The sequence below is a fragment of the Commensalibacter oyaizuii genome (genome assembly GCF_029953265.1).
In the GTDB taxonomy this organism is placed as follows: Bacteria; Pseudomonadota; Alphaproteobacteria; order Acetobacterales; family Acetobacteraceae; genus Commensalibacter; species Commensalibacter oyaizuii.
This window is the reverse complement of the sequence record NZ_JASBAO010000001.1, coordinates 1,555,344-1,613,014: the sequence shown is the minus strand read 5'-3', so window position 1 is coordinate 1,613,014 and position 57,671 is coordinate 1,555,344. Positions and strand designations below refer to the sequence as shown.

The following is a 57,671-nucleotide window of genomic DNA, read 5'->3' as shown; positions in this document are numbered from 1 at the left end:
TAAAGCCTGAATGGTCTACGATTTTGAAAGATTCTTATCGGGTATTAACTATCTCTTTTCCTGCAATTTTAACAAATTTAGCTACTCCTGTCGGGGGATTGTTTGTTGTTCGTACAATGTCGAGCTTTGGCAGCAATGCAATGTCTGGTCAAACAGCCATAGATCGTATTGTCCCTTTGGCTTTTGCGTTCGTGTTTGCGCTGACGGGGTCTGTTGGTCCCATCATTTCACAAAATCTTGGTGGTGGATTTCGTGACCGAATGCATGAAACATTAATGGTTTCGTTAAAACTTGTATTCTTATGCGTTTTGGTTGCTTGGATCTTTTTCTTCTGCACAGAAAATTGGGTGGTTAAATTGTTCTCTTTACATGCAGAAGGAGCGGATTTAATGCGAATCTTTTGTCGTTGGGTTATTTTAGGAAATTTATTTTTAGGGATGTTATTTGTGGCCAACACTGCATTTAATAACTTAGGCTATCCTTTGCTATCAACAGCATTTAATTGGGGGCGGGCTACTTTGGGAACCATTCCATTTGTTTGGATTGGGGCGGCTTATGGCCCCAAGGGTGTATTAATAGGGCAGACTATTGGTGTGATGCCTTTTGGGTGCGTGGCAGTCATATGTGCATTTATGGTTATCAAAAGGATTAAATTGGAACATCCTTTTCAGAAATAATTATTTATTAACGGTTGATTGTTGATAGGCAAGCATATTTTCTTTGTGATGTCTGTTCCATTTTTTTACAATTGGAATCAGAACCATCAAGATTATTACGGCAAGAACAGCAATAATAAACAGATTTAAAAATAAATGTTGATATAGTAACAACGTTTTATCAGCACTAAGATCATTGATATGAGCAGGAGCAGCAATATTGGCAATTTTGCTGCCGATATAAAGGGATATGCCCGAAGCCATAAAATATGATCCCGTCATGAAACCGTTCATTGAAGACGGAACGTAACGCGCAATAACTGCCAGCCCCAGACCACTGGTTAGCAATTCCCCAAAAGAGAGGAAAAAATATCCCCAAATCATAACCCAAGATGAAAGTTGATTGGTCTGCGCACGTAAACACATAACCCACCAAATTAAAAAAGCAACCGCAACAAAGATAAAACCACTGATAAATTTAGTAGCTATTGAAAAATCTTTGTTTCGTTTATTTAAATATGTATATAATAACGTCAGTAAAGGGCTTAGAATCATAATCCAAATTGGATTCAAAGCCTGAAATTGTCCAGCCGACCAATTAAAAAGGTGATAGGGCCCAATGTAGAAAGCTGGATCAATATTGCGTTCTGCAAATAATGTTAAAGATGTTGACATCTGTTGGTAAAAGATAAAAAATATCATGCCTTCTAAGGTCAGGATATACATGATTTTTAATCCGAACTTATAATGTTGATCAATGTTTAGATACATATTGATCCATAAAACAATTACAATGATGGCAGCACCGACAATGCACCATTGGGCAACAAATGGTGATGTTAAAATGCCTGTAATTCCTAAAATAGACCCTAATATCCCCAAAAAGATCAAACTGGAAATAGACCAAGTAAGTGGGGATCGATCTTTTTGAGGAATATAAGGTTGCAGGCGTTTTTGCGTAATATAATAATTACCAATACCCAGTGTTAATCCAAAACAGCATGCTAAAAAAGCTGCACCCCACCCGTAATGATCCTTTAAAATAGGGCACAACAGCATCGAAACAGTCGATCCAACATTAACGGCCATGTAATAAAGGGTAAACGCAACGTCAAGTTTGCTATCTTCATTATCATAGATCCGCCTTACCAATGTTGCTGCATTGGGCTTAAATAATCCATTACCTACACTGATGATGGCCATGGTGACAAAAATACCACTGGTATAATAGGTTGCTGCAGATAATAATAAGTAACCAATGGCCAATATAATGCTGCCACATAACATAGCACGACGATTACCAATGACTTTATCCCCAATCCATCCCCCCAGCGCAGGGGCTGCATAGGTCATCGCTGCAAACGCACCAATTAGAAGATTGGCATCATTATCTCCAAACCGCATATGTTTGCTGAGGAACAGGACTAGAATACTTTGCATACCATAATATCCAAAACGTTCCCAAAGTTCGATAAACAAGACAACGAAAAAAGCTTTGTTTTTAGGATTGGATAAAGCAGATATAGTCACGGTTTCTTCCCGATGAATAAAATAAATGGTTGGAATATATTTATAGAACGATTTGTAGATGACAGATAGTTAGGACAAATATATATAGCCATCTCGTAAGAATAGATTATTATAGTAAGAATATCGTGTTTTAAATTGTTTTTTAGTTTTATTATTATGTCGTCATATTATACTCGTAAAAATTCGTTTCGCTTTGCACTATGTATGCTGATTGGAATAGGTACTGGATCGGGATACAGTATTGCAAAAGGAACCAAGGATATGCACCACACCGTTGTTAATCCTGCTTCGGCACATTTGGTTGTTGGGGCAGATGTTATGGATTTGTCGGTTTTACCCAAAGTCAAAGGCAATGTTGCTCAATATTTACCAACACCATATGGAAATTTGGGTGGTTTGCTGTTAACGGACGGTACTCAGGTTATCTTTTCTACAATGTTTGGCGAAGCCATCAAAACGTTGGTGCGCCCAGGACAAGATATTACCATTCGGGGATTAAAAGCACATTCCTTACCTTTGGTACAAGCATTTTTAATTGAAAATCAACGAGGGAAAAAAATACAAGAGGACAGTCCAGAAGCAGGATTTTCCCCTGTACCAACCACAGGTCCAGATTTGTATGTAAACGGTCGTATTGAACGTTTGTTACATAACTTACAAGGACAAATTATGGGGATGACTTTAAAAGATGGAACTGTGATTTATATTGTTCCTTCTGATTTAAAAAAATTATCGTTTGAGTTAGCCGCTGGAAAAACTATTTATGCCAGAGGGATGGGCAGTGTTAGTGCTTTGGGCAAAGCATTGCAGGCTAGGTTGCTAGGAAATTCAGAAACAAACATGGTTGAATTGTCGCAATTTAATGCCCCCCCCTTTGGTGCCCCTGCGGGTAGCCCTGCATATGATTACATTCCCCAATAAGTGTGATAATTTTTTATTTACGAGGTAAAATTATTGGCACATGTGTTTGATTTGCGTGACATGGGCTGTTTTTATTCAATATTGATATAGTTTTACCTTTGTTCTTTTTTATGAGCATATTATGATTAAAATGTTTTTAATAGATTGTTATAATTGTCACTAAATAACGTGTAATTTTTATTTGTTTTTTTTTAAAGTAGTTGCTGATTTGCAAAAGAAAAGCATTAGCTATTACAAAATGTAAAAAAAATATTGCCTTTCTTGTACAAATAGGTTTTTTTACCAAACTAGTTAGCCTTGTATTTTTTATCAAAGGATACAGGCTGTGTCTTTGGAAAGTTAAATGAAAAAGAAAGAGCCCGATCAATTTGATAAAAAATTACGAAATTTCGAATCACGACTGAATGTTTCGAAAAAACAACATCATCTTCATATGTCAGAGGATGATAATGAGTTATGGAGGTTTGTATTAAGAGCTGGGGTTGAGTTATTTTCGGCCTTTCTGGTTGGAATTATTATTGGTTATGGATTGGATTATTGGTTATCAACCCGTCCATTATTTATGATTATATTTTCAATATTAGGAATGAGTGCGGGTGTGCTTAATGTCTGGCGTATTGTCAAACCTAGTGATATAAGTTCAAAATGATATTGTTTCTTCAAAAGGATTCGATTTAGTGGTGGGAGAAAAATAGTGGCCGGTCACAAGATAGACGCACTCGGTCAATTTGAGTTACATCCAGTTTTTGGGGCGTTGGGTGAATCGATCAAGTTCACTCAGTCAGAATTAATGATGGTTGTAGCTGCTGTAATTGTGCCTGTGGCTATTTATTTTGGTATGCGCCATAAAGCTATTGTACCTGGTCGTTATCAGGCTGCAACGGAAATGTGCTATGAATTTGTGCATGGTATGGCCATTGGCACAATGGGAACCAAAGGAAAAGGTTTTTTCCCTTTTATATTTACCCTGTTCTTTTTCATCTTAACAGGTAACTATTTGGGGTTATTGCCGTTTTCATTTGCGTTTACGAGTCATATTGTTGTTACAGCGACTTTGGCTTTGATGGTGTTTTTTTTAGCAATCATTGTTTCATTAAAGAATCAAGGGTTGAAGTTTTTTGCGCATTTTATGCCAGCAGGCGCACCAATAGCAATGGCACCGTTGCTTGTTCCTATTGAAATTCTTTCCTATTTATCTAGACCTATTAGTCTATCTATTCGTTTGTTTGCGAATATGGTTGCAGGGCATGTGATGTTGGAAATGTTTGCTGGTTTTACAATTTTGTTGGCCACAGGGTTGGGGTTAGCATTGGGGGGCCCATTAGGGGTTCTTCCTATTGTATTGAATGTGGCTCTAATTGCTCTTGAATTACTGGTTGGTGCGTTGCAGGCATATGTTTTTGCAATTTTAACTTGTATGTATTTACAAGAGGCAATAGAGCATTAATCTTCGTTTTGTTTAACTTTTTTATCTTTACTATAGAGGAAAAAATCAAATGGATCATACACTTCTGATGGCTGCAAAGCAAATCGGTGCTGGTCTCGCTGTTATTGCACTTTCTGGTGTTGGTATTGGTATTGGTAATATCTTTGCAACATTGGTTAGCAGTATTGCTCGTAACCCTGCTTCACGTCCTCATGTTTTTGGACTTGGTATGTTGGGATTTGCTCTCACGGAAGCTGTTGCGCTTTACGCTCTTCTGATCGCCTTCCTTATTCTCTTTATGTAGGAGGTCTTTACGTGAGACGCTTTTCAGCCTGTTATTCCCGTCTGGTGGCGTCTCTCGTGGCTGGGGGGACGTTAAGCTTGTTGCTGGCCCCTGTCATGGCCACGAATGCCAGGGCTGCTGGCATGCCACAGATGGAATTCAATAACCCCCTGGTCATTGCTCAATTTGGTTGGGTTTTGATCATTTTCTTTGCTTTGTTTCTTGCTATTAAATATTTTTCAGTTCCTCAAATCGAAAGCGTGATTGAACATCGTCGTTCTAAACTGGACGAAGATATGCAGTCCGCTAGACAGGCGAAAGCCCAAGCTGATAGAGCTGTAGAAGCGTTAAATAAAACACGTAGCGAAGCAGCAATGCAGTCTCAAGCAAAGATTGACGCGATTATTCAAGATACAAGAGCGGCTGCAACGAAGCAGATGCACGAATTGCAGGCACGTCTCGATCAAGAAACCCGTGAAGCTGAGGCACGTATCTTAAAGGCACGTAACAGTGCGTTAAGTCAAGTAGATCTAATGGCAAAGGATGTCGCCCAAACTTTGGTAAAACAATTGTTAAATGAAGAGGTAGATAACCAAATTGTTAGCAATAAAGTTACCCAAATTTTGACAGCGAAATCGTAAGAGTAGGCAGAGAAAAAATGCATTTGTTACAAGAACCTCATTTTTGGTCTGCGGTTGCTTTTGTTCTATTTTTTATTATCTTTGGAAAAAAAGTATGGCGTCCACTAGCTGCCGCCATGGATAACCGCAGTAATAAAATTAGACAAGATCTTGAAGAAGCAAGTCGTTTACGCCACGAAGCAGAAGCAATATATACTGCAGCTCAAAGAGAGCATGAAGCAGCCAAAGCAGAAGCTGAACGGATGTTGGCAGAATCAAAAGAGGCTGCTGAACGGATTGCTGAAAATGCAAGGAAAGAAGCCGACGCAGCAGCACGCCGTCATGAGGAATTGGTTCGTCTTCGCTTAGCGTCTGCTGAACAGGAAGCTGTTAATACTGTGCGTCGCGAAGCCGCAGATATCGCTGTAAAAGCAGCCTATGAAGTGATTGCTTCGGTATTGACAGAGGAAAAAGATAAGCCATTGATTGACCGTGCAATTTCTGATTTACCTAAGGCAATTGCTAATCATCGTCATGTTGCTTAATTTTTAATATTATCCGTCTCGTTGTTAAAATGACCCATAAACTTTCAATTGTTGTGACTGTTTTAAACGAGGCGGATAATGTTTTGCCCGTTTGCCAAGAAATTGCTGCTGTTTTACCTGACTTACCAGACGCAGAAGTTATTTTTGTTGATGATGGTAGTACAGACGGTACAATGGAACAGCTGTTAGCTGTGAAGAAAACACTCCTCCCTAAACTACTTATTTTATCCCACGATCGGCGTTGTGGGAAATCCCAGGCTTTGGTAACTGCGATCAAAGCAGCAAAAGGCGAGTGGATCGCAACAATGGATGGGGACGGCCAAGATGATCCAAAAGATTTAATTGCCATGTGGGAAAAATCAGAACGTCATTCAGACTCATCAGTTTTGGTGGTTGGGGTACGTTTAAATCGTAATGACAATTTTTCTCGCCGTTTTGCAACGCGTTTTGCCAACGGCTTACGCAGGTTTTTGTTAAAAGATGGGTGCGTTGATACGGGGGCCCCACTAAAAATATTTCGTCGAGATGATTTTATGGCATTGCCTCATTTTGAAGGTGTACATCGTTTTATTCCCGCCTTATTACAGCATCGGGGTGTTCCCTTGTTATGTTACGCTGTGCATCACCGCCAACGTTTAAATGGATTCTCAAAATATACGAATTTAAACCGAGCTTTACTTGGCATCCGTGATTTATTGGGTGTAATGTGGTTATTAAATCGGATTCGCTTACCAAAAAAAATTACCAAATATTGAAGGGATAGAATGACCCTTTTTTCTAATACAGATCAGTCATTTCGTATGAGGGCAAGCCATTATCTGTGGCTTGCCTTATTTGTTTTTATGCTTTTTTTGCCTGGCCGTGCCAGCTTGCCCCCATTGGATCGCGATGAGGCACGTTATATGCAAGCCACATCTCAGATGATAGAAAGCAAGAATTATATTGATGTGAGGTTTCAAGATAAACCGCGTTATTTACAACCTGCTGGTATTTATTGGCTCGAAGCTATCGCTGTAAAAGCGACAAGTAATTTACATGACAAAGCTTTGTGGGCTTATCGTATTCCTTCGTTATTTTCCGCCGTTGGGGCTGTTTTATTGACGGTTTGGATTGGTAGTTTGCTGTTTGATTCCTATGTGGGGTTGTTGGCAGGACTATTCTTGGCTGTTTCGGTATTGCTAATGGCCGAGGGCCGAATGGCAACGATTGACACCACATTATTATTTTTTATTTTGCTTGCCCAAAGCAGTTTGGCCCGCTCATGGTTGGCAAGATTACAAACCCAAAAACTGCCTATTTCAGTAGCATTGATTTATTGGGGGGCTGTTGGATGTGGGCTAATGTTAAAAGGCCCTGTGGTTTTGATACCTACAATGCTTACCCCGATTGTTTTGGCATGGGTGCAAAAGGATAAATCTTGGTGGCAGCACTTGCGTCCTGCTTGGGGCTGGGTATTAACGTTATTTATCGTATTACCGTGGTGTATAGCCATTTGGATTGTAAGCGATGGTCAATTTTTTAGTAATGCCGTTGGTGTCAATTTTTTAGGAAAAGTGGCATCTGGTCAGCAAGCCCACGGATCCCCACCTGGTTTGTATATTTTGATTTTCTTAATTACTTTTTGGCCTGGTTCTTTATTCACGGCATGGTCTTTGCCGTTCATTTGGAAAAATCGCAAGTTAGATTCTATTAAATTTTTGTTGTGTTGGATTATTCCTCATTGGCTTATTTTCGAGGTCATCGCAACTAAATTGCCTCATTATGTTTTACCAACTTATCCCGCGATTGCTATTTTGACTTCTGCCGCATTGTGGGGGATTTCCAAAGATTGGCATGGGCCTGTGTCAAGGTGGGGTAGGGGGTTATTTCACCTTTATCTTGCTTTATGGGTTGTTGTTGGGACTATTTTGGCTGTTGGTGGGATTTGCTGGGCGTATTATATGTCTGGAATATGGTTCTGGGGGGCAATGATTGGGGCGGTAGGTGTTCTGACTTTAATTGCCTATGCAGTATATTGTATTGTCAAAGAGGACAATATTCAACGTGCGTCTGTGATTTCTATTGCTGCATCGTTAGTTGTTTATATTGAATTATTTGTTATTTTGATCCCAGGGCTTAGTTCTGAATGGTTGAGCAATAAAATTGCGAAAACGGTTGAGGTATTGAAACCTTGCGAACAAAGTGTGTTAGCTTCTGCTTCTTATTCTGAACCTAGTTTGGTTTTTTTAGTGGGTAAAGAAACGAAATTAATTAACCCTGAAAAAAGTGCTCAGTTTTTAAAAGATAATGCTGCTTGTGGTTTGGCACTTGTTGATCGAAAAAAAGAAGATAGCTTTAATAAAGCATTAGAAATGAATCATCTTCGGGTGAAAGAGTTGGGTCGTATCCACGGATTGAATTATTCCACAGGAAAAAAATTGGATCTAGGGTTATATAAAGTGGCTCCGTAAAAGAAAGATAAAAAAAGCGCTGTAAAAGCGCTTTTTTTAAAGTGGGTTTTCGTAATTTTTTAAAAGAGTAAAGAACGTAATAAGGGTTTAAGTAAAAAATTAATCAACATTAGTAAGATGGCAGGACTGAAGTCCATCATTCCAACGTTAGGTATTAATTGCCGAATGGCATTTAATGGAGGATCGCAAAGTTGGCTTAAAAGATTATAGATGTTTCCCATAAAGCCGTTATAGATATTGACAACTCCAAAACCATGTAAAAAACTAAAAACGCAATATAGTAATAAAATCAGCGTGTATACATTTAATAATGTATCGATTAGACCGTATAATTGCATCATTATATATTATTTCCCTTATTCATCTTCTTTCCTTTTTTCTTATATAAGCTAATTTTATAAATAGACAATTTTTTCTTAAGAATTTGCTCTAAATTTACTTTTATAACTAAAAAAGAACGATGTTGAGATATCGATTTTTCGTCATAATCTTAACAACTATTTTATTTATGAATTTTTTATATAAGCTTATTGAATTACGACCATAAAATTAGCTTTTTGTTTTGAGTATACAATGATTAATATATTTATTAATATGCTGATTATTAGGCCTATCTTTAGGTTTTACACATCGTTTTTTTTATTTAGTTTCGCTTTTTAATTCGTTTTATAATTGAACACGTTTCAAAAAATGAAATTATTTATTGCTAATTTAAGGTCTATATATGTTATATGGTAAAGTAACTAAGAGTGCACAAGCCTCTTTTGTAGGAATTAAAAAAATAATAACGAAATATATTTATCGGTTTGTAGAAGCATGCTTTTATAAAAGCTTGTAAAAGCAAATAACTACTGTTTTAAAGGAAATAGGGAAGAAAAGTGACAATAACAGATTCTTTCTTTACTAAATGGCACAAGGAGTGTGCTGTATTTCTTGTTTTATTATTGCCACTTACTGCATGTAAAAAACAGAAAGCTACTCAGCCAATACCGAATGCAAATTTTGTAACGGTTCATCCACAAGAGGTGGAATTATTAGTTGAGTTAACAGGACGTATTACCCCCATGCGGGTTTCAGAAGTTCGTCCCCAGGTTAACGGGTACCTTTATAAGCGACTATTTGAAGAAGGTACAGATGTCTTTCAAGGGCAACAATTATATCAAGTTGACCCTAGACCTTATCAAGCAGCATTAAAAAATGCTCAAGGAAAATTAAATAGCGATCTTGCAACATTTAGAGCTCAAACGTTAAAATTAAAACGTTATGCGCCTTTGAAAAATATGGATGCAGTTAGCCGTCAGGATTATGACGACACATTAGCCGCCCAAGAAGCAACAAAAGCTACGATCGAAAGTGATCGCGCCGCAGTCCGCCAAGCCGAATTAGATTTAGAATATACAGGAATCAATGCAACGATTTCAGGGCGGATCAGTCGCTCTATTAAAACGCAAGGTGCATTAATGGCAACTAACCAAGCAAATCCTGTTGCAATTATTACCCAACTTGACCCTGTTTTCGTAGATATTATTGAGCCCACTGTTGAGCAGTTGCGTCTACGCTCTCGTTTAGCAGATGGTAAGTTACAAACTCTGCGGGGATCGGCGCATGTTCCTATCGATTTGATTTTGGAAGATAATACCCGATATCCATTGCAAGCAAATCTATTGTTTACAGAAGTGGTTACAGATCAGGAAACAGGATCTGTTATCCAACGTGCAATTGTTCGTAACCCCGATAAATTATTATTATCTGGAATGTATGTACGTGCAATTATGCATGAGGGAATGCAAACGGCCTTTTTGGTTCCACAAGAAGGAATTATGAGAGCATTAGATAACAAGCCATATCTTTATATTATTAATAAAGACAATGTTATTGAACGCCGTGAGATTGGGTTGGAACGTTTGCAGGAAACTTATTGGGTTGTAACCAAGGGTATTCAAGCCGGTGATCGCGTTTTGGTTAGTAACCCAACATCATACAGTCCTGGTCAAAAAGTAAAAGCAGAAGAAGGGCGCACCCCCGTCGGTGAAGTGCCAATTTAAGTTGTTATATCTGGAATTTTAATATGTCGTTGTCGCGTTTTTTTATCGACAGGCCTATCTTTGCTTGGGTAATTGCTATTCTTATCTCGATGATTGGAATGATTGCAATTATAACATTGCCCATTGCTCAATGGCCTGCCATTGCCCCTCCACCTATTACTTTAAGTTTTACTTATCCAGGTGCAACAGCTGATACAGTTCAAAGAACGATCATTGATCCTGTCAGTCAGAATCTGTATGGTTTGGATAATATGGAATATATGTCAACGGTTGCCAACGCCGATGGTACTGCAACAATTACGTTGACTTTTTCCCAAGGTACGAACCCTGACGTTGCGCAGGTGCAGGTTTTGAACCGTGTGGATGTTGCACGTTCTTTATTACCGTCTACTGTGGCTTTGCAAGGTATTCGTATTTCAAAATCCAATAAAAGTAATATGATGATCTTTGCTATTCAATCTTCAGATAACACCATGAACGAAGGTGCGTTGGGTGATCTGTTGGCAAGTGATGTGCAAAATCCAATTACTCGATTAAACGGATTGGGAGATTATACGCCCTTTTCTTCTGAATATGCGATGCGCGTATGGCTGGATCCTGATAAGTTGCATGATTATCAACTTAATCCAACGGATGTGATGAATGAGATTGCCTCTCAAAACTCTGAGCAGCCTTTGGGTGAATTTGGTAAATTACCAGCATTACCTGATCAACGTTTTGATATTTATACAGGGGGCGTTAGACGTCTTGTAACCCCTGAGGAATTTAAAAATATTGTTATCAAAACACAAACAAATGGTGCTCGTATTCGGTTAAAAGATGTGGCCGAAGTAGGCCTTGGCCCAATGACCTATCAACCTGTTGGTTTGTTAAATAACAGCCCTGTTGCGGCATTTGGTGTAAAATTGGCCCCTGGTGCCAATCAGTTGGCATTGGCAGATGCCATTCATGCCAAAATTAAAGAGCTTTCTAAATATTTTCCACCGAATACAACATATCGTTATCCTTTGGATACGTCTGAATTCGTTATTGAATCAATGGAAGAGGTGGTTGAAACCCTTGTCATTGCGATTATTTTGGTGATCGTGGTTATGTATGTGTTTCTACAGAATTTAAGGGCAACATTTGTTCCGACAATTGCTGTTCCTGTAGTTTTATTAGGAACATTCGCAATATTAGAAATGGCAGGGTTTTCGATCAATACCTTAACCATGTTAGCCATGGTGCTGGCCATTGGGTTATTGGTTGATGATGCTATCGTTGTGGTTGAAAACGTTGAACGTGTGATGGAAGAGGATCATAGCGATCCTAAATCTGCAACCCAAAAATCAATGGATCAAATTAGTGGCGCCCTCGTTGGTATTGCATTGGTATTATCTGTTGTCTTTATTCCTATGGCATTCTTTAGTGGTTCTGCTGGGGTGGTTTATCGTCAATTTTCGATTAGTATTGTCGCTGCGATGGGGTTATCTGTTGTAGTTGCATTGATTTTTACCCCTGCACTATGTGCAACGATCCTAAAGGCTAAAGAAAAAGGTGAAAAACATGGCTGGTTTTTCACTAAATTTAACTCTGGCTTTGAAAAAATGGTCAATGGATACATCAAAGGGGTGAAGGGTATGATTCATCATACTCGGATTACCATGATCGTATATGTTGGATTGACTGCGGGTGCATTAGCTATTTTCCATGCGCTGCCAGAAGGGTTTTTGCCAGATGAAGATCAAGGGGTTGTTTTCACACAGGCTTCGTTAAGCCCTGGTGCATCAGCTGCTATGACAGCAGGTGTAAATAAAAAAATCACAGATTATTTCATTAATAAAGAAAAGAAATATGTAGATTTCGCATTTACCGCTGTTGGATTTAACTTTGGTGGGCAGGCACAAAGTGCTTCTTTTGGTGTTGCCCGTTTAAAAGACTTTCATCTACGTACAGGGAATCCAGAAGCGTCTGCGCAAGCGATTGCAACAAGAGCGATGAGGGCGTTATCCGCGGTTCCTGGTGCTAATATTTTGGCATTTATTCCCCCTCCAGTTATGGATTTAGGGTCTGCGACTGGGTTTGACTTTGAATTACAAAATCGTGGGCATTTAGATGATGTTGCTTTTGCAAAAGCAAGGGATCAATTGTTAAAAAAAGCTAGGGCAGATCATCGTTTGGTTGCTGTACGTGCTAATGGGCTTCCTGATGCTCAACAGTATTATTTCAATATTGATCGAGACAAAGCTCATACCCAAGGGGTTAGCATTGATGATATTAACCAGACATTATCGATTGCTTTAGGGTCCTCTGATGCAGGTTTGTTCAATCTTAGAGGCCGTGTTAAGCATGTTTTCGTGCAGGGTGAAATTAAATCCCGTATGGCCCCTGATGATTTACGTCGTTGGTTTGTTCGTAACAATAATGGTAATATGGTGCCTTTAACCGCTTTTGTCAGTGGTGAATGGAAAATGACCTCTCAAAAGGTTGAGACTTATAACGGTTATCCTTCTTATGAAATCATGGGACAGGGGGCACCAGGTATTAGTACTGGTACTGCAATGAAGATTATTGAAGGTTACGCTGATGAATTAGGCAAGGGGATTGGCTATGAATGGACAGGAATGTCGTTTGAGCAAGTTAAATCCTCAGGGCAAGCAGGTAAACTTTACGCTGTGTCTATATTAGCGGTCTTTTTATCTTTGGCTGCGTTGTATGAAAGCTGGGCTATTCCGTTTGCTGTGCTCTTAGTTGCGCCTTTGGGTATTATTGGGGCCGCAGCAGCAACCTATCTGCGTGGGATTGATAATGACATCTATTTTCAAGTTGGGTTGTTAACGACGGTTGGATTGGCTGCGAAAAACGCGATTTTGATTGTTGAATTTGCCAAAGAGCATTTTGATGCTGGTAAAACACTAGAAGAATCCGCAGTTTTAGCAGCAAGGGAACGTATTCGTCCGATTTTAATGACGTCTTTGGCGTTTGTTATTGGGGTTGTTCCTTTGGCAATTGCGAAAGGGGCTGGTGCAGCCAGCCATGTAGCCATTGGTACCAGTGTTGTTGGTGGGGTGATTACGGCAACGTTGTTGGCACTATATTTCGTGCCGGTTTTCTTTATCGTTGTATTGAATTTATTTAAAGTCAAACCACACCCACTTAATCAAAATACTGTAGCGACCAACCAGGAACGGGAATAAGAGAATGGTTATAAAACGCAACAAGGTTTTCATAAAATCCTTGCAAGGAGCGGTTGTATCCTTGATGTTAATATCGGTTGCTGCATGTAACATGAGCCCTGAATATAAGCGTCCTGATGCATCGATTGCAAGGGATTGGCCCATTGGGCCATCCTATGGACCACCGCTTACACAGGGGGCAAAATTACCACAGGCTTATAATGTGGGATGGAAAGTTTTTTTCCGTGATCCTGTGTTAAGTCAGTTGATTGCAATGTCTTTGTCAAATAACCGTAACTTGCGTGAAGCGATTGAAAATATTACAGCCAGTCACGCCAGTTACATCCGGCAAAGGGGTGAGATTTTCCCAACAATCGATGCAAATGCAGGGGCTTCTTATCAAACAAGCCCCGGTAAAACATTTGGTGTCGGTGGGGCAAGGTCAGTTCACTCTAATTCGCTTTCAACAGGGCTTGGTATTTCGAACTATGAAATTGATTTGTTTGACCATGTTCGCAGTTTGACCCGAGCTGCCAGAGAAAGTTATTTAGCACAACAAGAAAACACTATTTCTGTGCAAATATCTTTAATCAGTGAAGTTGCAAATACGTATATGGCGTGGCTTGCGGATATGGATAGTTTACGAACCATCCAACAAAGTATCCAAAATCGCCAAAGTAATTTAAATTTAATCAAGGGTATGCATAGATACGGTCAACAAAACGCTCAAGCTGTTGCTCAAGCTGTTGAATTACTGCAAGAGGCTAAAAGTCAAGAGCAAGTTTATTTAAATACTGTTGCAAATGATATGAATAGCTTGACCTTGTTGGTGGGGCAACCAATCCCAGCTTCTGTGTTACAGTCCGTTGGGCCTAACCCTTCTTTGGATCAATTTGTATCGATGCCAGAAGTTGCATCTGGTCTGCCTTCAGATCTGTTGGAACGTCGTCCTGATATTCGCCAAGCGGAACATTTGTTAAAAGAAGCAAATGCAAATATTGGATATGCACGTGCTGCATTTTTCCCTTCTATTCAGTTAACAACAAGTGGAGGGACTGCAGGTAGTACTTTTGCACAGATGTTTGGGCCTTATTCTGCTGCATGGTCTGTAATGCCCAAAATAACGGTGCCGCTCTTGGATGAAGGTCAGAACTTGGCTCAGTTAAGAACGGCGAAGGCAAAGGCTCGCGCTGCTGCTGCTCATTATCAATATGTTGTTCAGACCGCTTTTAAAGAGGTTGCCGACTCATTATCTGCCAGAGCCACTTTAAAGGAAAAATGGGGGGCTGATATTGAAAATGTCAAAGCCAGTCAGAAAGATTACCAACTTTCATTTGCGCGTTTTAAAAATGGGATTGATAGTTACTTGAGTACTTTGGTTGCACAAAGAACGTTATTGACGGCAAAGGTCTCAGCCATCCAATCTCGTTTGCAGTATATGCAAAGTCTTTCTACATTATACAAAACGTTGGGTGGTGGTTGGAGTGCTGATACAGATTATCAGTCTTCTGCAATCAATACTGCAAGCACGACATCTTCGATCGTAAAAAAATAAACTTATATTTTTGATTATAAAGGGGCATACCTTGTATTGAGGTATGCCCTTTTTTTGTAGTTGTAAATTCTTGCTTCAAGATATTGAGATACTGTTTGTAAGTTTAGTTTTACTGATTATTTAGTGATGGTAGGTTTAGGTTGTGCATATTTCACATTTATTGCACGGCTTTAGGTTAACAATATTATTTTAAATAATTATTTCAATCACAAGTGCTACAGAGCGATATTTGGCTGCATAGATTCATTATAAAAATTATTATAGCAGTCATATGCTACTTTATTCATATGCATTAAGGCGTGGAGAGGTTTACCCACGATTTTAATGTAGTTGATATCCTTAGTATCGTAATATTCATAATAACTTTAATACTTGTATATTTATAATAAAAATAAGTAAAAATTTAAATTTAAAAATAAATAATCTTATATGATATAATATATATCATAAATATTATTTACATTTACTATGTATATACTATTTTTTTATAAATTTTTTTATATTTTATTTAATTTTAAGGTTTTTTATGAAGAATATTTGTACAGACCCAAGTATTACAGGGCCAAATTTGAAATTTAATTTAGGCGATCATGATGGACAATTAATTCAGCATCCCAATTTGCCCAATATGGAAGGTGGAAAAGATCAAGATTGGTGGTTTTTACAGTGGCACACCCCAACCTCTGATGTTTTCGATCCTTCCCAACCGATTATGAATAACCCTGCTGATTATGATGCTCTTTTGGGAGATGCTTTATATTCATGGCATACTGGAAATTCAGAAGAATCGAGTGGGTTAGTCGTTTATGGACCAGAAAAAGATTATACATATAGATTATCCGTAAATGGTGGAAATATTCGAGACGTATTTCTTTCGTATTATGTGAAAGGACGATCTTTTACGTTCGATCATTTAATTAAATTATCTGTTTATCAACGGATACGTACGGTTAGTGTTGGTCAAGGATTTGGTGCGGCATATACAGGTAATTGTTTTACAGTCGTTTTTAATGATCCTGAATCCCCTTACTATAATACTGACCTTCCTGTTTTTGGAATGTTTTTGCAGGTTATGTTATCAGATAGTCGCGGTGAACCTTCGGGATACACAAATATTTCGAAAGGGAATTACTCTGGGGCAATATTTAATGCAAATTCCTATCATAATGGTCGTGATGGCATTAATGATGCTGCTCGCCAGTATATCCTTTTTAAAGAAGATAAAGGGGAATTGCATCATGTAGAAATTAATTTAAATCAAGCTTTGTTGCAAATGGCTAAATATATGGCTGACAAAGATCCTGATAATGCTGCAATTTTTTTGGATATGAAAAATTGGTCATTAGGTAGTTATTATACAGGTCCAGAATCTGATTCTGTGGGGAATGCAATGTCTGTTGATACTGCTCATCCTATCTTGACATACGATGAAAGTCAGATTTTTTCTGCATCATCGCCTGAGGGGCAAATACAGATTATTGATAATGGTGATTATGGATATTATACGAATGCATTTAAAACTGTAACGTTACCATCAATCAAGAACAAAATTATTTATATTCCTAATAATTTGCCCAATCATCGAAAATATGAGGTCACCAGTAATGGGAATGATACGATTGATACAACGAATCTTAATTCTGATTATGAAGTGGTGATAAACGCAAATAATAAATCTTATAGTACAGTTATCACAGGGGATTGTAAAAACACGATTTATCTAAACGGGGATTATACATATATCCGCAATATTAGCGGTCAAAATGATATTTATTGTCAAGGACAACAATATTATAATTCTATGACGTTTTTTGATGGTTCTGTTAATATATATAGTCATGCTGGTCGCTTTAATGTTCTTGACAGCGGAAAAAAAACTTCGAAGCTGGTATTAAATGCTGGGAAGGGGTTTATTTCCTATTCTGTAAATGATGGTCAAGGTTCAGTATTGGTTAAAGGTGCCACCACTGATGAGACTGCTGGTGGGTCGCAACATATTTATGGAGGATATGCATTTCAGGAACGAACTATTCGTGTTGTTGGTGGTTTAACAAATCAAACAATTCAGACCGGCGTTGAGAATTTTGAGGTAATAAGTAGTCTAGAAGGGAAGGCCAAAGATTATACAACTTCAATTATAGTGACAGGTGGGCGTTTAGAATATTCATCAGGTAATTGCGATGCAACATTTGATAACCAAGATGGATATTTGAACATTCAGTTAAACCATATAAATAACTACCAGATTTCAACGAATATGCAGGGTAATGCTATTACAGAAATCAATTCAAAAAATCTCTTAATTGCTACTTTATATAATGTTAATCAAAGTGACCTGTTAGTGTCTTACAAAGATAACAATGCGTATATTGCAAACAAAAAAAGCAAAGCACAATGTATAATTTTAAATAGAAAAAATGTTTCGTTGGCACAAATAGAACCTAATAAGGTTAATATTGTATTTTAATGAATTAGAGTAATCTTGAACGTAATCTAATTTTAAGATTAAAAGTTTTCACGTAAATATACGTGAAAACTTTACTGTGCAAATTAGTCGTCAGTTAATAGGGCTTGCTTCAAAGCGAAATTCCACCCTTTTATTTTTTTTGTTCTTTCGTCTTCTTTCATATTGGATCGGAAGGTGGATCCTTGTGCCCAGTGTTGGGAGACATCGGAAAGATCGTTCCAAATGCCACTGGCCATTCCCGCTAAATAGGCTGCTCCCATGGCGGTGGTTTCGATATATGATGGTCTTTCAACCGTAATATTCATAATATCAGCTAGGAATTGGCAGAACCAATCATTGGCTGACATGCCTCCATCGACACGAATGGTCATGATGTCGCTGTTGCTGTCTTTTTTCATTGCTTTGCCTAAATCATAAGTTTGATAAGCAATGGATTCCAGGGCTGCTCTGGCAACATGGGCTGCGGTTGCATTAAAGGTTAACCCTGTGATTAGTGCTTTGGCATTGGGGGCCCAATGGGGGGCACCTAACCCCACGAAAGCAGGAACCATATAGACTTCGTGGTTATTTTCAACTTGTGTTGCCATGTCATTGGTTTGTGAAGCGTGGGTAATTAACCCAATACCATCACGCAGCCACTTGATTGCAGCACCTGCAACAAAAATAGAACCTTCTAATGCGTAGGTTGGTTTACCATTTAATCGATAGGCTGTTGTGGTTAGCATACGATTTTGAGAGATCACCATTTGATCCCCTGTATTTAACAACATAAAGCACCCTGTACCATAGGTTGCTTTGGTCATACCTTGTTCAAAACAGGCCTGACCAATTAAAGCTGCTTGTTGATCGCCAGCCATGCCCATAATGGGAATAGCGTGTCCAAACAATTCAGAATTTGTTGTTCCAAATAATGTACTATTATCTTTAACTTCTGGTAGTAGAGATTCAGGGATATTAAAGATTTTCAAAAGCTCGGGATCCCAAGATTGTGTTTTGATATTAAATAACAACGTACGGCTGGCATTGGTGGCGTCCGTTGCGTGCACTTTGCCGCCTGTTAAACGCCATAATAAAAAACTGTCGATAGTACCAAAGGCCAATTCTCCACGTTCTGCACGTGCACGTGCATTTGCAACATTATCCAATAGCCATGCCAGCTTTGTTGCCGAAAAATAAGGGTCTAGCAATAATCCTGTTTTTTCATGAATGGTTTGTTCTATCCCCGTGGCTTTTAATTTTTGGCAATATTCACTGGTACGCCGATCTTGCCAGACAATGGCATTGTATAGAGGTTTCCCAGTGGCTTTGTCCCATAAGACAACGGTTTCACGTTGGTTGGTGATGCCAATGGCTGCAATTTCAGAAATTTTGTTATCTAATTTGGCTTCGCTAATCGCTGTTTTGATGGTGAAAATGGCATCATTCCAGATGTCTTCTGGATTATGCTCTACCCATCCCAGTTTAGGGTAATGTTGAGGGAATTCACGTCTGCTGACGGATAAAGCCTGGCCAGTAGGGGTGAAGATAATACTGCGTGTTGATGTTGTTCCTTGATCCAATGCGATAATATATTGAGCTTTGCGCATATTGTTTGTCCATCCACTGTGAATTATAAGAGTTCTTAAATTGGGCGAGGTAAGAAAGGTCTGATTAATAATTGGTATGCGCCACCCCCAACAATGCCGCCAATTAACGGGCCACAGATGGGTGCCCACCAATAATTTGGTAATCCAGGAAATGCTGCTGGCCCCCATCCCATTAAATAGATAAAAATTCTGGGCCCTAAATCCCGAGCAGGATTAATTGCCCACCCTTCCAGATATCCTGCTGATGCACCAATGGCTGCAACAACTAGACCAATCATAAAGGCACCACTATTTGCCTGAGGTGCCACGGTATTATAACTTTCTGTAATGGCAAAAATACAAAAGACCAAAAAGGCAGTAAGTAAAATCTCATTAAAAAAAGCATGGATCGGCGTTATAGAAAGCCCAGGAGAGGTTACAAATACACCTGCCCCCCCACCTAAAACACGGGTGATATGGTGAACTTCATTATAATGATCAATGACAGAGTAGTATAAACAATAAACCAAAACAGCCCCGCAGATGCCACCCAGTATTTGCGCCAAACAATAAGCGGGTACTTTTTTCCATGCAAATCCACGATACAAGGCCAGTGCTAATGTAACCGCAGGATTAGCATGGGTTCCACTGATGCTGCCTGTTGCATATATTGCAAATGTCACAGATAATCCCCATGCAATAGCTACCCCCCAATACGCATTTTGATAAGGGCTGGGATCATACATCAGCAACATTGCTGCAGCAGAGCAGCCAATGAAAATAATAATAGCTACTGCAATGGCCTCTGATATCAGTTCACCAATAAATTGTTTTGTAGTGGGCATAATAATTAGCTTTCTGAATATTAAGAAAGAGCTTACTGATTTTTGTCTTGAAGATAGCGTTCAAGGGTGCTTTGCTCTTCTTTTGAAAAATACAATCCTAGTTTTGTTCTTCTCCATAAAATATCTTCAGCAGTTATAGCCCATTCATGCTCGACCAGATAATCAACTTCGCGTTGGGTTAATCCATGTCCAAAATCAATGCCTAATTCTTCTTTGCTGGTTGCTTTATTCAATAAGACAAATGCATCCGTTCCATATCCATGGGCAATGCGTTTTGCAGTAGCCTCATCAAGGAAAGGGACAGTCTTACGAAAGTTATTGTAAAAGAGGTTGAAATCACCATTGGTTATATTTCCCCCAGGCAAAGGTTCAGAGTCTGTCCATGCTTTGCGGCTGTATTTAAAATATGGGGATAATTGTTCCATACTATGTTCTGCTAGACGACGATACGTGGTAATTTTCCCACCGAAAATTGATAATAATGGGGCAAGCCCTGCGTCATGATTTAAATCCAAATGATAATCTCTGGTTACCGCAGAAGCATTGCTGGAGGCATCGTCATAAAGTGGGCGCACGCCTGAATAATCCCAAATAACATCTTCAGGGGTAATTGAGGTTTTAAAATAGTTGTTAATGGAGTTGCATAAATAGCTGGTTTCATTGCCATCAATGCTGGGTAGAGCATTAGGTGATTTGTCCCAAGGAATATCGGTCGTACCAATTAAAGTAAATTCATCATGATAAGGAATGGCGAAAACAATTCGTTTATCTTCATTTTGCAGGATGTATGCTTGTGGGCCCTCGAACAGTTTTTTTACAACGATATGACTGCCTTTGACCAAGCGAACATTCATTTTGCTGTGAACGTGTAATCTTTCCTTTAATATATCTGCAACCCAAGGACCAGCAGCATTGACAATGGCTTTTGCTTTAATGGTCGAGGTCGTTTGCATTCTATTGTCTTGCAAGGTTGCCGTCCAAAAGCCTCCTTCGCGTTTTGTGGTTAATAAGGTTGTTTGTGTACGGATTTCTGCACCTAGATGATGGGCACCTTTGGCATTTAAAATGGTTAAACGACTATCATCAACAGCGCAGTCAGAATAGGTAAAGCCCTTTTTAATATCGTTACGTAAGGCTTTGCCGTAGGGGGATTGTTGCAAGGCAATCAGTTTTGAGTTGGGCAGCTTTGGATGGCATGCAAGATGGTCATACATAAATAATCCCATACGGATCATCCAAGCAGGGCGTACTGCATTGCGATGAGGCAGCACAAAAACCAAGGGATGAATAATATGAGGGGCCAATCCTAGTAATCGTTCACGTTCCTGTAGGGCTTCTCTAACCAGTCTAAATTCATAATATTCGAGATAGCGTAATCCGCCATGGATCAATTTCGTACTGGCAGAGGATGTATGCTGTGCAAGATCGTCTTTTTCAACTAATAATACTTTCAATCCACGCCCTGCTGCGTCACGGGCAATTCCAGTACCATTGACCCCTCCACCAATAATCAAAAGATCATAAGTTGTTTGGTCTGTCATAAGTATCTCCTGTTTTTTCTTACTCTTTTATTTGTTTTGTTCATCTTTAATTTCAAATAAATTCACGAGAATTTGTATCATGTTTTTAAGAATAGATTATTAATATCATTATTTTAACGGGGTTGGATACAGACTGGGTATTGTTAATATGATGGCGAAATGGGTTGTTAACGTTAGAAGATATTATGGGAAAGAATGATGTTATTAAAGGATAAAGTTGTTATCATTACTGGGGCTTCGCGGGGGATCGGTCGTGCGGTTGCGCTCGAGTGTGCTCGACAAGGGGCAAAGCTTGTCATTGGTCACAGCGGTCGTGCATCGGGTTTGGCTGCTGCAAAAAATGTAGTATCCGAGATTCAAGATTTAGATAAGCAAGCAATCGAGGTTGGTGGTGATGCGGCGGATTTAGATACTGGTGATCGGTTGATTGATGCGGCGGTTTCAACCTTTGGTAAGGTGGATGTGTTTGTTAATAATGCGGGGATTTGTCCGTTCCATTCTTTTTTAGACATGCCCAAAGAAGTGTACATGCAAACAGTGAACACCAATTTAAATGGGGCTTATTTCGCAGTCCAAGCAGCTGCTAATCAAATGAAAAAACAAGGGAAAGGTGGGTCAATCATTGCGATCAGTTCTATCAGTGCATTAGTCGGTGGGGCAATGCAAACGCACTATACCCCAACCAAGGCAGGTTTATTATCGTTAATGCAATCTTGTGCTGTGGCGCTGGGGCCATATAACATTCGGTGTAATGCCGTTTTACCAGGAACCATTGCCACAGATATTAATAAGGAAGATTTATCCGACCCTGATAAATTAGCCTATATGCGCAGTCGTACCTGCTTGGGGCGGTTGGGGGAACCCGATGATTTGGCGGGGCCTGTCGTATTTTTGGCATCGGATATGGCTCGATATGTAACAGGGGCTTCATTATTAGTAGACGGCGGGTTATTTGTAAATTTACAATAAGAACTAGGGATATAATTGTTTTTGATCACAAGGTATTGACGTGTTAAGGCATAAAATTACCTTGTGTTTTTTTATAAATTGCATATAGAATTTTATTTCTAAATAGATGTATTTTTTTAATAAAATGAAAAATATTTTCTAAATTATAAATGATAATTGGTCAGGAGTAAAATTATATGCCCAGCAACGTCATAGGCCACTTGATTAATGGTGAACAGATACAAGATACAGCACATACCCAAGATGTGTACAATCCATCAACAGGGGCTGTCAGTAAAAAAGTAGCGTTAGCTGCAAAAGAAACAGTAGAAAAGGCTATTGCTGCGGCACAAGATGCATTTCCTGAGTGGAGAGATACATCCCCTTTAAAACGGGCACGGATTATGTTTCGTTTTAAAGAATTATTAGAAAAAAATGCTGATAAGATTGCTCATTTAATTGGCGAAGAACATGGTAAAATTATACATGATGCCAGAGGAGAGTTACAACGAGGAATCGAGGTCGTTGAATATGCTTGTGGGGCACCTGAATTATTAAAGGGCGAGTTCACCAAAAATGTAGGCACCAATATTGATGCATGGAGTGATTTTCAACCTTTGGGGGTTGTTGCTGGGATTACACCTTTTAATTTTCCAACCATGGTGCCGCTATGGATGTTTCCACTGGCGATCGTATGTGGAAATACGTTCGTTTTGAAACCTTCCGAACGTGACCCAAGTTCAACATTTTACATTGCAGAATTATTATACGAAGCAGGATTACCCAAAGGGGTTTTAAATGTTGTGAATGGTGGTAAGGAAGCAGTTGATACGTTATTAGAGGATAAACGGGTGCAAGCGATCAGCTTTGTCGGGTCGACCCCAATCGCTGAGTATATTTACAAAACGGCTGCGGCCAATGGGAAAAGATGCCAAGCCTTGGGCGGGGCAAAAAACCATGCCATCGTGATGCCTGATGCAGATCTGGATAATGTTGTTAGTTCTTTATTGGGGGCTGCGTTTGGATCATCTGGCGAACGTTGTATGGCATTATCCGTTGCAGTGACTATTGGTGATGAAATGGGGGACAAACTTGTCCAAGAGTTAAGCAAAGCCATGAAAACCTTAAAATTAGGGGCTTATTCAGAGGCTAGTAATGATTTTGGTCCAGTAATCACCAAGCAACATCAAGAAAAAATTATCGGTCACATTACCAGTGCTGAACAACAAGGGGCCAAGATCATTGTTGATGGTCGTCATATAAAAGTTAGTGGATATGAAAACGGTTTTTTTGTGGGGGCCACACTGATTGATCATGTTAATGCACAAATGGATAGCTACAAGGCAGAGATTTTTGGCCCAGTACTACAAGTTATTCGCGTTGAAACGATGGAACAAGCCATGAAGTTGATCAACGAGCACGAGTATGGAAATGGTACCTGTATTTACACCCGAGATGGCGAGGCTGCTCGTTATTTTTGTGATCATATTCAGGTGGGTATGGTTGGTGTCAATATTCCCTTGCCTGTGCCTGTGGCATATCACAGTTTTGGGGGATGGAAACGCTCTTTATTCGGAGATTTACATATTTATGGTCCTGATGGGGTACGTTTTTATACAAGACGTAAAACTGTTACTCAACGTTGGCCTTCTTCTGGTGTGCGTGAGGGCAGTCAATTTTCAATGCCAACGATGAATTAGGTATTTTAAAAACCTTACATTATGTATGTGTAAGGTTTTTCATTTATTGATTGTTTTGACTAGGTTTAATCGTTGGAGCGGTTTTGAAAGGGATATAAAGTAATAGGTAATTAGGCTCTCTTAAATTTTTTCCATGATTAAATCCTGGTAATCTTTCCCATTGGCCTGCGACGACATAAATCCCTTGGTTATTTGTTGCAATACCATCTGGCCAGTCAAGGCGCGGGTCACGGGCAACGAGGTCAAAATGGCCATCTGGCCAACGACGCCATATACTATTATGTTCTCCATTGGTGGTATAAATGCGATCTTGTTGATCACTGGCTAAACCATCTGCGAATCCTTTTTCTCCTAGATCTTGAACATTTTTTTTCAAATTATCTTCCGTCACTTTAAAGTCGGATAAGATGGCGGTGGGGATTGCATATAAACGACGACTGGTTAGCGGTGCAAAGTACAGGGTTTTTGAATCTTGGCTTAGGGTAATTCCATCGGCACCACCCACAGGGAAAGTTGGATTTTTGGGGTCATATAAACGTGGTTTCCCTGCCAAATATGCAACAAATCCTTTTTCTGGTTGAGTGGATTTATGATTGGTTAGGACTCTGCGTTGTTGACCAGTTGCAATATCCACAATTACCAGAGCAGGTGAGGTTCCAAAGGAAGAGTCTGTGATATAGGCAGTACCTTGTTTGCCATGGCTTAAATCAACACGCAGATCATTAAGATGGCTATCTTGTAACAATGCAGGGGCATGAATAGGGATGGAAGCAATAATTTTTCGAGTATTAATATCAAACCCTACTACTTTGGCTGCACCGTCAGGGATGCCGTGAATACCAGCACGTTTTCCGTCATCGATAACCCACAGATTGTTTTTTTTATCCAAAGTAATACCGTGTACAGAAATTAACCGATCTTTAAGTGGAAGATCAGAAGGCATACTTGTCTCTTTATTAGGAAAAGGAACACGTTTTCCATCAACAATTTCAGCAAGGGTAGAATCCGTATGATTTTGAGCATGACGGGGGAAGCTAATAAATAATCTACCAGAATTAGTCACCGCAACGCCTGATGGGCCAGGATCTGTAAATTGGTCAATGACCATTATATTTCCGTAAGGTACAGAGGATGGATCACCCGTATCCCCCAAAGGGGCTGCTTGACCGGTGATTGGTCCTTGGGAAAAGATAAGCAGTGCAGCAGCAATAATTTTTTTCATTATACTTTTCTTATCTTGATAAAATGATTGAGTTAATCAAAAAATAAAACAAGTTATAAGATGGTATATCGAATCTTGTCTTTTGACGATTGGATTTTTAAAAAAGCTGCCCTTCATAAAAATGAAGGGTATAAAGGGCTATAAACTATTCCAACCATCTTGACGTAAGACACTGCCTGCTAGATATAGACTGCCACAAATTAAAATGCGTACAGGATTATCAGTTTGACTTTTGATGATTGATAGGGCTTGTTTAACCGTCCCCCCAGCAGTGGCTGTATATTGAGATGCCTTAATAATTTCTGGGATGGGCATAGCCAAATGTTGATCAGGTTCTACAACCGCCTGAATAGAAGTACATAACGGTAAAAGAGGGGACAGATAATCCTGAACGTTTTTACTATCTTTCATTCCAACAATGATATGTAGAGGCCTATCTTGCCATTGAGTTTTGATCATATCCGCCAGGATTTTCCCCGCATCTGGGTTATGTCCCCCATCAAGCCATAATTCGCTATTTATTGGAATATACTGGGTTAACTGGCCGTGTAATTGTTGCAATCGAGCAGGCCATTGAGCATTGGCAATTCCTTGCCAAGCACGATCTGGAATCGCAAGTTTACTGGTTCTTAATGCTGCTGTGGCAAGCCCTGCATTGCGACATTGATGCGCCCCCAGTAAACTAGGCATAGGTAATTTTAGGCTTCCTTGCTCATCAGTATAGGTTAACTGGTTATAAGAAGGGGTAATATCCCATTCTTGCCCTTTAATGCGACAAGGGGCAGATAAAGATTGTGCAATATCTCGTAAAACATGCAATGCTTGGGGGTCTTGTTGATCACAGACAACAGGCACATTTGCTTTAATAATGCCTGCCTTTTCCATCGCAATTTTATCAATACTGTTACCTAAAAATGCTTCATGATCCATAGAAATGGAAGTAATAACACTTACCAAAGGGGTAATGACGTTGGTTGCATCAAAACGTCCCCCAAGCCCAACTTCAATGATTGCTAAATCAGCAGGGTATTTTGCAAATAATACAAAGGCTGCGGCTGTTAATACTTCGAAAACTGTAATGGGTTGATTGTTGTTAATGCGTTCAATGTCGATTAAGGTTTCTGACAACTCTGCTTCGCTGACCAGTTGCCCTGCAATTCGAAAGCGTTCCGTAACGTCAACAAGATGAGGTGAGGTGGAGACGTGAATTTTCCACCCTGCTGCTTCTCCTATTGCTCGTAAAAAAGCACAAGTGCTGCCTTTTCCATTGGTTCCCGCTACGTGAATAATAGGAGGAAGGTTGCGTTCAGGATTTCCTAAATCTGTTAAAAGCCGTTTTAAACGATTTAAAGATAAATCAATTAAAGCAGGATATAATCGATTAAGACGTTCTAGAATTTGCCCAGATCGACCTGAAAATTCCGTTAAAATAGGAGAAGATACAGAAGACATAAAGAATTATGCTACTTTTTCAGAAGGTTGCGTTTTATGACAGAGTAAGCGTAAGATTTTGGATAAAGTCGGACGCAATTCTGAACGTTTTGCGACGATATCAATCATTCCATGTTCTACTAGATATTCAGAGCGCTGAAACCCTTCGGGCAGTTTTTCATGCACTGTATTTTCAATAACGCGTGGGCCAGCAAAGCCAATTAACGCATTGGGTTCAGCAATATGAACATCACCAAGCATAGCAAATGAAGCGGTTACCCCCCCAGTGGTTGGGTTTGTAAAAACCACGATATATGGAATTTGTGCCTCTTTTAACATTTCTACAGCAATAACAGTTCTGGGCATTTGCATGAGGCTTAACATCCCCTCTTGCATTCTGGCCCCACCAGAGGCAGTAAAGACAATTAATGGTGATTTGTGCAATAATGCCAATCGTGCCGCAGCAATAAAGCCTTCGCCAAAAGCTGCACCCATGGTACCAGCCATGAATTCAAAAGCCATAATGGCAACAACAGCTTTTTGTCCTTCGATAGTGCCGTGTGCGACAGCAATAGATTCGTCAAGCTGTGATTTACTTTTGTTTTCTTTTAATCGATCCGTATATTTTTTCTTATCTTTAAATTGTAATGGATCGACCGCGGCTTTGGGTAAATCAAGACGAGTGTAAGAATCTTTATCGAATGTCCATTCAAAGCGTTGTGCAACTGAGGCACGCATATGATGATCGCAGTGTGGACAGATATTCAGATTTTTTTCTAAATCTTTGATTAACAGCATTTGACCGCAGTCTTCACAGTTTTTCCAAAGATTATCAGGCACGTCTTTTTTTAAAAAACCCTGGATCTTAGGACGAACATATTCGGTAAGCCAACTCATTTACATAAACCTCTTCTTTTTGGTTTTGTTATTAATATGGAATAAATTATTGTTTAACCACGCTGTGGGTGCCCTGGGCAAGCAATTTTGTATGATTAATGACTTTGGATACAGTATCTTGGGTAGGACGATTATTTTCATCCAGTGTAGATGCCAGTGTTTTTAATAACGCTGAGGCAACTACGGCTCCATCTGCAATTTTTACTGCATTGGCTGTTTGTTCTGGCGTTGATAATCCAAATCCAATAGCAATAGGCAGATTTGATACAGCGCGTAAATGAGGAATAGCTTTTTTCAAGTCGTCATAAGTTGCGGTTTTAGTCCCAGTAACGCCTGCAATGCTGACATAATAGATAAATCCAGAAGCATCTTTCAAAATCATTTTCAATCGTTCAGGAGAGGTTGTAGGTGCAACTAAATGAATAATATCGATGTGGTTTTGTTTGGCATAAGTTTGGATATTATCCATTTCTTCTGGCGGCATATCAACGATAATTAATCCATCAACGCCTGCTTGGGCGGCATCTTGACAAAAACGTTCGTAGCCATAATGTTCGATAGGATTTACATATCCCATCAGAATAATAGGGGTATGTTGATTCTCTGTACGAAAATCAGAGACCATTTGCAGCGTTTTCTTCATGGTTGCCCCTGCCTTTAGGGCGCGGTTGGCAGCCATTTGTACTGTTGGTCCATCTGCCATTGGGTCACTAAATGGCATGCCAATTTCAATCAAATCAGCACCTACCGTCGGCATGGCTTTTAGGATAGCCAAAGCCGTTGCATAATCAGGATCCCCAGCTTCGACGTAAGGAATAAAGGCACCACGCTGTTGTTGTTTTAATGTGGCGAAACATTGGGCAATACGACTCACAATTCTACCTCTAAATATTTAGCTATACTATTGATATCTTTATCTCCTCGTCCAGAGAGGTTGATGATGATAATATCTTCTGGTTTCATGGTGGGGGCCACTTTCAAAGCATGGGCAATGGCATGTGAACTTTCCAAAGCTGGGATAATACCCTCCTTGGTGGTGCAGGTTTGAAATGCTTTGACCGCTTCATCGTCGTTGATGGCAACGTATTCGACACGTTTAATATCGTGCAGCCATGAATGTTCTGGTCCGACCCCTGGATAATCTAATCCAGCACTGATGCTATATGGTTCAATGATTTGGCCGTCTTCATCTTGTAATAGATAGGTTCGATTACCATGCAATACACCAGAAGAACCTCGTTCGATTGATGCTGCTGTTTCGCCGCTATCTAGACCCATGCCACCAGCCTCAACCCCAATCAATTGTACTGACGAATCGTCAAGAAATGGATGGAATATTCCCATTGCGTTTGATCCACCACCAATAGCAGCAATAATGGTGTTGGGTAATCTACCTTCTGCTTCCATGATTTGTTCTTTGGTTTCATTGCCAATCACGCATTGAAAATCACGCACCATTTGTGGGTATGGATGAGGCCCAGCAACCGTTCCCATCAAGTAATAACTGTTATGGATATTGGTAACCCAATCACGCATCCCCTCGTTAATAGCATCTTTTAGGGTACCGTTGCCTGCTGTTACGGAAACTATTTTTGCACCCAGCAATTGCATACGAAATACATTGGGTTTTTGACGTTCAATATCAACCGCCCCCATGTAAATAACGCATTCCATACCAAATAATGCGCAAACCGTAGCCGTGGCAACCCCGTGTTGACCCGCGCCTGTTTCAGCAATAATGCGTGTTTTACCCATGCGACGTGCCAATAGAATCTGTCCCATAACATTATTAATTTTATGGGCCCCTGTATGGTTTAGGTCTTCGCGTTTTAAATAAATGCGCGCACCATTGCCAATGTTGGTTAATCCTTTGGCCAGCCAAAGTGGGCTTGGTCTACCGACATAGTGTTTAAGATAACTGTTTAATTCTTGATGAAATTTAGGGTCATTTTGAATTTCTTTATATGCGTTTTGTAGCTCAAGAATCAAAGGAATCAGTGTTTCTGAAACAAAAATGCCACCAAATGTGCCAAAACGACCGCGTTCATCTGGTCCTTGACGCAGGCTGTTTAAAGGCAGCTCAGATTTAGGCCTCACGTTTTTCTCCCCAAAGGTAACCGAGTTAAAGGAATCATTAATTATATTTTGTAAAAAGTTGAATTATATCATAATAAATATATTATCAGTAAATTATATCACTATAAAATAGCTGAAAAATAATTACAGTTAGTTTTTATTATTACTATGCTTGACTTAATCTATTTTTTATGATAAAAATTTTGTCAATTTTGGTTTTCTCCAAATTCCTTTCGTATGGAATATGTTTTTTTATTTTGAAGTTTTAATGGCAGAATAAAAATAGATGTTCATTCAATCTACACATGGTGTTTGAATCATATTTCCTTTTCATTCATGATTTTTTCTATAATTAGAGCCATTTAATGCAACTTGCCGAACTTAAGGCTCAATCTCCAGCAGAACTTCTTGCCTATGCAGAAAGTTTGCAGATTGAGAATGCATCCTCACTGCGTAAACAGGATATGATGTTTGCCATCCTAAAAAAGCTTGCTGAAAATAATCAAGCAATTTACGGAGAAGGCACATTAGAAGTTCTCCCTGATGGTTTTGGATATCTACGATCTTCTGAATCGAATTATTTACCAGGCCCTGATGACATTTATGTTTCTCCTGCTCAAATACGTCGACTGGGATTGCGAACAGGGGATACTGTTTCTGGTGAAATTCGCGCACCTAAAGAGGGAGAGCGGTATTTTTCTTTATTAAAAGTCGACACAATCAATTTTGAAGATCCAGACGCAATAAGACATCGTATCAATTTTGATGATCTAACGCCATTATTTCCAAATGACCGTTTGCAAATGGAAATACCATCATTGATGGACAGTAAAAATCCTAATAAAGATTTTACACATCGCGTCATTGATTTAGTTACCCCTATCGGTAAAGGGCAAAGGGCATTGATTGTTGCCCCACCAAGAACAGGTAAAACCGTTATGTTGCAAAACATTGCAACAGCCATTTCAACCAACCATCCCGAAGTTATTTTAATTGTATTGTTAATTGATGAGCGTCCAGAAGAAGTAACAGATATGATTCGTTCTGTTAAAGGGGAAGTCGTTTCATCGACTTTTGACGAGCCAGCCCATCGTCATGTTCAAGTTACCGAAATGGTTTTGGAAAAAGCAAAACGGTTGGTTGAACATAAACGTGATGTGGTAATTTTACTTGATTCAATTACCCGTTTGGCGCGGGCTTATAATACTGTTGTTCCTTCATCTGGTAAGGTATTGACAGGTGGTGTGGATGCAAATGCATTGCAACGTCCTAAACGCTTTTTTGGTGCAGCCCGTAATATCGAAGAGGGTGGTTCTTTAACAATTATTGCAACCGCTTTGATCGATACAGGTAGCCGTATGGACGAGGTTATTTTCGAAGAGTTTAAGGGAACAGGTAACGCTGAATTAGTTCTGGATCGTAAGTTAGCTGATAAACGTACTTTCCCAGCTATTGATATTACACGTAGTGGCACGCGTAAAGAAGAAATGCTGGTGGATCGTGCTGTTTTATCTAAGATTTGGGTGTTGCGTCGTATTTTGGCCCCTATGGGGACAATGGATGCAATGGACTTCTTATTAGATAAGTTGAAATATAGCAAAAATAACCAAGATTTTTTTGATGCTATGAATACATAATAATCAACATCATCAATGTATTATACAGCCAGCCAGTATCTGTTATCAGTACTGGCTTTTTTTGCGCGTTAAAGTTTTATTTTTTAAATAATTGTTCTAGATTTAATAAATGTTGTTTGGTTTCAATACCATCACCGCCAGAATATCCCCCTAAACCCTTTAAACCTACAACACGATGACAGGGAATGATAATAGGTAAAGGGTTTGCACCATTCGCACCACCAACTGAACGTGGACTTCCCCCAGCGATTTGTGCAATTTCTTGATAAGTACGTGTTTCCCCATATGGAATTGTTTGTAAAGTTTTCCATATTTTAAGTTGGTAGGGGGTGCCGTAGGGACGAAGAGGCAAGTCAAAGTTTTTTAATTCACCATCAAAATACGCATTTAACTGTTGTTTAGCTTGTAAAAGTAAAGGGGTTTCTTCTTGAATACTCCCCCATCCCCAATCGATAGAAACGAGAAAACCATCCTCTTCAGCGATACTGATCTCACCAATAGGCGAGTGAAAAGAAATTTGTGACATTAGTATATACTTTGATTATTTAATAAAAAACTGATTATACTATTTGTTTGTCAGAAAAGAGAAGGCTGTATCTAAACATTGTTAGATACAGCCTTAATTTAAGAGGAAAATGTAATTAAATTTTTTAAATTAAGCTAGAGAGGACAGATATGCGTTATTTGCTTTTACTGCATTAACAATGCCAGAAATACCTGCTGTCATGTTGCTTGATACTAAGCTGCTGAGCGAGTGATCGAAAACAGAATCAAAAATATATCCAATCCCCAAACCCAATTGAGATGCGAAGGGTTCATAAGATACTGCTGGGGCAACGCCGTGTACGGATTTGAATGCTTGATCAGCAATTGAACCGATTGCTGAACCTAAATTGCTTAATAAAGAAGCTCCCAAAAGAGCGCCTGAAACTTGTGCAACTTCGTTGTGGGATAAATCACGAATCATAAAGAATATCTTTCATAGTTAATTGTTTCTATATCAATACTATATTTTTTTAAATAAAATCAAGGTTAGTGGTTATTTTGTGAAAATGGCTTAAATTTAATGTTCTTAGATATATTGTAAAATTTAAAAGTATGTTAAGGATAAAGATCAAGATAAATTGAGATTTTTATAGTTATAGCCAAGTCCGTTATTTATGAATACACTTTCATCTTTTTCTTCAGATTCAACTATTTTTGCATTGGCAACGGCCTCTGGACGAGGAGCGGTTGCTATTATGCGAATTAGTGGGGCGTTGACCTTGCAGATTTTGGAGAAATTATGTGACACGATGCCTATGCCTCGTCAGGCCTCTGTTCGCAGGCTATGGAAACGCGGGTCAGAAGGGGATGAATTATTGGATCAAGCCCTGGTTATTTGGTTTCCAGGCCCCAAAAGTTATACAGGTGAAGATAGCGCAGAATTGCATTTGCATGCAGGTCCAGCCGTCATTGATGCAGTTGCAGAGGCGTTGGCTTTTTATGGTGCCAGACCTGCACAGGCGGGCGAATTTACAAAAAGAGCATTTATCAATGGTCAGGTTGATTTACTGCAGGCTGAGGGTATTTCAGATTTAGTAGAAGCTGAGACTCAAGCGCAAAGAAAGCAAGCTCTGGAACAAACTGAGGGTGGTCTTAGTATCGTTTATCGTGAGTGGGCCAATAAATTGCGCGAGGTTCTGGCATATCAAGAAGCTTTGATTGATTTTCCTGATGAAGATTTACCCGAAGAAGTAGAACGAAATTTAAAAAATACGATTGCAGTCTTACATCAAGAAATGAATGATCATTTGAATGATGCCGGACGAGGGGAAAGATTACGTCGTGGTTTGGTTTTTGCTATTTTAGGGGCACCAAATGCAGGGAAATCCAGTTTACTAAATCTATTAGTGGATCGTGATGCCGCCATTGTGACTGAACAGGCTGGTACAACACGCGACGCAATTGAAGTTAGGGTGGTGTTGGGCGACGTGCCAGTTACTTTGGTTGATACGGCTGGATTGCGTGAAACCCAAGACGTGATCGAGGCAGAGGGAATCAGAAGGGCACAGAAGATTGGGCAGGAGGCAGATTGTGTGTTATGTTTAACCGATGCATCTGTTGATATCAAAGAACCAGAAGTGCGTTGCGATTTTTGGATCAGAACCAAAATCGATTTAAATGTTTCACGTGAAACATTTGTTGCAAAAGATATTAAAACTTTGCTTATAAGTGTTAAAACGGGCGAGGGAATTGCTGACTTAAAACGTGTTTTGGCAGAACGGGCACGATATTTGACCACCCATCAAGGCCCGCCACCTTTGACCCGTATTCGTCATCGTTTGGGGATCATGGAATGCGTTCAGCATTTAGAAGAGGCTAAACGCGTAGAATGGCCAGAGTTGCGCGGTGAAGAGTTGCGATTGGCAATGCAAAGTTTAGGTAGATTAACAGGCTCAGTTGGTGTAGAGGATCTGTTGGATACAATTTTTAGCCAATTCTGTATTGGTAAATAAGGTTAAGACGAGAAATACAATGGGAAATGCTAAATATGATGTAATTGTCGTTGGTGGTGGGCACGCAGGTAGCGAGGCAGCAGCTGCAGCGGCACGCATGGGTGCAAAAACATTATTATTGACCCATTATCGACATACTGTTGGAACAATGTCGTGTAACCCAGCCATTGGCGGTATTGGTAAGGGACATTTGGTTCGTGAAATTGATGCAATGGACGGGATTATGGCTCGGGCTGCTGATCGGGCTGGAATTCACTTTAAGTTGCTTAATCGTTCTAAGGGGCCAGCTGTGCATGGTCCACGTGCGCAAGCTGATCGCATGTTATATCGTCAAGCCATTCAGGATTTACTGGCTGCTATTCCTAATCTGGATATTGTCGAGGGTGCCGTTGCTGATCTAAAGGTTGGTCAATATAACATTATTGAAGGTATCGCTTGCGAAGACGGTCGTGAATTTAGTGCAGGGGCGGTTGTATTGACAACGGGTACTTTTTTGCGGGGTGTTATTCATATTGGCGAAAGAAGCGAACCAGCAGGGCGGGTGGGTGAAAGCCCAGCAACCTTGTTAGGAGTTAGGTTAGAAGCGTTGGGGTTGCGTATGGGGCGTCTAAAGACTGGGACCCCACCAAGACTGCTGCAGTCTAGCATCGATATGATCAGCTTGGCAGAGGATAAAGGGGATGAAAAGCCCGAGTTTTTTAGTCGTTTTACCTCCAAAGTGTATAATCCTTTGATTTCTTGTCGTATTACAGCAACAACACCTCGAACGCATCAAATTATTCAGGATAATCTTCATCGTTCGGCAATGTATGGTGGTGCAATCACAGGAAAGGGGCCCAGATATTGTCCTTCAATTGAGGATAAAATTGTACGCTTTGCGGGTCGAGATCACCATCAAATTTTTCTGGAACCAGAGGCGTTACCCGCTAATGAAGGTGGGGATTTAATTTATCCTAATGGTATATCAACCAGTTTGGCGGCCGATGTTCAAGAGCAAATGGTGCGTTCTATCCCTGGTTTAGAAAATGCTGTTATTGTTCGTCCTGGATATGCCGTAGAATACGATTTTATCGATCCACGTTCGTTAAATCCAACATTGGAATTGCCAGTATTTCCAGGATTGTTTTTAGCAGGGCAGATTAACGGGACAACAGGTTACGAGGAGGCTGCTGCTCAAGGATTGTTGGCAGGGTTGAATGCGGCATTACATGCCAGTGGTGCCGATAAAATTGTTATTGATCGCAGTCAAGGTTACCTTGGGGTAATGATCGATGATTTAACTACGCAAGGTGTAACAGAGCCATATCGTATGTTTACTTCACGTGCTGAATATCGGTTAACGTTGCGTGCAGATAATGCAGCTGTCCGTTTAACACCTTTGGGTGAAAAGTTGGGATGTATTGGTTCTGAGCGGTTAGCTTTATACCGTCAAGATCAAGATGATATTGCACAATCAATTGCTAAGGCTAAAGAGGAAAAATTTCTTCCAAAAACATTGCTAGAATATGGGATGAGTATTTCGTCTGACGGGCGTTGGCGTTCATTATTCGAAATATTATCTTTGTCACCATCCGATGAAGTGATGCGTAGTCTAGCCCCATGGTTTTTGCAATTGCCCGAGCATATAAGGAATTATGTTCGTACTGAGGCCCGTTATGATGGATATTTAGTAAGACAAGCCAGAGAAATTCGTCAATTAGATCAAGAAGCCAAAATCGTATTTCCTGTTGATTTAGATTATAAAAAGATTGGTGGTCTTAGTCGTGAAATGCAGGAACGTTTAGAAGCGGTAAGGCCGATTAGCTTTAGTGCAGCCCAACGCATCCCGGGGGTTACTCCATCAGCTTTGATGGCTATTTTAGCGTATATACGCAATCCTGAAGGAAGTGCAAAACGTGTATCCAGATAATATTGATCATCAAGGCGTCTATAAAAATGTTTCACGTGAAACAATAGAAAAACTGAATGTTTATGTTTCATTATTACGACAATGGAATGCTAAAATTAATTTGATTTCAAGACAAGATATCGATCATATTTGGGATCGTCATATTATCGATAGTATGCAGTTGGTTGATTTTGTGGAATCGAAAGTACAACGGATGGCAGATCTTGGGTCGGGTGGTGGATTTCCTGGTATGGTTCTATCCATTGTGACCGGGGTGCCGATGATTATGGTTGAATCTGATGTTCGAAAAGCTGTCTTTTTAAGAGAAGTTGCCAGGCAACTGGACGTAAATGTAACCGTTTTTAATCAACGTATTGAACAGGTTGAAATGCCATTGGTAGATATGATCAGTGTTCGTGCTTTGGCATCGTTAGACCAGCTTTTGTTTCTTTGCAATGGACGGTTAACCGATCACGGATATTGCTTATTTTTGAAAGGTCGGCAAGTTGACGTTGAAATTGCGCAAGCTCAAAAAGAATGGCAAATTGAGTTCCAAAAAATTCCTAGTAAGACGAGTTCTGACGGGGTTATATTAAAAGTTAATCAATTTAAACGTATTGTATAATAGTGATGAATAATAAAAATCTAAAGTCCAAAGCTACACATATTTTAGCGATTGCCAATCAAAAGGGTGGCGTTGGTAAAACCACAACAGCCATTAATTTAGCTACGGCATTAGCTGCGAAGAAAAAGGTTTTGTTGATTGATTTGGACTCGCAAGGGAATAGTTCAACAGCTCTTGGCGTGGATTATACAAATCGTGAGATTGGAACCTATCATTTATTAATTGACGGTACCATCAAAGATGAAATGATTAAAGATGGAATTGTTCCCAATTTGTCGTTAATAACGGCTGATGAAAATTTAGCGGGGGCAGAGTTAGAGCTAATTGATGTACCAGAACGTGAATTTCGTCTTAAAAAGGGATTGGAAACTTTAACTCAGCATTATGATTATATTTTAATTGACTGTCCACCCAGTCTGGGAATGTTGACGTTAAATGCGCTGGTAGCGGCAAGTGGTGTGATCGTGCCATTGCAGTGTGAATTTCTGGCATTGGAAGGGATCAGTCATTTAGTCAAAACAGTAACACGTGTTCAAAAGTCTTTAAATCCAGAGTTGGACATCCGTGCAATTGTTCTGACAATGTATGATAAACGAAATAAATTATCTGAACTGGTTGCTGAGGACACCAAAGCATTTTTTGGCGATAAAGTCTGCAAGACGGTCATACCCAGAAATATACGTATTTCAGAAGCACAGAGCTATGGTAAACCGATCATGCTGTATGATCACAAATCCTCAGGTGCAATGGCGTATATCAGCCTAGCCAAAGAGTTAATGCGTCGTTTTCAATAAGTCTAATGCAAAAGGTACCTAAAAATGGCAGTAAAAAAAGGTCAGGATAAAGCACGGCTGGGGCGGGGATTGGCAGCTCTGTTGGGTGGGGCTGTTACAGAAGTTCCATCGGTTTCGAATAAAACACAAACTGAAGAAGGACAAACTGCTCAACAGGTTTCTGGTATAACTTTGCTAACTTTACCAATTGAAATGGTTGAACCTGGGCCATTTCAACCTCGTCAGGCAATGATGCCAGAGGCTTTGGCTGAGCTTGCTGAATCGATTAAACATCATGGGATTTTACAACCATTATTGGTGCGCGAAAAACCCGGCCATCAAGGATATTATCAGATTATTGCTGGCGAGCGTCGTTGGCGTGCTGCCCAACTCGCAACAGTTCACGAGGTGCCCGTCAGGGTATGTCAGTTAAGTGACAGCGATGCTATGGCTGCTGCTTTGGTTGAAAATTTACAGCGAGCAGATTTAAATATCGTGGAAGAGGCAGAGGGTTTTTCCCGATTGTTGGACGAATTTGAACTGACGCAAGAAGAGTTGGCCACAGCTGTTGGCAAATCACGTCCTCATATAACCAACACTATACGATTACTACAATTGCCTCCCGAAGTAATCCTATGTTTAAAAGATGGTCATATTACTGCCGGGCATGCCAGGGCCTTATTAGGACATCCTGATCCTGTAGCTGCAATGAAAGAGGTAATTAAGCGTGGATTAACGGTTCGACAAACTGAGGAAATGGTTAAACGTGATAAAGAAAAGAAACCTCAAAAGAAAGCACAAGTAGAGCTGGTTGATCCTGAGATTAAACTATTAGAAAAAGATTTGCGTGGCAAATTGGGCTTGAATGTTCAGATCCAATTTGACGGTAAGGGAGGGTCTGTACGGATATATTATAAATCCCTGGAACAATTCGATGAGATTTTAAACGTATTAAAAAAATAAGATTAAAGTCAAATTTGTCAGTACAGAAAGTGATATACTGACAAATATATAAAATTATGGCTAATTTAGTTGATTTTACAATTCAGATGTTTTTTTCGATGCGTATATTATATTAAGTTTTTAAAACTAATATTAATGAATATTCATTTTGTGAAATATGTTTGTAAATTTTGATACAGTTGAAAATGCTAATATGTGTTTAAGCGTTACCATTTATTTTTTAAATTAGTTCAAACATATTTATTAAAAATCATACCTGTTGGCAGATAGGTTTTTGCAGAGAATAAATCTTTTTTTATGCGCTAAAGATATATTTTAATACATGGATATATTTATTTATATTTTCTGTGATAATGCTGTTTTCTATAAACGAAATTAATTACATGGTATTTAATGATGGAGAGAGTTTTTAACTCGTATGCTTTTCTAAAGTATAGAAAACAGTCTGAATGTGATTTTAGATTTTTTTAGTTTCTTAAAATATCTTGAACTTGTGGCTTAACTATACTTTTTTCGAAAAAAGCATGGAGATGTATAATCTTTTTACTAATAACGTTTTTGTAAACAAAGCTAGTTTTTTTTCCTTAGATAGTTTTTATACTTTTGACTAAAAGTTAGAGTTTATGCTTTTTTGTTAATATTTTTATATTTGATCACGCATATTTCAGCAGTTTAATGCTTTTCACTCTGTTAAAATTAAAATATAAGAATTTGATATTGCGTCTAATAGATGTTTAGAAGAATTTTTCACAAATTCGATCTCTTTAATTCATTTGAAACTTTATATGCAATTTTGAATTTCATTTTATTTCTAAATGAAACAAAGATTAGAATAAAACAGATTATGATCATCAATAAATAGCACTTTTACTTCTGCGATCTTTATTAATTAATTTCGCTGATTGTTTAGGAGTATATATTCCATTGATTGTATTTTAGATATTAATGTATTCATAGATATTTATAGAAAATATTTATAAAGTTTTAATTAATACTTATCTCTTCGTCACTTGCAATTATAAATTATTTATATAAGTCGAAGTATATTTTAGCTAATTATAATATGCGTATTTGTAAACATTTGATCTGGCGATCTAATAATAGAAGCTGCTTGCTGCATTAGAATTTTAAAATTACATCCACATTGCTAATTTAACTATTTTAAGAGGGTAGGTATTATTTAAAATTCATTTTATAAATGTCACAAGAATTTAACAAGAAGTTAGCACGATACAAAAGTAAAAATTTAATCATTATTATTTGTAGATAATTAGGAATCTTTAGAATATCGCATATTTTATTATAAGCTATTATATAAAATTTAAAGTGCTAATAGTTAACAAAATATTAATTTTTGGTAAACAAAAAAAACAAAAATTTAAATAATTATAACACATTAATCGTGATCAACTGATAGAGTAGAGAAGTAGATTCATCGTAGACCACTACCAGAACAGTATTTCGTTTCAGTTAATTTATTATTTTCACAAATTTATGAAAAATATACATTCATCGTGTAGAATTAAATATTTCTACAGTTTTACTATGATTAATTTAGAAATCCTATTTAATATATTGTATTAACTTAAGGAAAATAACACCATTATCCATTATATTTAGCCAGGATTAAAGGTTTAAGACAAAGGTAAAGTCGTATGTGTTCAAGGCCAGGTGGACAAAGAATATAAAAAATATTATTTCTCTTGTATTCTGTTTCTTGTCTTGATAGAAACAAAAGATGTCGTCATTGACGTGGTGGGGCGCATAGCTCAGTTGGTAGAGCAGCTGACTCTTAATCAGCGGGCCCAAGGTTCGAACCCTTGTGCGCCCACCAAAATTTCAAATATATTATTTATTTTTAAATTTCATACCCTATTGGTAGTTGTTGTAATCTTTCTTGGTTTATAAAGAATGAACCCTAACTGTAAAGAAATTAGCAAAAATGCTGCAATGAGTGTTGCTGGGCCACTCCCCACGTGTTTCCAGTTGTGATTAGGATCGGTTCCAAACATATTCCCCAGATTAAAATGAATCCTGCCCCTACTAGCCAATATAATAGCGCCAAGATTTCAGGGGGGGGGTGATTTATGTAGTAATAGCTTTAAGATTGGAACTGCTACATAGGGAAGAATTAGAAAAATAAGGGTTGTTATTCATCCTGTTAGTAAAGTAATTTGAAAAGCCATTTTATAGAGAGGGCTTGGTTTACTACCTTGCCATGATCTTATCATTTCTGGATACAGAGTCGATTGTAATAAAATAATGAGCTTGGCAATAGCCTCAGAAATTTTATTAGCAACATTATAATGCCTAGCAGCAACAGGCTCTAATACTTCTTCAATAATCAAGACGGTAATCTGTTTATAAGCTAGTGAAAATGTCAAATTAAGGTTTGTATTCCAAGCAAATTTCCAGATCCCAGGTAAATTTTTGGTCATTCCTTCATTAAGATGGCTAAAAAAGCCCTTTAATAAATTGTGGTGATGCAATTGTATCAGTGCAAAGGCTAGAAGGCTTGAAAAACTGATAAAAGCAGCTAACATCCAGACAATTACAGCACCTTGTATCCCTCCGCCGATCAGAGTTAGACAAACAATACCAATAAGTCTGACAAATACTAAAACAACTCCTTGAATTGCTATCAAATCATACCGATTTAAAAGACGTAAAATACCATTTGATGTTGCGCTGGTTGTAAAAATCACGCAAAAACTATAAATGATCCCTAGATAATGCCACTCTGGAGGCCACCCGAGATAGTGATTTAAATAAATCGAACAAATAACCCCGAAAGCTAGGGCAAACAGACAGTTAAAGATATCAAGTAAAAAAGAAAATCTTAAAACATGTTGTAATAGCCGTATATTCTTATTTTCATAGGGTTTTAATCCATAATGCAAAACGGTTTGCCAAGATTGGAATTCTGCTAGATATCCAATAGTTTGGACAAAAGAATGCACCAAAATAAGAAATCTATACCCTTTATCACTCAATAGATGAATAGTTAAGAAGGTTTGAATTAAACCCAAAGGAACATTTACGGCTTTACCTCCCAATAGTTTTAAAGAGTTATAGCCAGAACGTCTTAAGCTGCCTCTATTGGAGGGAATATGTTGAGCAGATATATATACTCCAAGCAAGTTTCAAGATATTTATACTGTTTCTTAAGTATAAGCTTTCATAAAAATAATCTTGTATTGTAGTTTTATAAAATTTTTTAAACTGAAAATGGAAATTCATTTATGGATATTGCTCTCCAATGATGTTGATTGCTTTCTAAAACTGTGATTGAAAGGTTGTAGATAGAAAATGATAAAACAGTATTTAAGGAGATTTTTAAAGCATAACCGAGTGCTGCTCTAATTGCGCCGCCATGTGAAATGATGATAACATCTTGGCCTAGATATTGTGTTGAAAATTCTTCCAACTTTGGAGCAATGCGCTTTTCAACATCGTGCATGCTTTCGCCTTTTGGTGGGCACTCTTCTGCACAAAATGGCCAAAAAGGATGCGGTGGGTGCGTGTAATGTTTGGCCGCCACATCATGGGGGAGTCCTTGCCATTCTCCCAAATTTTGTTCTAAAAAAGCATCTTCAATTTGTAAGTCTTGGTGTCCATACCCTGCTTTTTGGATATTTTTAGCAGTGTCGTATGTTCTTGAGAGAGAGGTCACAAACCAGTGCGGTGTTTGGGGTAATCTATTTGCTAGGTGGCGATAGATGGGGCGTTGTTGTTCTACATAATCAGGGCAAATTGACACATTTTTTGTGCCATATAAATAGGATCGATCTTGAGAATTAACAATGGCATGACGAACAAACCAAAAGCGAGTTGTATTTTGCAGGAATTGAGTATTATCTATAAATTGATATGTGGATTTAGACATAATTGAATTTCATTATTATATAAAAATATTAATTATTTTATATCAGAATATAATAGAAAAGAAAAAAATGTTTTTAAGAACAAAATCAAATGAGTTGATATTATTTTTTAAAATTATTAAATATATTAACAATCCTAAATTTATCAGGTTAAGGTAAGTCCTAATATGCAAATTCTTGTAACTGGCGGGTGTGGTTTTATTGGCTCTGCGGTAGTTCGTCATTTAATTCGTAATACACAGCATCATGTCGTAAATGTTGACGCGTTGACGTATTCAGCGTCTTTGGAGACAGTAGCTGAGATTGATAAAAGCGATCGATATGCTTTTTGCCATGTTAATATAACCGATGCTCACGCTTTGAAAAAGGTGTTCGAGCAATATAAACCTGATGCCGTGATGCATTTGGCAGCAGAATCCCATGTTGATCGTTCGATCGATGGTCCAGGCGTTTTTATCGAGACCAATATTGTTGGTACTTATACGTTATTAAATGTGGCATATGAATATTGGAAAGGGCTACCAACTGACAAAAAGGAACAGTTCCGTTTTCATCATATTTCCACAGATGAGGTGTTCGGGGCTCTCGAACTTGACGATGAACCATTCACAGAAACAACGCCCTATGATCCACGTAGTCCCTATTCAGCCTCAAAAGCAGCGTCAGATCACTTAGTGCGTGCTTGGCACCATACTTATGGCTTACCGACCTTTGTTACGAATACAACTAATAATTATGGGATCTGGCATTTCCCTGAAAAATTAATTCCTTTGATTATTATCAATGCGTTAGAAGGGAAACCATTACCTGTATACGGTAAAGGTGACAATATTCGCGATTGGTTATTTGTCGAAGACCATGCCGTAGCATTGGTTAAGGCAGTTGAACAGGGAAAACCTGGTGAAACCTACGCAATTGGTGCACAACAGCCAAGAACAAACCTAGAAGTCGTCAAAGCAATTTGCGACATTTTGGACGAATTAAAGCCAGACCCTCAAGGAAAATACGAGCGGTTGATTACGTTTGTTGGTGACCGTCCTGGTCATGATTTTCGCTATGAAATTGATCCTTCACATGCCCAACGATCCTTTAATTGGAGAGCAGAACATACTTTCGAAACAGGGATTCGTAAAACCGTACAGTGGTATCTGGATAATCAGAATTGGTGGAAATCCATTCGTGATAAACGATATAATGGTCAACGCCTTGGTGTGAAATAAGGAACCGCCTCATGCAAGAAAAACCTATGAAAGGTATTGTATTAGCAGGTGGGTCTGGAACTCGCCTTCATCCGTTGACTTTAGCTTCTAGTAAACAGTTATTGCCCGTTTATGACAAACCAATGGTGTATTATCCGCTATCAACTCTGATGTTGGCGGGTATTCGAGATATAATGATTATTTCTACACCCCAAGATCTTCCACAATTTAAACGGTTACTGGGGGATGGTTCTGATTGGGGGGTAAAGTTCGAATATTGTATTCAGCCCAAGCCCGATGGTTTGGCACAAGCTTTTATTTTGGCAGAGGATTGGTTAAATAAATCACCGTGCGCGCTAGTACTGGGGGATAACTTAATTTTTGCCGATCACCTGAGTGTTTTGTTACAACAGGCTGCTCAACGTGTTCAAGGTGCTACTGTTTTTGCTTATCAGGTGCGTGATCCAGAGCGGTATGGTGTGGTTTCTTTTGATGAAGAAGGTAAGGCCGAACAGATTATTGAGAAGCCGTTGGATCCTCCTTCAAACTGGGCAGTGACGGGTTTGTATTTTTACGATTCAAAAGTCACAGAATATGCTAAACAAATCAAATTATCCCCTCGAGGAGAGTACGAAATAACCGATTTAAATAAGATTTATTTAGAAAATGGTGATTTACGTGTTGAACGGCTGGGGCGTGGCTGTGCATGGTTGGATGCTGGGATGCCTGACAGTTTAATGCAAGCGGGTACATTCGTACAAACCATTCAATCTCGTCAAGGGATGCTGGTAGGATCCCCCGAAGAGGTGGCTTTTCGTCGTGGTTTTATTGATGCAAATCAATTACGTGAACTAGCCAAAAGGGTTCATAAGACTGAACTTGGCCGTATGTTATTTGAGTTAGCTGATGAAGCACCTCATTTTAAAAAATAGGATATAAATATGAAAATTGAACGTTTAGCTATTCCTGAGGTTGTTTTAATCACGCCACCTCGCTTTCAGGACAATCGTGGATTTTTTTCCGAAACCTATAATGCAGAACGTCTGAAAGAGGCTGGGATTAATTTGCCATTCGTTCAAGATAATCAGAGTTTATCTGTAGAACGTGGCGTTGTGCGTGGACTGCATTGTCAATTGGCCCCTCACGCTCAGGGGAAATTAGTACGGTGTACCCAAGGGGCTATCTGGGATGTTGCGATTGATGCCAGAACGGGATCACCGACTTATGGGAAATGGGTTGGTGCAGAACTTTCCAGTGATAACTGGTCACAACTTTGGATTCCACCTGGATTTTTGCATGGGTTTTGTACTTTAACAGGTAATGTAATGGTGCAGTATAAATGTACTGGATTATACAACAAAGCCAGTGAACGTGCAGTTAAATGGAATTGTAAAAAATTGGCAATTGATTGGCCAATTCGAGAAGATGAAGCCATTTTGTCTGACAAAGACGCACAAAATCCAGGTTTTGATGCTGCTGAAGGTTGGTTTTCATATCCATAAAGGAGAAGAGTAATGACGATTTTAGTCATTGGTGGAAAGAACGGTCAGCTGGCAACATCTTTGCAAAATTTGAACGATGCACGTTTAACGTTTGTTGGGCGCCCTGATTTTGATTTCACGCAGCCAGAAACATTAAAAGCTGTTTTTCAAGGTAAAAAAACTGATCTAATTATTAATACTGCTGCTTGGACTGCAGTCGATGCAGCAGAAACCAGTCAGGAAGATGCCTATTTAGTTAATCGTGACGGCCCTGCGCAATTGGCTAAACTTTGTGCAGTATATGATATTCCGTTAATTCATATTTCAACGGACTATGTATTTGCAGGTGATAAGGGATCTCCGTATGTTGAGAGCGATCCTATTTCTCCTCAAACGGTTTATGGCGCAAGTAAAGCAGAGGGTGAACAAGCGATTTTAAGCGCGCATTCCAAGGCTGTAATTTTAAGAACGGCTTGGGTTTATTCTGCTCATGGTAAGAATTTTGTCCGTACAATGATCAATGCTGGTGCTAAAAATCCTGCATTAAAGGTCGTGGGCGACCAGTGTGGTAATCCGACTTGCTCTGATGATTTGGCTGTGGTTATTATGTCTATTGCTGATCGTATATTAACAAAAACATGGGATGAAGACTGGACAGGTATTTATCATGCCGTTGGTACGGGTGATGCAACTTGGTATGATTTGGCAGTGTATACATTGCAACAAGCTACGAAATATGGTCAAAAGATGCCAGAAGTCACCGCAATTAAAACTGAAGATTGGCCAACGCCTGCAAAACGCCCACAGGATTCCCGTTTAAATACGGATAAATTAAAGGATGTTTTTCAGGTTCGTCTGCCTAGATGGCAAGACAGCGTTGAAAAGGTTGTAAAGACACTGTTTTCAGCTTAATTTTCTTTAAATAATGATCTTCAAAAGCCCCATAATGTTACTTGGGGCTTTTTTTATAGGTTACAGGCCTTTAAAAGTTCACGCATTGATAGCTCAGGGTCAGCCACAGCATGAAGGGGAGGGGAGAGTGGTAACTGAATAGAACGGCTGAGCAACTGTAACGAATGATGTGTTCGTGCGTTGGGGCTATAGATGGGGTCACCAACTATGGGATGACCTATATAGGCACAATGTACACGTGCCTGATGTGTTCGTCCTGTTAATAAAGTGAGCTCTAAGCAGCTAATGGTGCCGTTACTACCTAGCAGTTTCCACATGGTTATGGCTTTTTGCCCCTTAGGGTCTACAATTATTTTCCACGTTTTGTTTATGATCGTTTTTAAGAGCGGTGCTTGAATAGTTCCTGCAAGAGTTTTCGGTTTTCCTTGAACAATTGCCCAATAGGTTTTAGTAACTTGTTTTTTTTCAAAACAACGTTGCGCTTGAATTAATGCCTGTTTGCGTAAGGCGATTAGTAAACATCCTGCAGTATCTTGATCCAAACGATGTACTAACCACGGGCCCTCTTTACGTTTAGAAAGTAAGGGGAAGAAATCTTCAACAGATTTTGCTTGTTGGGTATGTTTAGTAGTATATACAGGCATACCCGAAGGTTTATTAATGATAATAAAGTAATTATTTTCAAATAAAATAGGAAAAGGGAGCACAATATTAGTCTTCTGGGGCTTTATTAATCAAGATTTCACGTTTACCCACATGGTTTGCAGGACTTACGATGCGCTCTTTTTCCATTTGTTCAATAATTTTGGCTGCACGATTATACCCTATGGATAAATGACGTTGGATGAAAGAGGTTGACGCTTTTCCTTCACGTACAACCAAGGCTATTGCTTGGTTATATAAATCATCATCCCCGTTGCCACCGCCAGAGCGGCCATTTCCATTATTATTTTCTTCAACAGGCTCCGCAGTTACATCCTCGACATAAATAGGTTCACCCTGTTGGCGCAAATGTTGAACAACCTTGTCGACTTCATCATCAGAAACAAAGGGACCATGTATACGTTTAATGCGTCCGCCAGCTTGCATAAATAACATATCCCCTTGGCCTAGCAGTTGCTCGGCACCTTGCTCACCTAGAATTGTACGGCTATCAAATTTACTGATCACTTGGAAGGATATGCGGGTGGGGAAGTTTGCTTTAATGGTTCCTGTGATTACATCAACAGACGGGCGTTGGGTTGCCATGATAACATGAATTCCCGCAGCACGTGCCATTTGCGCCAAGCGCTGAACTGCCGCTTCAATATCTTTACCCGCAACCATCATTAAATCAGCCATTTCATCGATGATTACAACGATATATGGAAAATGTTCTAAGGGTATTTGTTGTTCTTCAAAGGTTGGTTTTCCTGTTTCAGGATCAAAACCCGTCTGAACGCGACGGGTCATGACTTTGCTTTGGTTGCGGGCATTGGTGATGCGTTGATTATATCCATCAATATTTCGAACACCTAATTGAGACATTAAACGATACCGTCGTTCCATTTCACGAACGGCCCATTTTAATGCCGATAGTGCTTTGTGTGGATCGGTAACCACTGGGGTTAATAGATGGGGAATCCCTTCATATACAGAAAGTTCCAACATTTTGGGATCAATTAAAATCAGCCTACATTCATCAGGGGATAACCGATATAAAAGGGATAAAATCATGGCATTGACCCCAACAGACTTACCAGAACCTGTCGTCCCTGCGATTAGAAGGTGCGGCATTTTAGCAAGATTGGTATAAATAGGTTCACCAAAAATATTTTTTCCCAACGCTAGGCAAAGTTTTGCTGTGTGTCGATGCCATGCTTCACTGGTTAACATATCAGAAAAGTAAACCATTTCTCTGCTTGAATTGGGTACTTCAATTCCGATAATATTACGCCCTGGAACGGTTGCAATACGTACGGAAATAACAGATAAAGATCGAGCAATGTCATCAGCCAATCCTATTACTCTGGCTGAACGAATACCTGGTGCGGGCTCTAACTCATATAATGTTACCACGGGGCCGCATAAAATCTCGCCAATGGTTCCTTTTACCCCGTAATCATCCAAAATTGTTTCTAACATGCGGGCATTGGCTTGCAACATTTCTTGGGTCGGGCCACCGCTTGTCGCATTAGGGTTTTGACTTAGCAAAGACACGGGTGGAAAAGACCACGCATTTTCAGCGACATAATGTTGAGGTTCTTTATAAGGATCAGCAGCTTGTATTGTTTCCTTGATAGGGGTTAGATGTTCTTTAATTGGAGCTAGGTGCTCTTTGATTGGTTTGTTAAGTAAAGAAAAAATACCTTTTGGTTTTGGCGGTACAACAGGGTTTGGCTGAGAATATTCAGCAGGTCGTGGAATTTCTACAGGGGGTGATGCTGTTTGTGATGCTGAATTTTGTACGGTAGATGAGTAGGATGTTGATGCTTGCTCGTTTTTATCGTTTAGATCTTGTGGATCAAAAATAGGGGTATTGTCGGGGGCAAGCGATGAGGCTGTTTGTTTTTTGGGAGTAGGATGAGGATTTTGGGTCGTTGACCGAATGGACTCTTGATAAGAGGGGGGGATATAATCTTGGTCATAAATCGTGTTTGGATCTGATTGAAACGGTGACTTGTTATAAGTACGTACAGGCGCTGAGTAAGTGCTGTTTGTATAGCGATCAGATTCAGAGGCTTCTTTTTTCTTCTTAGAGAAGACGTATATGATAGTTGCAACGATGCGATGAAGGAAATTTATAATTCGTTGCCATTCTTGTTTTGAAAGTCCCATAGATAAGGGGATAAGCAATACGGATAAAATAATTCCCAATATCCATATCAGAATTTTTCCCAATAATCCTAGTGCATCATGGGCCGCGGTAAACGAGGTTTGTGCGATTACAAATCCTACTGATCCTCCTATACCTGATTGACTGGGCCATTGAGGAACATAATTGTCTGCGATAAATAAAGGAATGGCGGCAATAACTGCAGCAGATACAGGAATGGCACAGATCATCGCAATGATCCGTATAATAAATCCTCTTAAATGTTGGTGACGTATAATCCGCCATCCCCACGCCAAAAAAACAACAACAGGGAAAAAGCTTGCTATGCCTACCCATTGAAATAAAGCATCTGAAAGATGTGCACCAACGTACCCTAGTAAATTGGTTGGGGGTTGATTTGAAGATGTATTAAAAGAAGGATCGGAAGGATTGTAGCTGATTAGAGCTAATGTCAATAATAGAGCAAATACCCAGAGAATCCAGCCACTGCATTGAGTAATCCTTTTACCCAGTGCAGATTGTAATTCAGAGGAGATGATTTTTTCTTTATGACGGCCAATCACAACTGTTTATCCATTAAAATTATAGAGTTATTTGAACAAAAAAAGTAAAATCAAAGTTTTACAATATCATATTCATATCGTTTTTTTCCAGAACCTTAAGCAGGCAGCGCCAACTTTGCGTTCGTCAAGTAAACTGAATGAAGAATCCAAAGATAGAGCTTCATTAACAGCTGTTTCTGTAACAATTAATGTTTCTTTTGAAAACCAGTTTTTATTTTCCAAATTTTTTATTGCCTGAGGGACCAAATTCTGTTGATAAGGTGGATCAAAAAAAGCAAGATTACAGGGTGTATGCACCAATGGCGGTAACAAAACATCTTTATACAAGATTGTATTGAGATTTGCACGGCAAAGTTGAATGTTTTTTTCCAAGAAAGATAAGGTCTTAGTATTTTTTTCAAAAAAGTAAGCTTTTTGTGCCCCTCTGGACAATGCTTCTAATCCAATCGCCCCGGTACCAGCAAAAGCATCCAAAATAACGGCTTGTTCGACAAATGACCTATCAGCCCACGGTGCGTGTAGCAAAATATCAAACAAAGTTTGTCTGGCACGATCCGCGGTGGGACGTGTTTCCTTGCCTGGTGGGGCATATAATGTTGTGCCTTTGTATTTTCCGGCAATAATACGCATTAGTATTTACTTTTTTGAACTAGAAGTTGTAGGAAGCCCTACTTGCTCTTTGATAACTTTAAAAGAGATTTCATCAAGTTCCCCTTTTGCCAATGTCCCTAATTGAAAAGGACCATACGCAATACGGATCAGGCGATTTACTTGTAAATCAATATATTGCATAACTTTTCTAATTTCTCGATTACGTCCTTCTTGAAGGGAAACGGTAAGCCAAGAGTTATTGTTTTTTTGTGAATCTATTGTTATTCCCATCGGGGCATAGTGTGTACCCTCTACGGTTACTCCTTTTTTTAGTAGATTAAGTTTTTCAGGTATGATATTGCCAAAAACCCGCACTCTATATCGCCTGACCCAATTATTGCTGGGCAATTCCAATTTTCTGGCCAGTGAACCATCATTGGTTAGCAGTAGTAGTCCCTCACTATTTAAATCCAACCTCCCCACACTGATAACTCTGGGCATAAAAGTGGGCAATGAATCAAAAACGGTCTTACGACCCTCTGGATCTTTGTGAGTTGTAATTAAGCCTAAAGGTTTATGATAACGCCACAAACGAGTGCGTTCGGGGGTAGAAATAATTTCCCCATTAACCTTTATAATATCGTTTTCCTGAACAAAAGTCGCAGGTTGGGTAACCAATACATTATTCAGATATACTTTTCCCTCTTGAATAATTGCTTCTGCTTCACGACGCGAGGCCACACCCGCACGTGCCAACCATTTGGCAATACGCTCGCCTTTGGGTTCAGGTAGGGGTGATGAAGGAGTATCATTTGTTTTGTGCATAAAGTTTAGCCTTGGAAATTAAAGCAGAGAATATTTTACGATCGGGATATTCAATGGCAAATTCAGGGTGCCATTGTACACCAAGTAAAAAATCACGTGACGGATCTTCGATCGCTTCGATAATATTATCTTCAGCAACGGCACTGATCTTACCGGTTCCTGGGGATTTAATAGCTTGATGATGTGAAGAGTTAACTGCCCACGATGTGCGTTGACTGAGGGAAGATAAAATAGAATCTGGCTGAATTAAAACACTGTGACTGCCTTGATGAGGGGGAAGGTCTTGTTCATGGGGCAAGGCATCAGGGACATCATCTGGTAAATGTTGATATAAACTGCCCCCCAGCATGACCGCCATTAATTGTGCACCCCCACAAATACCTAATACTGGCATGTTACGTTTCCATGCCTCTTGTAATAATTGCAGTTCGAACAGCGTACGAGCTTCGTTTAACTGAGTATGATTGTAAATTTTATGTTCACTATAAAGATAAGGCGGAATGTCGAAATTGCCTCCACTAACAATTAATCCGTCAATTTTATCTAATAAAAAAGGAACTGTTTTCGAAGGAACAGGGGTAAGACCAATGGGAATCCCGCCTGCCTCAGTGGTGATGGTTGTGTAATTTTTTCTGAGTGCTAACCATGGATAATGAGAATATGCAGATGAAGAGCCTGGTAAGATATCAAGGGTAATACCGATAAGGGGTAAGGATTGAGGGATCATGTATAAATGGCTTTTCACAGCAAATAAGATGAAAGATCTATTTGTTTTTTAAGAATAAGATTTCTTTTTGTCAAAGTCTCTTTTAAATTTATCGAAGATATATTTTTTTTGCAGTAAATATTGGCTCGATTAGAGAATGCAATATGACATCATCTTTAGAAACATTTAATAAAATAATATGTTGGTAAAGGATATATGGGTGAAAAAAGAACAGGTTTCTTTTTGGAAAATGGATATAGCTTTAAAATTGGCGCAGCATGCCTGTGATACCGGTGAAATTCCTGTTGGGGCTTTAGTTATTGATAAACATGGAAATATCATTGCCCAAGCCATTAATCAGGTAGAAAACCAACAAAATCCAACAAAACATGCCGAAATTTTAGCGTTGCAGCAGGCATGCGAATTGTTGGGGCAAAAACGATTGATTGGATGTACATTGGTGGTAACTCTAGAACCCTGTTCAATGTGTGCAGGGGCTGCGTCGCACTACCGAGTAGATCGTATTGTTTTTGGCGCTTACGATCCTAAGGGTGGGGGAATAGAGCATGGTGCATGTGTGTTTTCACATCGTCAAACGTTGCATAAGCCTGAAATTATAGGTGGTGTCCAAGAGCAGGCCAGTCAAAAATTATTAAAATTTTTTTTTCAGCAGCTGCGCTAAACTCTTGTTAATTTTTGCCATAATTACTACTCATATTAAAGGTTGTGTTCATTTGAATGCGTTTAAAAATAGGTGATAAATGATCAATCTTTTTCAAAAAGGTAAAACGATTAAAGTTTTTTCTGGGATAACCCCATATGTAAAACAAGGGTTAATGGCTTCCTTGTTTTTAGGTAGCTCTCTATCTATTGGGTGTTATCAGGTTAAGGCTGCCGATATTTTAAATAATCATGCTGGTGCAATCAAGCCGGTAACTTCCGCACAGAACTTGCCGAATTTTGTCAATTTGGTAAAGCAGGTTAAACCAGCGGTGGTGTCAATTACGACGCAAATGGCTGTCGGGGGTGATGAACAAGTGATTGGGGGATTTCCTGATGGAAATAGCTTTCAGGGAGGAATTCCATTTCCGTTCCCTATGTTTCCACAGCAAATGCCTAAACAGATTATAGAGGGACGGGGATCAGGTTTTATTATTTCCCCCAATGGATATATTGTCACCAACAACCATGTAGTTAAAGATGCAAAGAAGATTACGGTATCTTTAGATGATGGTTCAAAATATCAAGCAAAAGTAATTGGTCGCGACCCAAAGACAGATCTTGCCTTACTTAAAATCCAATCAGACAAACCCTTTCCTTTCATCCAATTAGGGGATTCTAATGGTATCGAACCTGGTGAATGGGTTATTGCTGTAGGGGATCCATATGGTTTAGGTGGAACGGTGACGGCTGGTATCGTTTCTGCACGGGGGCGTGATATTGGGGATGGCCCATACGATTCTTTTATTCAGATAGATGCTCCGATTAATCGTGGAAATTCTGGTGGGCCTTTGTTCTCTCAAGATGGTAAAGTTGTCGGAGTTAATACGGCCATTTTGTCACCTTCAGGGGGATCTATTGGTATTGGTTTTGCTATTCCATCCAACACAGTTAAGAACATTATTGGCCAATTGGAAAAGAATGGTCACGTAACAAGAGGCTATTTGGGGGTGGCTGCACAAGCGATTACACCGTCAATGGTGAAAGCACTTAAATTGCCAGCACCAGACCATGGAAAAACACCAGATGGTGCATTAATTGCTTCTATTTCCCCTGGCAGTCCTGCTGAAAAAAGTGGATTAAAAGTGGGGGATGTTCTTTTATCACTGAATGGAAAAACAGTTGATAGTCCGCGGGATCTAGCCGTACGAGTGGCCTCAATCGCTCCAGGAACAACGGTGACATTTAATGTTCAACGTGATGGGATTAAAAAAGAGATCAAAGTACAAATTGCTAATTTAAACGATAATAAACCAGACAGTAAAGAGGTTGTAAATAAACCAGGTAATCTTGGCGTTGCTTTATCCCCTCTTACCCCAGAAGTAAGACAGCAAGTCGGGGTTGATGATAAGGTTAAAGGCGTTGTTATCAGCGGTATAACCAATGGTTCACCAGCGGATAAGGCTGGATTACAACCAGGAGATGTTATTGTTTCAGTTGATAATCGTGACATTGATAACCCAAAGGCGGCTATCAGTGCCGTTCATGATGCTTTAAAAAAAGATACAACGGTTCTGTTACGGGTTCTGCGCGGTAATCAAGCATTATTTGTTCCTGTTAGCACGGCCGATGGCGAATAATTCAAGATAGTATTTATTTATATTTGAAGCCAAACTTATAAGTTTGGCTTTTTTTTAATGAACAATTTGACAGTTTTTTTGTCGTGAATTAAAAGAGAAATATTAAAATTAAATGGGAGATGATATTCCTCCTGAACCGCCGCATTTGCGGTTGATGATATCTACGTAGGCCGGTATTGGGGTGGGACGTGGATCTTGTACCTATCTGGCTATGTAAATTTTAGATAGGACATAAAATGATAAATTCAATTGTAATGATCAGTGTCGGTGGTGCATTAGGCTGTTTGATGCGCTGGGGATTAGGGAACTGGCTAAATGGTCTGTTTCCTTATTTACCTTTGGGGACGTTGGCAGCAAATTGTATTGCTGGGTATTTAATTGGTGTGGCGGTTGCTCTTTTTACAATGATCCCTGCATTGGTTCCGTGGCGTTTGTTTGTGATTACAGGATTTTTAGGGGGATTGTCGACGTTTTCTTCTTTTTCTTCCGAGGTGGTACTGTCATTACAACAAGGACGGTTTTTGTGGGCTGGAACTGAAATCGTGGTTCATGTTTTATGTTCCGTTCTTTTAACGATATTAGGCATGATGACAGTATACTCTTTTCGCTAAATTGTGAAAAAAAATTAAATATATTATAAAAATAGAGTATATAAAATAAAATAATTAAATTTAACATGATTGTTAAAAATAAATAGAATAATGATTAATATAATATTCATAATAATTGATATAATACTTTATGTAAATTAAATATTAATATTATTAATTTACTATTAATTTACTATTAATTTAGTATTAATTATTTACTAATAAGTAATATTTAATTGAAAATAACTTGATTTTACTATGTTATAATTTTATTGTGTTAATGTAACAGGCACTATTGTGACTTATTTTATCTAAGAAACTATGGTTGTTTTGTTACTATATTTATTATCGTAAGGATAAAATCATGATAAGAGAACTAACGAATATAGAAGTAACTGAAGTCACAGGTGGCTTTTTAGGAATCGTAGGTCTTCTTGGTGGCCTAGGGCTAGGGGCAGGAATTCCACTTATCCCTGTTGGAGCTGTCGCTGGTGGTCTAGCAGCGCTTGTCGGTGTGGCTGGCGTTGGCGCAGCAGGGATTGGTTTGATTGCTTCGGCTTTTGGATCCAGCTTGACCGTTGCTGGTGTTCCCTTAGTTGCAGCTGGGGCCGCAGCCGCAGCCGCAGGGATTGCAGGTGCCGTTGCAGGATTTGGAGGTATGGCCGCAGGAATTGCTTTAACTGCTGTTGGTGGTCTTCTCGCTGGTTTAGATTGCTTTATTCCAATTCCATTATTGTAAAATCGAATGATTTCATAGTATGAAGATTCAAGTCAATAGATGCTATATTTTATAAAAGTGGTGTTGGCTTGAAATATTTTTATTTATTTCTATTGTCTAATATTTTATTGAAGTATTTATTTACTTTTAATTCATCATAAGTTTATTATGGTGGCTAAGGAAATAACAATATTAATTGGTACAAGGCTGTGTACCAATCTAAAGAAATAATTATTCTTATTTCATATTCAATCCAGTATCACACAAAATAAGTAATAATAAATTGTACACGAGTTTTTAGATCGTTTTATTTATGATTATTAGATCATAATCTCAGATATTATTTGTTGATATATGGCATGTTCATCTAAAAATGATTGATACGAAAAATCACGATTTTCTTCGGTTTTAAGTTTTGTGTATTTTATTTAAAGAAAATTGTGTTTAATTGTGCTTAACAGTGACAATGAAGGATCATTAGAGGTATTAAATAAATCTAATTGTATATTTTGATATTATTTTTATTAAGAGAAAGTGAATAAAATATGATTATTCAGACTGACGAGACCATTGATCTTGAAACACCGACGGGTACAATGCGTTGTCATGTTTTTCGTCCTGCTACGGAGGGAAAATATTCAGCAGTTATTTTTTATTCAGAAATTTACCAAGTAACGCAACCTATTCGACGATTAGCCGCCTATATTGCTGGACAAGGATATATCGTTCTTGTTCCAGAAGTGTATCATGAATACGAGCCTTTGGGTACAGTTTTAGCTTATGATAAAGAGGGAACTGATCGTGGTAATTGTTTAAAATTTAAAAAACCTGTTTCAGCTTATGATTCTGATGCTGACGCGGTAATTAAATGGGCCAGAACCTATACGTATTGCAACGGTAAGATTGGTACAATGGGTGTTTGCTTGGGGGGGCATTTGGCGTTGCGTGCAGCATTAAACCCCGATGTTTTGGCAGCAGCTTGTTTTTATGCAACGAACGTGCATGATTCAACTTTGGGTCAGGGCCAATCCGATGATACTATTCATCGTTTGGATGAATTAAAAGGCGAAACCATGTTTGTATGGGGAAGGCAAGATCCTCATGTTCCTTTTGAGGGCAGAATTAAAATTCAGCAGGCGTTACAAGCCGCAGGGTCTACATATGAGTGGCATGAATTTAATGCACAACATGCTTTTTTGCGTGATGAAGGGCCTAGATACGACTCAGAATTATTTCAGATTTGTATAGGGTTGGTTCTTCGTTTATTTGCGCGACGTTTATAAGGGCACATAAAGAAAAAGCATTATATAATTTAAGAAATATAATGCTTTTGAATTTATTTATTTTTCTTCTTTTTTAACATAGGCTTCAACGGGACCACTTAATTTCATAGTCATAGGTTTGCCGTCACGGGTCGTTGTATTACCAACAGTAACACGAACCCATTGTTCACTGATGCAATATTCCAAAACGTTGTCTTTTTCAACGCCTTTGAAACGAATGCCAACGCCATTGTTTAAGATTTCTTCATTAAAATAAGGGCTGGTGGGATCGGCAGAAAGACGATCTGGAAGAGTATCCGTCATGAAAAAGATTCCTTGTGAATTAGTCTATATACGTTATCGTGTATTACAAAAAAATCTTTCACTCTGACAAGTATTTTATTTATAAAGAGAAAGCTTGATGAATATTATAAAATATATTGATTAAAATTTTTTTTAATAGATGCCTTCGATATGATTGGACAACTAGCATTTTCAAATAAATTATAAGGATGGTCAGGTCATATATGTGCTTATTTTACCAATGTGGTCTGTTGTTGTGAATCGCAAAAGTGAAAGATAAATCCCAGCATAACTTATTGTCTATTGCCACGACATATTGAAACTGAGGCAATAAAAATTGCTTGTGATGGATTATTTTTTTGAAGGTAAGTTAGTATATTATTTGAGAAGCTGTATTTATTTTTTAATGATCGTAGGCATGGTTTTTTGAAATTTGCAATTCATCATATTTGGTAGAAAGTACAAGGGAAACATGCCTATTTCTTTTCACTTATGAGCAAAATTGATAGGAGATTACTCTATAGTTCCTTCTGTTGGCACTGCAAGTATTTTGTAATAAAAGGACGTTTTATAAATTTATGCTAAAGATATTTTATTTGTAAATACTTATTATTTTGAATAAAGTTAATCGATATAAATCTGTAATTTTATTAAGAATATTCAGTTGTTTTGCATTAAAGAGGAAAGATTATCAATGGTTCGGATCAGTCGATGGAAAAAATTATTATTAAGTACGATGCTGGTTCAAGGTGGAGCCATTGGTTATGGGATGCTTTCTACACCAGTAAAGGCACATGAAAGTGTTAAACCTGTTCAAGAGCAAGAAAAAAAATCAACAAACGAACAGGCTTTGATGCGTTATCCGACTTTGCATAATGATAAAATAGCATTTGTTGCCCGTGGAGATGTGTGGGAGGTCGCCAAAACTGGAGGAATGGCGCGGCGCCTAACCGCCGATACGGGTGAAGACGTGATGCCTAGATTTTCCCCCGATGGAAAATGGTTGGCATTTACTGCCAGCTACCAGGGTAACCGTGATGTCTATGTAATGCCTGCTTCGGGTGGTGTGGCAAAACGATTAACCTATCATTCCGATGTTGTGGCTTCGGCCCCTGAACGGTGGGGGCCTGATAATATGGTTGTAACCTGGACACCTGATTCAAAATCTATTGTCTTTTTATCCCGTCGTAATGCGTGGAATAGCTGGATGAGTCTTCCCTTTACAGTCCCTGTAGATGGCGGATTGCCCCAACAATTGCC

Annotated in this window: 51 protein-coding genes, 1 tRNA gene and 1 riboswitch (2 of these 53 cut by a window edge); of the genes, 32 read left to right on the top strand and 20 right to left on the bottom strand. The window is 39.0% G+C overall.

The window, feature by feature from the left end; all coding sequences use genetic code 11:
- Positions 1-677 carry the 3' portion of an MATE family efflux transporter gene (locus QJV27_RS07225; protein WP_281448259.1) on the top strand. The gene continues 685 nt to the left of window position 1, outside the view, so the window shows 677 of its 1,362 coding nt (coding positions 686-1,362); its start codon lies off the left edge, out of view; its stop codon occupies positions 675-677.
- Here the strand turns inward: QJV27_RS07225 and QJV27_RS07220 are convergent, their stop codons facing one another.
- A complete protein-coding gene (locus QJV27_RS07220; protein WP_281448258.1) occupies positions 678-2,186 on the bottom strand; it encodes a peptide MFS transporter in 1,509 nt (502 codons plus the stop codon).
- A gap of 156 nt (positions 2,187-2,342) precedes the next feature.
- On the opposite strand from QJV27_RS07220, the gene QJV27_RS07215 reads away from it, so the two are divergent.
- The 8 genes from QJV27_RS07215 to QJV27_RS07180 all read left to right on the top strand — a co-directional run bounded on the left by QJV27_RS07215 (position 2,343) and on the right by QJV27_RS07180 (position 8,431).
- A complete protein-coding gene (locus QJV27_RS07215; RefSeq protein ID WP_281448257.1) occupies positions 2,343-3,107 on the top strand; it encodes a hypothetical protein in 765 nt (254 codons plus the stop codon).
- Positions 3,108-3,450: 343 nt separating this feature from the next.
- Positions 3,451-3,756: an AtpZ/AtpI family protein gene (locus QJV27_RS07210; RefSeq protein ID WP_281448256.1), complete on the top strand. Its 306-nt coding sequence runs from the start codon at positions 3,451-3,453 to the stop codon at positions 3,754-3,756.
- A 42-nt stretch (positions 3,757-3,798) separates the two neighbouring features.
- Positions 3,799-4,554, top strand: a complete 756-nt coding sequence (locus QJV27_RS07205; protein ID WP_281448997.1) for a F0F1 ATP synthase subunit A — start codon at positions 3,799-3,801, stop codon at positions 4,552-4,554.
- A gap of 49 nt (positions 4,555-4,603) precedes the next feature.
- Positions 4,604-4,837 carry an ATP synthase subunit C family protein gene (locus QJV27_RS07200; protein ID WP_408869622.1) on the top strand — a complete coding sequence of 78 codons (234 nt, stop codon included), beginning with the start codon at positions 4,604-4,606 and terminating at the stop codon, positions 4,835-4,837.
- An 11-nt stretch (positions 4,838-4,848) separates the two neighbouring features.
- On the top strand, positions 4,849-5,457 hold the full coding sequence (locus QJV27_RS07195; RefSeq protein ID WP_281448255.1) for a F0F1 ATP synthase subunit B family protein: 609 nt from the start codon (positions 4,849-4,851) through the stop codon (positions 5,455-5,457).
- A gap of 17 nt (positions 5,458-5,474) precedes the next feature.
- The gene (atpF, locus tag QJV27_RS07190; protein ID WP_281448254.1) at positions 5,475-5,981 is read left to right on the top strand and encodes a F0F1 ATP synthase subunit B; all 507 of its coding nucleotides are present in this window, start codon (positions 5,475-5,477) and stop codon (positions 5,979-5,981) included.
- Positions 5,982-6,010: 29 nt separating this feature from the next.
- Complete coding sequence (locus QJV27_RS07185) at positions 6,011-6,736, top strand: glycosyltransferase family 2 protein (protein ID WP_281448253.1); 726 nt, start codon at positions 6,011-6,013, stop codon at positions 6,734-6,736.
- 9 nt (positions 6,737-6,745) lie between these two features.
- On the top strand, positions 6,746-8,431 hold the full coding sequence (locus tag QJV27_RS07180; protein ID WP_281448252.1) for an ArnT family glycosyltransferase: 1,686 nt from the start codon (positions 6,746-6,748) through the stop codon (positions 8,429-8,431).
- 59 nt (positions 8,432-8,490) lie between these two features.
- On the opposite strand, the gene QJV27_RS07175 is transcribed toward QJV27_RS07180, so the two are convergent.
- Positions 8,491-8,772: a YggT family protein gene (locus QJV27_RS07175; protein WP_281448251.1), complete on the bottom strand. Its 282-nt coding sequence runs from the start codon at positions 8,770-8,772 to the stop codon at positions 8,491-8,493.
- A 537-nt stretch (positions 8,773-9,309) separates the two neighbouring features.
- Between QJV27_RS07175 and QJV27_RS07170 the strand changes: the two genes are divergently transcribed.
- The 4 genes from QJV27_RS07170 to QJV27_RS07155 all read left to right on the top strand — a co-directional run bounded on the left by QJV27_RS07170 (position 9,310) and on the right by QJV27_RS07155 (position 17,653).
- Positions 9,310-10,476 (top strand): efflux RND transporter periplasmic adaptor subunit, encoded by a 1,167-nt coding sequence (locus tag QJV27_RS07170; protein ID WP_281448250.1) that lies wholly within the window; start codon positions 9,310-9,312, stop codon positions 10,474-10,476.
- A gap of 23 nt (positions 10,477-10,499) precedes the next feature.
- Positions 10,500-13,652 carry an efflux RND transporter permease subunit gene (locus QJV27_RS07165; RefSeq protein ID WP_281448249.1) on the top strand — a complete coding sequence of 1,051 codons (3,153 nt, stop codon included), beginning with the start codon at positions 10,500-10,502 and terminating at the stop codon, positions 13,650-13,652.
- Between the two features lie 4 nt (positions 13,653-13,656).
- A complete protein-coding gene (locus QJV27_RS07160; protein ID WP_281448248.1) occupies positions 13,657-15,186 on the top strand; it encodes an efflux transporter outer membrane subunit in 1,530 nt (509 codons plus the stop codon).
- A 526-nt stretch (positions 15,187-15,712) separates the two neighbouring features.
- On the top strand, positions 15,713-17,653 hold the full coding sequence (locus QJV27_RS07155; RefSeq protein ID WP_281448247.1) for a hypothetical protein: 1,941 nt from the start codon (positions 15,713-15,715) through the stop codon (positions 17,651-17,653).
- Between the two features lie 83 nt (positions 17,654-17,736).
- On the opposite strand, the gene glpK is transcribed toward QJV27_RS07155, so the two are convergent.
- From glpK to glpD, 3 genes are read right to left on the bottom strand one after another with little or no spacing between them, the layout of a single operon-like run.
- Entirely contained in the window at positions 17,737-19,239 is a 1,503-nt protein-coding gene (gene glpK / locus QJV27_RS07150; protein ID WP_281448246.1) for a glycerol kinase GlpK, read from the bottom strand.
- Between the two features lie 35 nt (positions 19,240-19,274).
- Complete coding sequence (locus QJV27_RS07145; protein WP_281448245.1) at positions 19,275-20,063, bottom strand: MIP/aquaporin family protein; 789 nt, start codon at positions 20,061-20,063, stop codon at positions 19,275-19,277.
- Between the two features lie 32 nt (positions 20,064-20,095).
- Positions 20,096-21,604 carry a glycerol-3-phosphate dehydrogenase gene (glpD, locus tag QJV27_RS07140; protein WP_281448244.1) on the bottom strand — a complete coding sequence of 503 codons (1,509 nt, stop codon included), beginning with the start codon at positions 21,602-21,604 and terminating at the stop codon, positions 20,096-20,098.
- A 195-nt stretch (positions 21,605-21,799) separates the two neighbouring features.
- Between glpD and QJV27_RS07135 the strand changes: the two genes are divergently transcribed.
- Both QJV27_RS07135 and QJV27_RS07130 read left to right on the top strand, forming a co-directional pair.
- On the top strand, positions 21,800-22,573 hold the full coding sequence (locus QJV27_RS07135; protein WP_281448243.1) for an SDR family NAD(P)-dependent oxidoreductase: 774 nt from the start codon (positions 21,800-21,802) through the stop codon (positions 22,571-22,573).
- Positions 22,574-22,749: 176 nt separating this feature from the next.
- Positions 22,750-24,252: a CoA-acylating methylmalonate-semialdehyde dehydrogenase gene (locus QJV27_RS07130; protein ID WP_281448242.1), complete on the top strand. Its 1,503-nt coding sequence runs from the start codon at positions 22,750-22,752 to the stop codon at positions 24,250-24,252.
- 43 nt (positions 24,253-24,295) lie between these two features.
- Here QJV27_RS07130 and QJV27_RS07125 read toward each other — a convergent pair whose 3' ends face one another.
- From QJV27_RS07125 to trpB, 5 genes are all read right to left on the bottom strand, one after another.
- Complete coding sequence (locus tag QJV27_RS07125) at positions 24,296-25,474, bottom strand: L-dopachrome tautomerase-related protein (RefSeq protein WP_281448241.1); 1,179 nt, start codon at positions 25,472-25,474, stop codon at positions 24,296-24,298.
- A 138-nt stretch (positions 25,475-25,612) separates the two neighbouring features.
- On the bottom strand, positions 25,613-26,926 hold the full coding sequence (locus QJV27_RS07120; protein WP_281448240.1) for a bifunctional folylpolyglutamate synthase/dihydrofolate synthase: 1,314 nt from the start codon (positions 26,924-26,926) through the stop codon (positions 25,613-25,615).
- 6 nt (positions 26,927-26,932) lie between these two features.
- A complete protein-coding gene (gene accD / locus QJV27_RS07115) occupies positions 26,933-27,802 on the bottom strand; it encodes an acetyl-CoA carboxylase, carboxyltransferase subunit beta (RefSeq protein ID WP_281448239.1) in 870 nt (289 codons plus the stop codon).
- 46 nt (positions 27,803-27,848) lie between these two features.
- Positions 27,849-28,676, bottom strand: a complete 828-nt coding sequence (gene trpA, locus QJV27_RS07110; RefSeq protein WP_281448238.1) for a tryptophan synthase subunit alpha — start codon at positions 28,674-28,676, stop codon at positions 27,849-27,851.
- On the bottom strand, positions 28,673-29,899 hold the full coding sequence (trpB, locus tag QJV27_RS07105) for a tryptophan synthase subunit beta (RefSeq protein ID WP_281448237.1): 1,227 nt from the start codon (positions 29,897-29,899) through the stop codon (positions 28,673-28,675). Before trpB ends, trpA begins: the two co-directional genes overlap by 4 nt.
- Positions 29,900-30,243: 344 nt before the next feature.
- Here trpB and rho point away from each other — a divergent pair, with 344 nt between their 5' ends.
- On the top strand, positions 30,244-31,515 hold the full coding sequence (gene rho / locus QJV27_RS07100) for a transcription termination factor Rho (RefSeq protein WP_281448236.1): 1,272 nt from the start codon (positions 30,244-30,246) through the stop codon (positions 31,513-31,515).
- 76 nt (positions 31,516-31,591) lie between these two features.
- Here the strand turns inward: rho and QJV27_RS07095 are convergent, their stop codons facing one another.
- Together QJV27_RS07095 and QJV27_RS07090 are read right to left on the bottom strand one after the other, a co-directional pair.
- The gene (locus tag QJV27_RS07095; RefSeq protein ID WP_281448235.1) at positions 31,592-32,041 is read right to left on the bottom strand and encodes a methylated-DNA--[protein]-cysteine S-methyltransferase; all 450 of its coding nucleotides are present in this window, start codon (positions 32,039-32,041) and stop codon (positions 31,592-31,594) included.
- 129 nt (positions 32,042-32,170) lie between these two features.
- Entirely contained in the window at positions 32,171-32,482 is a 312-nt protein-coding gene (locus QJV27_RS07090; protein WP_281448234.1) for a hypothetical protein, read from the bottom strand.
- A gap of 193 nt (positions 32,483-32,675) precedes the next feature.
- Here QJV27_RS07090 and mnmE point away from each other — a divergent pair, with 193 nt between their 5' ends.
- From mnmE to QJV27_RS07060, 6 genes are all read left to right on the top strand, one after another.
- Positions 32,676-34,013 carry a tRNA uridine-5-carboxymethylaminomethyl(34) synthesis GTPase MnmE gene (mnmE, locus tag QJV27_RS07085; RefSeq protein ID WP_281448233.1) on the top strand — a complete coding sequence of 446 codons (1,338 nt, stop codon included), beginning with the start codon at positions 32,676-32,678 and terminating at the stop codon, positions 34,011-34,013.
- A 19-nt stretch (positions 34,014-34,032) separates the two neighbouring features.
- Positions 34,033-35,922, top strand: a complete 1,890-nt coding sequence (gene mnmG / locus QJV27_RS07080) for a tRNA uridine-5-carboxymethylaminomethyl(34) synthesis enzyme MnmG (protein WP_281448232.1) — start codon at positions 34,033-34,035, stop codon at positions 35,920-35,922.
- A complete protein-coding gene (gene rsmG / locus QJV27_RS07075; RefSeq protein WP_281448231.1) occupies positions 35,909-36,526 on the top strand; it encodes a 16S rRNA (guanine(527)-N(7))-methyltransferase RsmG in 618 nt (205 codons plus the stop codon). The genes mnmG and rsmG overlap by 14 nt, the downstream gene beginning before the upstream one ends.
- Before the next feature lie 5 nt (positions 36,527-36,531).
- On the top strand, positions 36,532-37,320 hold the full coding sequence (locus tag QJV27_RS07070; RefSeq protein WP_281448230.1) for a ParA family protein: 789 nt from the start codon (positions 36,532-36,534) through the stop codon (positions 37,318-37,320).
- A gap of 24 nt (positions 37,321-37,344) precedes the next feature.
- A complete protein-coding gene (locus QJV27_RS07065) occupies positions 37,345-38,262 on the top strand; it encodes a ParB/RepB/Spo0J family partition protein (protein WP_281448229.1) in 918 nt (305 codons plus the stop codon).
- A gap of 1,758 nt (positions 38,263-40,020) precedes the next feature.
- A tRNA-Lys gene (locus tag QJV27_RS07060) sits at positions 40,021-40,096 on the top strand.
- A 319-nt stretch (positions 40,097-40,415) separates the two neighbouring features.
- On the opposite strand, the gene QJV27_RS07055 is transcribed toward QJV27_RS07060, so the two are convergent.
- Together QJV27_RS07055 and QJV27_RS07050 are read right to left on the bottom strand one after the other, a co-directional pair.
- A complete protein-coding gene (locus tag QJV27_RS07055) occupies positions 40,416-41,402 on the bottom strand; it encodes a lipopolysaccharide biosynthesis protein (RefSeq protein WP_281448228.1) in 987 nt (328 codons plus the stop codon).
- A 77-nt stretch (positions 41,403-41,479) separates the two neighbouring features.
- Positions 41,480-42,148 carry a histidine phosphatase family protein gene (locus QJV27_RS07050; RefSeq protein ID WP_281448227.1) on the bottom strand — a complete coding sequence of 223 codons (669 nt, stop codon included), beginning with the start codon at positions 42,146-42,148 and terminating at the stop codon, positions 41,480-41,482.
- A gap of 165 nt (positions 42,149-42,313) precedes the next feature.
- On the opposite strand from QJV27_RS07050, the gene rfbB reads away from it, so the two are divergent.
- The 4 genes from rfbB to rfbD are packed head-to-tail and all read left to right on the top strand — an operon-like array spanning position 42,314 to position 45,738.
- On the top strand, positions 42,314-43,366 hold the full coding sequence (gene rfbB / locus QJV27_RS07045; RefSeq protein WP_281448226.1) for a dTDP-glucose 4,6-dehydratase: 1,053 nt from the start codon (positions 42,314-42,316) through the stop codon (positions 43,364-43,366).
- A gap of 26 nt (positions 43,367-43,392) precedes the next feature.
- Positions 43,393-44,277, top strand: coding sequence for a glucose-1-phosphate thymidylyltransferase RfbA (rfbA, locus tag QJV27_RS07040; RefSeq protein WP_281448995.1), 885 nt, complete (start codon positions 43,393-43,395; stop codon positions 44,275-44,277).
- Positions 44,278-44,286: 9 nt separating this feature from the next.
- Positions 44,287-44,847: a dTDP-4-dehydrorhamnose 3,5-epimerase gene (gene rfbC, locus QJV27_RS07035; protein ID WP_281448225.1), complete on the top strand. Its 561-nt coding sequence runs from the start codon at positions 44,287-44,289 to the stop codon at positions 44,845-44,847.
- Between the two features lie 12 nt (positions 44,848-44,859).
- Entirely contained in the window at positions 44,860-45,738 is an 879-nt protein-coding gene (gene rfbD / locus QJV27_RS07030) for a dTDP-4-dehydrorhamnose reductase (RefSeq protein WP_281448224.1), read from the top strand.
- 53 nt (positions 45,739-45,791) lie between these two features.
- Here the strand turns inward: rfbD and QJV27_RS07025 are convergent, their stop codons facing one another.
- The 5 genes from QJV27_RS07025 to QJV27_RS07005 all read right to left on the bottom strand — a co-directional run bounded on the left by QJV27_RS07025 (position 45,792) and on the right by QJV27_RS07005 (position 51,259).
- Positions 45,792-46,445, bottom strand: a complete 654-nt coding sequence (locus QJV27_RS07025; protein WP_281448223.1) for an RluA family pseudouridine synthase — start codon at positions 46,443-46,445, stop codon at positions 45,792-45,794.
- A gap of 4 nt (positions 46,446-46,449) precedes the next feature.
- Positions 46,450-49,116: a DNA translocase FtsK gene (locus QJV27_RS07020; protein WP_281448222.1), complete on the bottom strand. Its 2,667-nt coding sequence runs from the start codon at positions 49,114-49,116 to the stop codon at positions 46,450-46,452.
- A gap of 72 nt (positions 49,117-49,188) precedes the next feature.
- Positions 49,189-49,746 carry a 16S rRNA (guanine(966)-N(2))-methyltransferase RsmD gene (gene rsmD, locus QJV27_RS07015; RefSeq protein WP_281448221.1) on the bottom strand — a complete coding sequence of 186 codons (558 nt, stop codon included), beginning with the start codon at positions 49,744-49,746 and terminating at the stop codon, positions 49,189-49,191.
- Positions 49,747-49,752: 6 nt separating this feature from the next.
- The gene (locus tag QJV27_RS07010; protein WP_281448220.1) at positions 49,753-50,532 is read right to left on the bottom strand and encodes a pseudouridine synthase; all 780 of its coding nucleotides are present in this window, start codon (positions 50,530-50,532) and stop codon (positions 49,753-49,755) included.
- Complete coding sequence (locus tag QJV27_RS07005; RefSeq protein ID WP_346771188.1) at positions 50,516-51,259, bottom strand: gamma-glutamyl-gamma-aminobutyrate hydrolase family protein; 744 nt, start codon at positions 51,257-51,259, stop codon at positions 50,516-50,518. Before QJV27_RS07005 ends, QJV27_RS07010 begins: the two co-directional genes overlap by 17 nt.
- Positions 51,260-51,488: 229 nt before the next feature.
- On the opposite strand from QJV27_RS07005, the gene QJV27_RS07000 reads away from it, so the two are divergent.
- The 5 genes from QJV27_RS07000 to QJV27_RS06980 all read left to right on the top strand — a co-directional run bounded on the left by QJV27_RS07000 (position 51,489) and on the right by QJV27_RS06980 (position 56,129).
- A complete protein-coding gene (locus QJV27_RS07000; RefSeq protein WP_281448993.1) occupies positions 51,489-51,920 on the top strand; it encodes a nucleoside deaminase in 432 nt (143 codons plus the stop codon).
- Between the two features lie 79 nt (positions 51,921-51,999).
- Entirely contained in the window at positions 52,000-53,538 is a 1,539-nt protein-coding gene (locus QJV27_RS06995) for a DegQ family serine endoprotease (RefSeq protein WP_281448219.1), read from the top strand.
- Between the two features lie 106 nt (positions 53,539-53,644).
- Positions 53,645-53,709: riboswitch (Fluoride riboswitch) on the top strand.
- A gap of 65 nt (positions 53,710-53,774) precedes the next feature.
- Positions 53,775-54,149: a fluoride efflux transporter CrcB gene (crcB, locus tag QJV27_RS06990; protein ID WP_281448218.1), complete on the top strand. Its 375-nt coding sequence runs from the start codon at positions 53,775-53,777 to the stop codon at positions 54,147-54,149.
- Positions 54,150-54,492: 343 nt separating this feature from the next.
- Positions 54,493-54,867: a hypothetical protein gene (locus QJV27_RS06985; RefSeq protein WP_281448217.1), complete on the top strand. Its 375-nt coding sequence runs from the start codon at positions 54,493-54,495 to the stop codon at positions 54,865-54,867.
- Positions 54,868-55,391: 524 nt separating this feature from the next.
- Positions 55,392-56,129 carry a dienelactone hydrolase family protein gene (locus tag QJV27_RS06980; RefSeq protein WP_281448216.1) on the top strand — a complete coding sequence of 246 codons (738 nt, stop codon included), beginning with the start codon at positions 55,392-55,394 and terminating at the stop codon, positions 56,127-56,129.
- Positions 56,130-56,186: 57 nt separating this feature from the next.
- Here QJV27_RS06980 and QJV27_RS06975 read toward each other — a convergent pair whose 3' ends face one another.
- A complete protein-coding gene (locus QJV27_RS06975; RefSeq protein WP_281448215.1) occupies positions 56,187-56,432 on the bottom strand; it encodes a DUF3297 family protein in 246 nt (81 codons plus the stop codon).
- Positions 56,433-57,105: 673 nt separating this feature from the next.
- Here QJV27_RS06975 and QJV27_RS06970 point away from each other — a divergent pair.
- Positions 57,106-57,671, top strand: the start of a protein-coding gene (locus tag QJV27_RS06970; protein WP_281448214.1) for a S41 family peptidase. The gene runs 2,860 nt beyond the window's last position; only the first 566 of its 3,426 coding nucleotides appear in the window; the start codon lies at positions 57,106-57,108; its stop codon lies off the right edge, out of view.

Bases quoted from the DNA above. Each gene is read 5' to 3' on its own strand.
- QJV27_RS07215 (WP_281448257.1), top strand. From the start codon at position 2,343: ATGTCGTCATATTATACTCGTAAAAATTCGTTTCGCTTTGCACTATGT.
- QJV27_RS07210 (WP_281448256.1), top strand. From the start codon at position 3,451: ATGAAAAAGAAAGAGCCCGATCAATTTGATAAAAAATTACGAAATTTC.
- QJV27_RS07200 (WP_408869622.1), top strand. From the start codon at position 4,604: ATGGATCATACACTTCTGATGGCTGCAAAGCAAATCGGTGCTGGTCTC.
- atpF (WP_281448254.1), top strand. From the start codon at position 5,475: ATGCATTTGTTACAAGAACCTCATTTTTGGTCTGCGGTTGCTTTTGTT.
- QJV27_RS07185 (WP_281448253.1), top strand. From the start codon at position 6,011: ATGACCCATAAACTTTCAATTGTTGTGACTGTTTTAAACGAGGCGGAT.
- QJV27_RS07180 (WP_281448252.1), top strand. From the start codon at position 6,746: ATGACCCTTTTTTCTAATACAGATCAGTCATTTCGTATGAGGGCAAGC.
- QJV27_RS07175 (WP_281448251.1), bottom strand. From the start codon at position 8,772: ATGATGCAATTATACGGTCTAATCGATACATTATTAAATGTATACACG.
- QJV27_RS07165 (WP_281448249.1), top strand. From the start codon at position 10,500: ATGTCGTTGTCGCGTTTTTTTATCGACAGGCCTATCTTTGCTTGGGTA.
- QJV27_RS07160 (WP_281448248.1), top strand. From the start codon at position 13,657: ATGGTTATAAAACGCAACAAGGTTTTCATAAAATCCTTGCAAGGAGCG.
- QJV27_RS07155 (WP_281448247.1), top strand. From the start codon at position 15,713: ATGAAGAATATTTGTACAGACCCAAGTATTACAGGGCCAAATTTGAAA.
- glpK (WP_281448246.1), bottom strand. From the start codon at position 19,239: ATGCGCAAAGCTCAATATATTATCGCATTGGATCAAGGAACAACATCA.
- QJV27_RS07145 (WP_281448245.1), bottom strand. From the start codon at position 20,063: ATGCCCACTACAAAACAATTTATTGGTGAACTGATATCAGAGGCCATT.
- glpD (WP_281448244.1), bottom strand. From the start codon at position 21,604: ATGACAGACCAAACAACTTATGATCTTTTGATTATTGGTGGAGGGGTC.
- QJV27_RS07135 (WP_281448243.1), top strand. From the start codon at position 21,800: ATGATGTTATTAAAGGATAAAGTTGTTATCATTACTGGGGCTTCGCGG.
- QJV27_RS07130 (WP_281448242.1), top strand. From the start codon at position 22,750: ATGCCCAGCAACGTCATAGGCCACTTGATTAATGGTGAACAGATACAA.
- QJV27_RS07125 (WP_281448241.1), bottom strand. From the start codon at position 25,474: ATGAAAAAAATTATTGCTGCTGCACTGCTTATCTTTTCCCAAGGACCA.
- QJV27_RS07120 (WP_281448240.1), bottom strand. From the start codon at position 26,926: ATGTCTTCTGTATCTTCTCCTATTTTAACGGAATTTTCAGGTCGATCT.
- accD (WP_281448239.1), bottom strand. From the start codon at position 27,802: ATGAGTTGGCTTACCGAATATGTTCGTCCTAAGATCCAGGGTTTTTTA.
- rho (WP_281448236.1), top strand. From the start codon at position 30,244: ATGCAACTTGCCGAACTTAAGGCTCAATCTCCAGCAGAACTTCTTGCC.
- QJV27_RS07095 (WP_281448235.1), bottom strand. From the start codon at position 32,041: ATGTCACAAATTTCTTTTCACTCGCCTATTGGTGAGATCAGTATCGCT.
- QJV27_RS07090 (WP_281448234.1), bottom strand. From the start codon at position 32,482: ATGATTCGTGATTTATCCCACAACGAAGTTGCACAAGTTTCAGGCGCT.
- mnmE (WP_281448233.1), top strand. From the start codon at position 32,676: ATGAATACACTTTCATCTTTTTCTTCAGATTCAACTATTTTTGCATTG.
- mnmG (WP_281448232.1), top strand. From the start codon at position 34,033: ATGGGAAATGCTAAATATGATGTAATTGTCGTTGGTGGTGGGCACGCA.
- QJV27_RS07070 (WP_281448230.1), top strand. From the start codon at position 36,532: ATGAATAATAAAAATCTAAAGTCCAAAGCTACACATATTTTAGCGATT.
- QJV27_RS07065 (WP_281448229.1), top strand. From the start codon at position 37,345: ATGGCAGTAAAAAAAGGTCAGGATAAAGCACGGCTGGGGCGGGGATTG.
- QJV27_RS07050 (WP_281448227.1), bottom strand. From the start codon at position 42,148: ATGTCTAAATCCACATATCAATTTATAGATAATACTCAATTCCTGCAA.
- rfbB (WP_281448226.1), top strand. From the start codon at position 42,314: ATGCAAATTCTTGTAACTGGCGGGTGTGGTTTTATTGGCTCTGCGGTA.
- rfbA (WP_281448995.1), top strand. From the start codon at position 43,393: ATGAAAGGTATTGTATTAGCAGGTGGGTCTGGAACTCGCCTTCATCCG.
- rfbC (WP_281448225.1), top strand. From the start codon at position 44,287: ATGAAAATTGAACGTTTAGCTATTCCTGAGGTTGTTTTAATCACGCCA.
- rfbD (WP_281448224.1), top strand. From the start codon at position 44,860: ATGACGATTTTAGTCATTGGTGGAAAGAACGGTCAGCTGGCAACATCT.
- rsmD (WP_281448221.1), bottom strand. From the start codon at position 49,746: ATGCGTATTATTGCCGGAAAATACAAAGGCACAACATTATATGCCCCA.
- QJV27_RS07010 (WP_281448220.1), bottom strand. From the start codon at position 50,532: ATGCACAAAACAAATGATACTCCTTCATCACCCCTACCTGAACCCAAA.
- QJV27_RS07005 (WP_346771188.1), bottom strand. From the start codon at position 51,259: ATGATCCCTCAATCCTTACCCCTTATCGGTATTACCCTTGATATCTTA.
- QJV27_RS07000 (WP_281448993.1), top strand. From the start codon at position 51,489: ATGGATATAGCTTTAAAATTGGCGCAGCATGCCTGTGATACCGGTGAA.
- QJV27_RS06995 (WP_281448219.1), top strand. From the start codon at position 52,000: ATGATCAATCTTTTTCAAAAAGGTAAAACGATTAAAGTTTTTTCTGGG.
- crcB (WP_281448218.1), top strand. From the start codon at position 53,775: ATGATAAATTCAATTGTAATGATCAGTGTCGGTGGTGCATTAGGCTGT.
- QJV27_RS06985 (WP_281448217.1), top strand. From the start codon at position 54,493: ATGATAAGAGAACTAACGAATATAGAAGTAACTGAAGTCACAGGTGGC.
- QJV27_RS06980 (WP_281448216.1), top strand. From the start codon at position 55,392: ATGATTATTCAGACTGACGAGACCATTGATCTTGAAACACCGACGGGT.
- QJV27_RS06975 (WP_281448215.1), bottom strand. From the start codon at position 56,432: ATGACGGATACTCTTCCAGATCGTCTTTCTGCCGATCCCACCAGCCCT.